This window comes from Actinacidiphila sp. bgisy160 (genome assembly GCF_057707815.1).
Genome location: NZ_JBYIQW010000002.1, coordinates 224,732 through 279,063, shown reverse-complemented (window position 1 = coordinate 279,063; position 54,332 = coordinate 224,732). Strand labels below are relative to the sequence as shown.

At 73.6% G+C, this 54,332-nt stretch carries 56 protein-coding genes and 1 riboswitch (1 of these 57 cut by a window edge); of the genes, 32 read left to right on the top strand and 24 right to left on the bottom strand.

Annotated elements, in window-relative coordinates; translation table 11 throughout:
* Positions 1-227: 227 nt before the first annotated feature.
* Positions 228-1,694 carry an MFS transporter gene (locus AC3EUJ_RS04060; RefSeq protein WP_431959506.1) on the bottom strand — a complete coding sequence of 489 codons (1,467 nt, stop codon included), beginning with the start codon at positions 1,692-1,694 and terminating at the stop codon, positions 228-230.
* Between the two features lie 18 nt (positions 1,695-1,712).
* Positions 1,713-2,105, bottom strand: a complete 393-nt coding sequence (locus AC3EUJ_RS04055; protein WP_431959601.1) for a MarR family winged helix-turn-helix transcriptional regulator — start codon at positions 2,103-2,105, stop codon at positions 1,713-1,715.
* Positions 2,106-2,311: 206 nt separating this feature from the next.
* Between AC3EUJ_RS04055 and AC3EUJ_RS04050 the strand changes: the two genes are divergently transcribed.
* Positions 2,312-2,521 (top strand): ribbon-helix-helix protein, CopG family, encoded by a 210-nt coding sequence (locus tag AC3EUJ_RS04050; protein WP_431959505.1) that lies wholly within the window; start codon positions 2,312-2,314, stop codon positions 2,519-2,521.
* Here AC3EUJ_RS04050 and AC3EUJ_RS04045 read toward each other — a convergent pair.
* Positions 2,491-3,951, bottom strand: a complete 1,461-nt coding sequence (locus AC3EUJ_RS04045; RefSeq protein ID WP_431959504.1) for an NCS2 family permease — start codon at positions 3,949-3,951, stop codon at positions 2,491-2,493. The genes AC3EUJ_RS04050 and AC3EUJ_RS04045 overlap by 31 nt on opposite strands.
* A gap of 145 nt (positions 3,952-4,096) precedes the next feature.
* On the opposite strand from AC3EUJ_RS04045, the gene AC3EUJ_RS04040 reads away from it, so the two are divergent.
* Positions 4,097-4,381 (top strand): DUF2530 domain-containing protein, encoded by a 285-nt coding sequence (locus tag AC3EUJ_RS04040; RefSeq protein ID WP_431959503.1) that lies wholly within the window; start codon positions 4,097-4,099, stop codon positions 4,379-4,381.
* 187 nt (positions 4,382-4,568) lie between these two features.
* Positions 4,569-6,992 (top strand): HAD-IC family P-type ATPase, encoded by a 2,424-nt coding sequence (locus AC3EUJ_RS04035; RefSeq protein WP_431959502.1) that lies wholly within the window; start codon positions 4,569-4,571, stop codon positions 6,990-6,992.
* Positions 6,993-7,026: 34 nt separating this feature from the next.
* Here the strand turns inward: AC3EUJ_RS04035 and AC3EUJ_RS04030 are convergent, their stop codons facing one another.
* The 3 genes from AC3EUJ_RS04030 to AC3EUJ_RS04020 all read right to left on the bottom strand — a co-directional run bounded on the left by AC3EUJ_RS04030 (position 7,027) and on the right by AC3EUJ_RS04020 (position 12,845).
* Positions 7,027-7,863, bottom strand: coding sequence for a calcium-binding protein (locus AC3EUJ_RS04030; RefSeq protein WP_431959501.1), 837 nt, complete (start codon positions 7,861-7,863; stop codon positions 7,027-7,029).
* A 150-nt stretch (positions 7,864-8,013) separates the two neighbouring features.
* Positions 8,014-11,184 (bottom strand): sacsin N-terminal ATP-binding-like domain-containing protein, encoded by a 3,171-nt coding sequence (locus AC3EUJ_RS04025; RefSeq protein ID WP_431959600.1) that lies wholly within the window; start codon positions 11,182-11,184, stop codon positions 8,014-8,016.
* 758 nt (positions 11,185-11,942) lie between these two features.
* Positions 11,943-12,845 carry a DUF3027 domain-containing protein gene (locus tag AC3EUJ_RS04020; RefSeq protein ID WP_431959500.1) on the bottom strand — a complete coding sequence of 301 codons (903 nt, stop codon included), beginning with the start codon at positions 12,843-12,845 and terminating at the stop codon, positions 11,943-11,945.
* Between the two features lie 214 nt (positions 12,846-13,059).
* Here AC3EUJ_RS04020 and AC3EUJ_RS04015 point away from each other — a divergent pair, with 214 nt between their 5' ends.
* The 4 genes from AC3EUJ_RS04015 to AC3EUJ_RS04000 all read left to right on the top strand — a co-directional run bounded on the left by AC3EUJ_RS04015 (position 13,060) and on the right by AC3EUJ_RS04000 (position 16,556).
* Positions 13,060-14,439 carry an MFS transporter gene (locus AC3EUJ_RS04015; RefSeq protein WP_431959499.1) on the top strand — a complete coding sequence of 460 codons (1,380 nt, stop codon included), beginning with the start codon at positions 13,060-13,062 and terminating at the stop codon, positions 14,437-14,439.
* Positions 14,440-14,510: 71 nt separating this feature from the next.
* Complete coding sequence (locus tag AC3EUJ_RS04010; protein ID WP_431959498.1) at positions 14,511-14,981, top strand: hypothetical protein; 471 nt, start codon at positions 14,511-14,513, stop codon at positions 14,979-14,981.
* Between the two features lie 16 nt (positions 14,982-14,997).
* Entirely contained in the window at positions 14,998-15,699 is a 702-nt protein-coding gene (locus AC3EUJ_RS04005) for a futalosine hydrolase (protein ID WP_431959497.1), read from the top strand.
* The gene (locus AC3EUJ_RS04000) at positions 15,696-16,556 is read left to right on the top strand and encodes a 1,4-dihydroxy-6-naphtoate synthase (RefSeq protein ID WP_431959496.1); all 861 of its coding nucleotides are present in this window, start codon (positions 15,696-15,698) and stop codon (positions 16,554-16,556) included. Before AC3EUJ_RS04005 ends, AC3EUJ_RS04000 begins: the two co-directional genes overlap by 4 nt.
* Before the next feature lie 25 nt (positions 16,557-16,581).
* Here AC3EUJ_RS04000 and AC3EUJ_RS03995 read toward each other — a convergent pair whose 3' ends face one another.
* Positions 16,582-16,965: a cold-shock protein gene (locus AC3EUJ_RS03995; RefSeq protein ID WP_319161765.1), complete on the bottom strand. Its 384-nt coding sequence runs from the start codon at positions 16,963-16,965 to the stop codon at positions 16,582-16,584.
* A gap of 185 nt (positions 16,966-17,150) precedes the next feature.
* Between AC3EUJ_RS03995 and AC3EUJ_RS03990 the strand changes: the two genes are divergently transcribed.
* Positions 17,151-17,396, top strand: coding sequence for a hypothetical protein (locus AC3EUJ_RS03990; RefSeq protein ID WP_431959495.1), 246 nt, complete (start codon positions 17,151-17,153; stop codon positions 17,394-17,396).
* On the opposite strand, the gene AC3EUJ_RS03985 is transcribed toward AC3EUJ_RS03990, so the two are convergent.
* A complete protein-coding gene (locus AC3EUJ_RS03985; RefSeq protein WP_431959494.1) occupies positions 17,366-18,010 on the bottom strand; it encodes an HAD family hydrolase in 645 nt (214 codons plus the stop codon). The two genes, AC3EUJ_RS03990 and AC3EUJ_RS03985, sit on opposite strands and share 31 nt — an antisense overlap.
* 10 nt (positions 18,011-18,020) lie before the next feature.
* Complete coding sequence (locus AC3EUJ_RS03980) at positions 18,021-18,869, bottom strand: HAAS signaling domain-containing protein (RefSeq protein WP_431959493.1); 849 nt, start codon at positions 18,867-18,869, stop codon at positions 18,021-18,023.
* Positions 18,870-19,181: 312 nt separating this feature from the next.
* Here AC3EUJ_RS03980 and AC3EUJ_RS03975 point away from each other — a divergent pair, with 312 nt between their 5' ends.
* On the top strand, positions 19,182-21,599 hold the full coding sequence (locus AC3EUJ_RS03975; RefSeq protein WP_431959492.1) for a helicase-associated domain-containing protein: 2,418 nt from the start codon (positions 19,182-19,184) through the stop codon (positions 21,597-21,599).
* 146 nt (positions 21,600-21,745) lie between these two features.
* Complete coding sequence (locus AC3EUJ_RS03970) at positions 21,746-23,377, top strand: DNA repair helicase XPB (RefSeq protein WP_431959491.1); 1,632 nt, start codon at positions 21,746-21,748, stop codon at positions 23,375-23,377.
* A gap of 138 nt (positions 23,378-23,515) precedes the next feature.
* Here AC3EUJ_RS03970 and AC3EUJ_RS03965 read toward each other — a convergent pair whose 3' ends face one another.
* Positions 23,516-23,689 carry a hypothetical protein gene (locus tag AC3EUJ_RS03965; RefSeq protein WP_431959490.1) on the bottom strand — a complete coding sequence of 58 codons (174 nt, stop codon included), beginning with the start codon at positions 23,687-23,689 and terminating at the stop codon, positions 23,516-23,518.
* Positions 23,690-23,949: 260 nt separating this feature from the next.
* Between AC3EUJ_RS03965 and AC3EUJ_RS03960 the strand changes: the two genes are divergently transcribed.
* Together AC3EUJ_RS03960 and AC3EUJ_RS03955 are read left to right on the top strand one after the other, a co-directional pair.
* Positions 23,950-26,010, top strand: a complete 2,061-nt coding sequence (locus AC3EUJ_RS03960) for a HelD family protein (RefSeq protein WP_431959489.1) — start codon at positions 23,950-23,952, stop codon at positions 26,008-26,010.
* A gap of 106 nt (positions 26,011-26,116) precedes the next feature.
* A complete protein-coding gene (locus tag AC3EUJ_RS03955; RefSeq protein WP_431959488.1) occupies positions 26,117-26,239 on the top strand; it encodes a hypothetical protein in 123 nt (40 codons plus the stop codon).
* Positions 26,240-26,389: 150 nt separating this feature from the next.
* Here AC3EUJ_RS03955 and murQ read toward each other — a convergent pair whose 3' ends face one another.
* Complete coding sequence (murQ, locus tag AC3EUJ_RS03950; protein ID WP_431959487.1) at positions 26,390-27,325, bottom strand: N-acetylmuramic acid 6-phosphate etherase; 936 nt, start codon at positions 27,323-27,325, stop codon at positions 26,390-26,392.
* Positions 27,322-28,218, bottom strand: coding sequence for a MurR/RpiR family transcriptional regulator (locus AC3EUJ_RS03945; protein ID WP_431959598.1), 897 nt, complete (start codon positions 28,216-28,218; stop codon positions 27,322-27,324). The genes murQ and AC3EUJ_RS03945 overlap by 4 nt, the downstream gene beginning before the upstream one ends.
* A gap of 84 nt (positions 28,219-28,302) precedes the next feature.
* Here AC3EUJ_RS03945 and AC3EUJ_RS03940 point away from each other — a divergent pair, with 84 nt between their 5' ends.
* Entirely contained in the window at positions 28,303-28,689 is a 387-nt protein-coding gene (locus AC3EUJ_RS03940) for a hypothetical protein (protein ID WP_431959486.1), read from the top strand.
* 1 nt (position 28,690) lies between these two features.
* The gene (locus tag AC3EUJ_RS03935) at positions 28,691-28,978 is read left to right on the top strand and encodes a DUF4031 domain-containing protein (protein WP_431959485.1); all 288 of its coding nucleotides are present in this window, start codon (positions 28,691-28,693) and stop codon (positions 28,976-28,978) included.
* Between the two features lie 38 nt (positions 28,979-29,016).
* Here the strand turns inward: AC3EUJ_RS03935 and AC3EUJ_RS03930 are convergent, their stop codons facing one another.
* Positions 29,017-29,691, bottom strand: a complete 675-nt coding sequence (locus AC3EUJ_RS03930; RefSeq protein WP_431959484.1) for an HD domain-containing protein — start codon at positions 29,689-29,691, stop codon at positions 29,017-29,019.
* 51 nt (positions 29,692-29,742) lie between these two features.
* Between AC3EUJ_RS03930 and AC3EUJ_RS03925 the strand changes: the two genes are divergently transcribed.
* Positions 29,743-30,444, top strand: a complete 702-nt coding sequence (locus AC3EUJ_RS03925) for a copper homeostasis protein CutC (protein ID WP_431959483.1) — start codon at positions 29,743-29,745, stop codon at positions 30,442-30,444.
* A gap of 93 nt (positions 30,445-30,537) precedes the next feature.
* On the opposite strand, the gene groL is transcribed toward AC3EUJ_RS03925, so the two are convergent.
* The 4 genes from groL to thrC form a co-directional block, all read right to left on the bottom strand.
* Positions 30,538-32,160 (bottom strand): chaperonin GroEL, encoded by a 1,623-nt coding sequence (groL, locus tag AC3EUJ_RS03920; RefSeq protein ID WP_431959482.1) that lies wholly within the window; start codon positions 32,158-32,160, stop codon positions 30,538-30,540.
* A gap of 360 nt (positions 32,161-32,520) precedes the next feature.
* Positions 32,521-32,727: a cold-shock protein gene (locus tag AC3EUJ_RS03915; RefSeq protein ID WP_005486335.1), complete on the bottom strand. Its 207-nt coding sequence runs from the start codon at positions 32,725-32,727 to the stop codon at positions 32,521-32,523.
* 422 nt (positions 32,728-33,149) lie between these two features.
* Positions 33,150-33,428: a ubiquitin-like small modifier protein 1 gene (locus AC3EUJ_RS03910; protein ID WP_431959481.1), complete on the bottom strand. Its 279-nt coding sequence runs from the start codon at positions 33,426-33,428 to the stop codon at positions 33,150-33,152.
* Between the two features lie 44 nt (positions 33,429-33,472).
* Positions 33,473-34,762 carry a threonine synthase gene (gene thrC, locus AC3EUJ_RS03905; RefSeq protein ID WP_431959479.1) on the bottom strand — a complete coding sequence of 430 codons (1,290 nt, stop codon included), beginning with the start codon at positions 34,760-34,762 and terminating at the stop codon, positions 33,473-33,475.
* 18 nt (positions 34,763-34,780) lie between these two features.
* A riboswitch (SAM riboswitch) is annotated at positions 34,781-34,908 on the bottom strand.
* Between the two features lie 157 nt (positions 34,909-35,065).
* Here thrC and AC3EUJ_RS03900 point away from each other — a divergent pair.
* From AC3EUJ_RS03900 to AC3EUJ_RS03890, 3 genes are all read left to right on the top strand, one after another.
* Positions 35,066-36,037: a glucosyl-3-phosphoglycerate synthase gene (locus AC3EUJ_RS03900; protein WP_431959478.1), complete on the top strand. Its 972-nt coding sequence runs from the start codon at positions 35,066-35,068 to the stop codon at positions 36,035-36,037.
* A gap of 264 nt (positions 36,038-36,301) precedes the next feature.
* Positions 36,302-37,762: an alpha,alpha-trehalose-phosphate synthase (UDP-forming) gene (locus AC3EUJ_RS03895; RefSeq protein WP_431959477.1), complete on the top strand. Its 1,461-nt coding sequence runs from the start codon at positions 36,302-36,304 to the stop codon at positions 37,760-37,762.
* 318 nt (positions 37,763-38,080) lie between these two features.
* Positions 38,081-38,626, top strand: coding sequence for a cupin domain-containing protein (locus tag AC3EUJ_RS03890; protein WP_431959476.1), 546 nt, complete (start codon positions 38,081-38,083; stop codon positions 38,624-38,626).
* Between the two features lie 303 nt (positions 38,627-38,929).
* Here AC3EUJ_RS03890 and AC3EUJ_RS03885 read toward each other — a convergent pair whose 3' ends face one another.
* Positions 38,930-39,334, bottom strand: a complete 405-nt coding sequence (locus AC3EUJ_RS03885) for a hypothetical protein (protein ID WP_431959475.1) — start codon at positions 39,332-39,334, stop codon at positions 38,930-38,932.
* Complete coding sequence (locus tag AC3EUJ_RS03880; RefSeq protein ID WP_431959474.1) at positions 39,331-39,723, bottom strand: ATP-binding protein; 393 nt, start codon at positions 39,721-39,723, stop codon at positions 39,331-39,333. Before AC3EUJ_RS03880 ends, AC3EUJ_RS03885 begins: the two co-directional genes overlap by 4 nt.
* A gap of 115 nt (positions 39,724-39,838) precedes the next feature.
* Between AC3EUJ_RS03880 and AC3EUJ_RS03875 the strand changes: the two genes are divergently transcribed.
* Positions 39,839-40,654 (top strand): helix-turn-helix domain-containing protein, encoded by an 816-nt coding sequence (locus AC3EUJ_RS03875; RefSeq protein WP_431959473.1) that lies wholly within the window; start codon positions 39,839-39,841, stop codon positions 40,652-40,654.
* Positions 40,651-40,851: a DUF397 domain-containing protein gene (locus tag AC3EUJ_RS03870; RefSeq protein ID WP_431959472.1), complete on the top strand. Its 201-nt coding sequence runs from the start codon at positions 40,651-40,653 to the stop codon at positions 40,849-40,851. The genes AC3EUJ_RS03875 and AC3EUJ_RS03870 overlap by 4 nt, the downstream gene beginning before the upstream one ends.
* A gap of 317 nt (positions 40,852-41,168) precedes the next feature.
* On the opposite strand, the gene AC3EUJ_RS03865 is transcribed toward AC3EUJ_RS03870, so the two are convergent.
* Entirely contained in the window at positions 41,169-41,519 is a 351-nt protein-coding gene (locus AC3EUJ_RS03865; protein WP_431959471.1) for a hypothetical protein, read from the bottom strand.
* A gap of 398 nt (positions 41,520-41,917) precedes the next feature.
* Between AC3EUJ_RS03865 and AC3EUJ_RS03860 the strand changes: the two genes are divergently transcribed.
* The 3 genes from AC3EUJ_RS03860 to AC3EUJ_RS03850 all read left to right on the top strand — a co-directional run bounded on the left by AC3EUJ_RS03860 (position 41,918) and on the right by AC3EUJ_RS03850 (position 43,255).
* Complete coding sequence (locus AC3EUJ_RS03860; RefSeq protein WP_026251179.1) at positions 41,918-42,133, top strand: type II toxin-antitoxin system VapB family antitoxin; 216 nt, start codon at positions 41,918-41,920, stop codon at positions 42,131-42,133.
* The gene (locus AC3EUJ_RS03855) at positions 42,130-42,546 is read left to right on the top strand and encodes a PIN domain nuclease (protein WP_431959470.1); all 417 of its coding nucleotides are present in this window, start codon (positions 42,130-42,132) and stop codon (positions 42,544-42,546) included. The genes AC3EUJ_RS03860 and AC3EUJ_RS03855 overlap by 4 nt, the downstream gene beginning before the upstream one ends.
* Positions 42,547-42,841: 295 nt before the next feature.
* Positions 42,842-43,255, top strand: a complete 414-nt coding sequence (locus AC3EUJ_RS03850; protein WP_488180938.1) for a hypothetical protein — start codon at positions 42,842-42,844, stop codon at positions 43,253-43,255.
* A gap of 79 nt (positions 43,256-43,334) precedes the next feature.
* Here the strand turns inward: AC3EUJ_RS03850 and AC3EUJ_RS03845 are convergent, their stop codons facing one another.
* Positions 43,335-43,547 (bottom strand): hypothetical protein, encoded by a 213-nt coding sequence (locus AC3EUJ_RS03845; protein ID WP_431959468.1) that lies wholly within the window; start codon positions 43,545-43,547, stop codon positions 43,335-43,337.
* 134 nt (positions 43,548-43,681) lie between these two features.
* Here AC3EUJ_RS03845 and AC3EUJ_RS03840 point away from each other — a divergent pair, with 134 nt between their 5' ends.
* Positions 43,682-44,779, top strand: a complete 1,098-nt coding sequence (locus AC3EUJ_RS03840) for a sensor histidine kinase (RefSeq protein WP_431959467.1) — start codon at positions 43,682-43,684, stop codon at positions 44,777-44,779.
* 2 nt (positions 44,780-44,781) lie between these two features.
* Positions 44,782-45,447: a response regulator gene (locus AC3EUJ_RS03835; RefSeq protein WP_431959597.1), complete on the top strand. Its 666-nt coding sequence runs from the start codon at positions 44,782-44,784 to the stop codon at positions 45,445-45,447.
* A gap of 20 nt (positions 45,448-45,467) precedes the next feature.
* Here AC3EUJ_RS03835 and otsB read toward each other — a convergent pair whose 3' ends face one another.
* Together otsB and AC3EUJ_RS03825 are read right to left on the bottom strand one after the other, a co-directional pair.
* A complete protein-coding gene (otsB, locus tag AC3EUJ_RS03830; protein ID WP_431959466.1) occupies positions 45,468-46,364 on the bottom strand; it encodes a trehalose-phosphatase in 897 nt (298 codons plus the stop codon).
* A gap of 197 nt (positions 46,365-46,561) precedes the next feature.
* A complete protein-coding gene (locus AC3EUJ_RS03825; RefSeq protein ID WP_431959465.1) occupies positions 46,562-46,822 on the bottom strand; it encodes a DUF3263 domain-containing protein in 261 nt (86 codons plus the stop codon).
* Between the two features lie 222 nt (positions 46,823-47,044).
* Here AC3EUJ_RS03825 and AC3EUJ_RS03820 point away from each other — a divergent pair, with 222 nt between their 5' ends.
* From AC3EUJ_RS03820 to AC3EUJ_RS03810, 3 genes are all read left to right on the top strand, one after another.
* The gene (locus AC3EUJ_RS03820; RefSeq protein ID WP_431959464.1) at positions 47,045-47,959 is read left to right on the top strand and encodes an ROK family protein; all 915 of its coding nucleotides are present in this window, start codon (positions 47,045-47,047) and stop codon (positions 47,957-47,959) included.
* A complete protein-coding gene (nagA, locus tag AC3EUJ_RS03815) occupies positions 47,902-49,095 on the top strand; it encodes an N-acetylglucosamine-6-phosphate deacetylase (protein ID WP_431959463.1) in 1,194 nt (397 codons plus the stop codon). Before AC3EUJ_RS03820 ends, nagA begins: the two co-directional genes overlap by 58 nt.
* Positions 49,096-49,183: 88 nt before the next feature.
* Positions 49,184-50,125 (top strand): 1-phosphofructokinase family hexose kinase, encoded by a 942-nt coding sequence (locus AC3EUJ_RS03810; RefSeq protein WP_431959462.1) that lies wholly within the window; start codon positions 49,184-49,186, stop codon positions 50,123-50,125.
* Between the two features lie 29 nt (positions 50,126-50,154).
* Here the strand turns inward: AC3EUJ_RS03810 and AC3EUJ_RS03805 are convergent, their stop codons facing one another.
* Complete coding sequence (locus tag AC3EUJ_RS03805; RefSeq protein ID WP_431959461.1) at positions 50,155-51,135, bottom strand: carbohydrate-binding protein; 981 nt, start codon at positions 51,133-51,135, stop codon at positions 50,155-50,157.
* 216 nt (positions 51,136-51,351) lie between these two features.
* Between AC3EUJ_RS03805 and AC3EUJ_RS03800 the strand changes: the two genes are divergently transcribed.
* The 4 genes in view from AC3EUJ_RS03800 to AC3EUJ_RS03785 are tightly spaced (at most 48 nt apart) and all read left to right on the top strand, a layout consistent with a single transcriptional unit that may run on beyond the window.
* Entirely contained in the window at positions 51,352-52,365 is a 1,014-nt protein-coding gene (locus tag AC3EUJ_RS03800) for an SAM-dependent methyltransferase (RefSeq protein ID WP_431959460.1), read from the top strand.
* A gap of 20 nt (positions 52,366-52,385) precedes the next feature.
* Positions 52,386-53,528 carry an NADH-quinone oxidoreductase subunit D gene (locus AC3EUJ_RS03795; protein ID WP_431959459.1) on the top strand — a complete coding sequence of 381 codons (1,143 nt, stop codon included), beginning with the start codon at positions 52,386-52,388 and terminating at the stop codon, positions 53,526-53,528.
* Positions 53,529-53,576: 48 nt separating this feature from the next.
* Positions 53,577-54,287 carry a hypothetical protein gene (locus AC3EUJ_RS03790; protein ID WP_431959458.1) on the top strand — a complete coding sequence of 237 codons (711 nt, stop codon included), beginning with the start codon at positions 53,577-53,579 and terminating at the stop codon, positions 54,285-54,287.
* Positions 54,253-54,332 carry the beginning of a hypothetical protein gene (locus AC3EUJ_RS03785; protein ID WP_431959457.1) on the top strand. Its footprint extends 817 nt past the window's final position, so the window shows 80 of its 897 coding nt (coding positions 1-80); it begins with the start codon at positions 54,253-54,255; its stop codon lies off the right edge, out of view. The genes AC3EUJ_RS03790 and AC3EUJ_RS03785 overlap by 35 nt, the downstream gene beginning before the upstream one ends.

Genomic DNA, 54,332 nt, shown 5'->3' with positions numbered 1-54,332 from the left:
CACGCAGCCGACGCCCTCCCGGGCCACCCCGATCGCACATTCACTCGAAACGATGAAGCGGTCCCAAAACGACGCCGACGCCGGCGTCACGGCAGCAGCACGTGCCTCTCCCGCGAGGCGCCCGCCGTCCGGCTGGACCTGGACGCCGGCGACGCACCCGGCACCGGGTCGCCGTCGCCTGAGCGTCGGGCCGCCGCGCCGGCCGCCCGACGGGGCCGGGGCCGCGCTCAGGCCGCCACCGACTCCACCGGCTCCGGCTCCCGCGGCACCAGCTCGATCAGCTTGTGGTCCTTGCCGCGGTGCAGGTCGATCTTGAGCCGCAGCCCGCCCAGCCGGGCCAGGACGAGTCCGACGCAGACCGCCGCCGCCGCGGCGACCAGGCCGCCGGCCAGGAAGCCGGTCCGGGCACCGAAGACGTCGGTGACCCAGCCGACGAGCGGACCGCCCAGCGGAGTGCCGCCCACGAAGACCATCATGAACAGGCTCATGACGCGGCCGCGCATGGCGGGGTCGGTCGCCAGCTGGACGCTGGCGTTGGCGGTGGTGTTGAAGGTCAGGCCGAAGATGCCGATCGGCAGCATGAGCACCAGGAAGATCCAGTACGTCGGCGCCAGTGCCGCCACGGCCTCCAGCAGGCCGAACCCGAGGGCCGCGCCGACCAGCAGCCGCAGCCGGGTGCTGCCGCGCCGGGCCGCCAGCAGCGCGCCGACGACGGAGCCGACCGCGAGCACCGAGTTGAACAGGCCGTACATGCCGGCGTCGCCGTGGAAGACGTGGTCGGCGAAGGCGGTGAGCCAGATCGGGAAGTTGTAGGCGAAGGTGCCGATGAAGCCGACCAGCACGATGGGCCAGATCAGCTCCGGCCGCCCGGCGACGTAGCGCAGCCCCTCGCGCAGCTGGCCCTTGCCGCGCGGCGCGGTGGGCACCTCGTACAACTCGGACCGGCGCATGAGCAGCAGCCCGGCGAGCGGCGCCAGGAAGGACAGGCCGTTGAACAGGAACGCCCAGCCGCTGCCGACCGCGGTGATCAGCGCGCCCGCGACGGCGGGACCGATCAGGCGGGCGCTCTGGAAGTTGGCGGAGTTCAGGGAGACGGCGTTGCGGACGTCGGCCGGGCCGACCATCTCGACGACGAACGCCTGCCGGGTGGGGTTGTCGACGACGGTGACCACGCCGAGGCCGAAGGCGATGGCGTACACGTGCCAGACCTGGACGGCTCCGCTGAGGGTCAGGGCGGCGAGGGCGAGGCCCAGCAGGCCCATGGCGACCTGGGTGGCCAGCAGGATACGGCGCTTGGGGTAGCGGTCGGCGATGACGCCGCCGTAGAGCCCGAGGAGCAGCATGGGGAGGAACTGCAGCGCGGTCGTGATGCCCACGGCGAAGGAGGACCCGGTCAGGCTCAGCACCAGCCAGTCCTGCGCGATGCGGGACATCCAGGTGCCGGTGTTGGAGACGAGCGCGCCGCCGGCGAAGAGCCGGTAGTTGCGGTTGCGGAGCGAGCTGAACATACCGCCGGGCGCGGGCGTCGCGGCGGGGCGCCCGGGGCCGGGTGTCCCGGACGGTCCGGTGGCTCCCGCGGCGGCGTCGGCGCCCGCCGGGGTCGGCAGATCGGCCGGGTCGGCGGTACCGGCCGGGCCGGTCCGCTCAGGGATGTTCGGTTCGGGTGCGGCGTCTGATGCGGCTGCCGAACTCAATCCGGTCTCGCCTCCTCGTCATCGGGTCCTTGCGTCGGCGTGAGCGAGCTTCTCCAGGACGGGCGCCGCCTCGCGGAGCACGGCGCGTTCCTCCTCCGAGAGGGTGGAAAGGAGCTCGGCCAGGAACGCGTTGCGCCGCGCCCGGCTCTCCTCGAGCATCGCCTCCGCCTGCTCGGTCTGCCGGACGACGACCTGGCGCCGGTCGTCCGGGTGCGGGTCCCGGTGCACCAGGCCCTTGGATTCGAGCATGGCGACGATCCGCGTCATGGAGGGCGGCTGCACGTGCTCCTTGCGGGCCAGTTCCCCGGGGGTGGCGGACCCGCAGCGCGCGAGGGTGCCCAGCACGGACATCTCCGTCGGGCTGAGCGACTCGTCGACCCGGTGGTGGCGCAGTCGGCGGGAGAGCCGCATCACGGCACCGCGCAGCGTGTTCACCGCCACGCGGTCGTCCTCGGACAGTTCGGTCACGTTTGTTAGCCTAGCTCATTACTTATGCTAAGTAAAAATTGCCGCTGCGGTGCCGTGTCCAAACGCATTCGTCAAGGAAGTCACCCGTCCGGGTGAGTTCCGCCCCGAAAACGACGCATGCCCCGAGGAGCCCGCCGGACCCTTGGGCCATGGCTTCGAGAGTGCTCAGCATGCGCATGGACGGGGACCTGCTGGACCGTCTCCAGGCTCACGCCGCCAAACGCGGGATGAGCGTCCAGGACTACATCGTCCGGACGCTCATCCGCGATGACTTCGACGAACGGCTCAAGGCCTCCGTCGACGAGACCGAGCAGTTCTACACGGGCGGTTACGTCAGGCCCAGCGCCGGCATCAGGTAGTAGAAGGCGAAGACCGCCGACACCGCGTAGAGCGCGGGCGGTACCTCACGGCCGCGCCCCGCCACCAGCCGCAGCACACAGAAGGTGATGAACCCGATGCCGATGCCGTTGGTGATCGAGTAGGTGAACGGCATGAGCAGCATCGTCAGGAACGCCGGGACGGCGATCGTGAAGTCGCTCCAGTCGATCTCCCGCACGCTGCCCGCCATGATCAGGAAGCCCACCGCGACCAGCGCGGGGGTGGCCGCCTGGGCCGGGACCATCGTGGCCAGCGGCGCGAAGAACAGGGCGACCACGAAGAGCAGCCCGGTGGCGATCGAGGCGAGGCCGGTGCGCGCGCCCTCGCCGGCGCCGGCGGTGGACTCCGCGTAGCAGGTGTTGGCCGAGCAGGAGGCGAAGCCGCCCGCCGCGGTCGCGACGCCGTCGACCATCAGGACCCGGCTCATCCCGGGCAGGTCGCCCTTGGAGTCCAGCAGGTGCGCCTCGTCGGCGACACCAAGGATGGTGCCCATCGCGTCGAAGAAGCAGCTCAGCAGCACCGTGAAGACGAAGAGGACGCCGGTGAGGACACCGACCTCCTGGAAGCCGCCGAACAGGCTCACCTTGCCGATCAGCCCGAAGTCGGGGCTCGCGACCGGGTTGCCGGGCCACTGCGGGACGGTGAGGCCCCAGGCGGTGTCCTTGACGTTCGCCACCGCGTCCACGGCGAGCGCCAGGAGGGTCATCGCGACGATGCTGATCAGGATGGCGCCGGGCACCTTGCGGACGATCAGCCCGAGGGTCAGCAGCACACCGAGGATGAAGATCAGCACCGGCCAGCCGGTCAGATGGCCGCCCGCGCCCAGCTGCAGCGGAACGGTGGTGTGCGCGGCGTCCGGGATACGGGTCACGAAGCCGGAGTCGACCAGGCCGATCAGCACGATGAACAGGCCGATGCCGATGGCGATCGCCTTGCGCAGACCGAGCGGCACCGCGCTCATCACCCGCTCCCGCAGGCCCGTGGCGACGAGCACCATGATCGCGAGGCCGACGAGGACCACCATGCCCATCGCGTCCGGCCAGCTCATCTTCGGCGCGAGCTGCAGCGCGACGATGCTGTTCACGCCGAGGCCCGCGGCCAGCGCGATCGGCACGTTGCCGATGACGCCCATGAGCAGGGTGGTGAAGGCGGCGGTCACGACGGTCGCGGTGACCAGCTGGCCGCCGTCGAGGTGGTGGCCGTACTTGTCCGCGCCCGAGCTGAGGATGATCGGGTTCAGGACGATGATGTAGGCCATCGCGAAGAAGGTGGCCAGACCACCGCGGATCTCCCGGGGGACGGAGGACCCCCGCTCGGTGATCCGGAAGAACCGGTCGAGCGCGCCGGGGGCGGCCGCCGGGGGCGGGGTCGGGGAGCTGGGCACGACCTTGGCGGTGGTCGACGGGGACATGCGGGTCCTTGCGTGGGGGGGGTCTTTTGGAGGTTCCTACGACTGAAACCAGTCAGCCTCGGGCCGTTTCAGTATGAACATATGAGCGTCTTCAGCGCTATCTCCGCGCGTAGACCCCCGTGGGTCACTGGGTACGCTGTGCGGTATGAGCAGCAGCAGCCACAACAAGGGGACGGCCGGGTTGCGTGAGGCGCCGGCTCCTCTGGAGGCGAACGACGTCGCGACCGTCACCGTCGGGACGGTCATCTGGTTCGCGCTCTTCCTCGTCCAGCTCCCCTTCTACGGCTGGTACTCCGACCACGGCCACACCTGGTGGATCTGGACCTGCCTGGCCGGCGGGGGCCTCGGGCTCATCGGTCTGTGGTACGTGCGCGCCCGCCGGGACGCCATCGCGCGGGCCCGCGCCGCGCAGGCCGCCGGACAGGACTGAGCCGCGGGCCCCAGCGTCCGGCCCGCGTCGCCCCGCGCGTCCGGCCCGCGCGTCCGGCCCGCGCTTCCGGCCCGGGCGCAGAGGCCGGGTGGCCGCTACGCCCCCGGTCGTACGGCGCCCCGGAGATGTCCCCGAGAGCGGCCGCCCACCGCGCCCCCGGCGCCCGGCCCCACGTACCGTCGAAGCCATGACGGAACGCACGCAGCGGGAGGCGACCGGGGCGCGACCGGTGACGCGCGGGGGGCTGACCGCTGCCGAGGTGGCGGAGCGCGTCGCGCGGGGCGAGGTCAACGACGTCCCGGTGCGCTCCTCCCGCTCGCTGGCCGAAATCGTCCGCTCGAACGTCTTCACCCGCTTCAACGCGATCATCGGGGTGCTCTTCCTGATCATCCTGGTGGTCGGCCCGATCCAGGACGGCCTGTTCGGCTTCGTCATCATCGCCAACACCGGCATCGGCATCTTCCAGGAGTGGCGCGCCAAGAAGACCCTGGACGGGCTCGCCGTGATCGGGGAGGCGAAACCCACCGTCCGCCGCGACGGGGTCGCCACCCGGGTCCCCACCTCCGGGATCGTCCTCGGCGACCTCATCGAACTCGGGCCGGGGGACAAGGTGGTGGTCGACGGCGAGGTGGCCGAGGCCGACAGCCTGGAGGTCGACGAGTCGCTGCTCACCGGCGAGGCCGACCCGGTCGTCAAGCACCCCGGCGACCCCGTGATGTCCGGCAGCTTCGTGGTGGCGGGCGGCGGCGCCTTCACCGCGACCAAGGTCGGCCGGGAGGCCTACGCGGCGCAACTCGCCGAGGAGGCGAGCCGCTTCACCCTCGTCCACTCCGAACTGCGCAGCGGCATCAGCCAGATCCTCAAGTACGTCACCTGGATGATGGTCCCCACGGCCATCGGCCTGATCGTCAGCCAGCTCGTCCTGGAGGGCAACGACTGGCGCGAGGCGGTCCGCCGCATGGTCGGCGGCATCGTGCCGATGGTGCCCGAGGGGCTGGTCCTGCTCACCTCGGTGGCCTTCGCGATCGGCGTGATCCGGCTGGGCCGCAAGCAGTGCCTCGTCCAGGAGCTGCCCGCGATCGAGGGGCTGGCGAGGGTGGACGTGGTGTGCCTGGACAAGACCGGCACCCTTACCGAGGGCGGGATGGACGTCGCCGAGCTGCGGATGCTGGACAGTGTCCCGGAGACGTACGTACGGCAGGTGCTGGGCGCCGTCGGCTCCGCGGACCCGCGCCCCAACCCCACCCTGGCCGCGGTCGCCGCGGCCTTTCCCGCCCCGGACGGCGGCTGGCACGTCGTGGACGCGCTGCCCTTCTCCTCGGCCCGCAAGTACAGCGGCGCTGCCTTCACCGAACCGGACGGCGAACGCAGCGCCTGGCTGCTCGGCGCCCCCGATGTGCTGCTCCCCGCCGGCGACCGGGCGCTCGGCGAGATCGACGGCCTCAACGCCCAGGGCCTGCGGGTGCTGCTGCTCGCCCGGACGCGGGGGGACCTGGGCGACCCGGCGGTGGGCGCCTCCGCCACCCCGGCCGCGCTGGTCGTCCTGGAGCAGCGGCTGCGCCCCGACGCCGCCGACACCCTGCGCTACTTCGCCGACCAGGACGTGCGCGCCAAGGTCATCTCCGGCGACAACGCGGTCTCCGTCGGCGCCGTCGCCGGGAAGCTGGGGCTGCCCGGCGCCGAGCGGACGGTCGACGCCCGCAGACTGCCCGCCGAGCGCACGCAGATGGCGGCCGCCCTCGACCGGGGCACGGTCTTCGGCCGGGTCACCCCGCAGCAGAAGCGCGAGATGGTGGGCGCGCTCCAGTCCGGCGGCCACAACGTGGCGATGACCGGGGACGGCGTCAACGACGTCCTCGCCCTCAAGGACGCCGACATCGGCGTCGCCATGGGGTCCGGTTCCGAGGCGACCCGGGCGGTCGCGCAGATCGTGCTGCTCGACAACAGCTTCTCGGCGCTCCCGTCGGTCGTGGCCGAGGGCCGCCGGGTCATCGGCAACATCACCCGCGTCGCGACGCTCTTCCTCACCAAGACCGTCTACTCGGTGCTGCTCGCGCTCCTGGTGATCATCTGGCACGCGCCGTACCCGTTCCTCCCCCGGCATCTGACGCTGCTGTCCACGCTGACCATCGGCGTCCCCGCCTTCTTCCTCGCCCTGGCCCCCAACAAGGAGCGGGCCAAGCCGCACTTCGTGCGCCGGGTCATGCGCTACTCCCTGCCCGCCGGGGTGATCGCGGGCGTCGCCACCTTCGTGACGTACATGCTCGCCCGCCACCACTACCACGGCGCCGGCGCGCTGGAGGCGGAGACCAGCGCCGCGACGCTGACCCTCTTCCTGGTCGCGATGTGGGTGCTGGCGCTGGTCGCGCGTCCGTACACCTGGTGGCGGATCGGCCTGGTCCTCGCCATGGGCGCGGGATTCCTGATCGTCCTGGTCACCCCGTGGCTGCAGGAGTTCTTCGCCCTGCGCCTGGTCGGTACGCAGGGCCCTTGGACGGCCGTCGCCGTCGCGGTGACCGCGGCGGCGCTGCTGGAGCTGGTCTGGCGCCGCGTCGGCCGCATGGACGGCGGCGCCCCGCCGGGAAAGCAGGCGGCGCCGGACCCCCGCTGAGGGGACCCGGCGCCGCGAGGTGCCGCCGGCGTGGTTACTTCACGTCCACGAAGTCGCCCGCGGCGACGGCCTTGCCGGTCGTCGAGGTGCCGACGAAGTTGTAGCGCCAGTAGCCGTCGACGGACGCCTGCACGGTGGTCTTGAGGCCACCGGTGCTGTTGGACTTGACGGTCTTGACCGTCTTGTAGGTGCTGGTGCCCTTCTTGCGGAACTGCAGCTGCACCGACTGGTTGGTGTAGCCGTGGTACAGGTTGTCGTCCCAGTTCGCACGGCTCAGCTTGCCCGTGACGGTGATGGTCTTGCCCTTCCTCACCGGCTCGGGCGCGGCGTTGACCGTCACCTTCCCGGCCCGCTTGAAGCGCGCCGTGGTGTAGGCCTCGGCGGAGGTGTAGCCGCCGTCCGTGCCGAGGGCGTCCGCGTACACCTTCCAGCCGCCCGCCAGCGCGTTCCACAGGTAGCGCTTCACGTCGATGGACACGGTGACCTTGCAGGTCGAGACCGTGGGGTTGGTGGCGGAGACGGTGCAGGTGCCGTGGTCCGCCTCGGGGGCGAACACCTGGTCGTACTCCTCCAGGTTCGGCCCGTGCCAGAAGGCGGCCCAGCCGTCCTGGATGCCGGACGGGCTGCTCGCCGTCACCGTGAGGGTGACGGTCTTCGTGCCGGACGTTCCGAAGACGAGGTCGGAGCCGCCGCTGATCACGACCTTGGAGATCTCGGGGTTGACGATGTCCTCGGACGCCGCCGCCATCTTCTTGGCCTGCGGCGCGCGGTCGAAGGGGCTTGCCTTGCCGTCCGCCTGCGCGGACGGGACCGCGACGGCGGCCAGTGCCAGGGCGCCGCAAACGGCGGCCACAGTGGCGCGAATACGCATGATTGAGGATTCCCCACAGGAAAGGGACGCGCGTCGAACTCCCCCCGACGCCACGTCTCGAATGGTGAGAGGAGATTACGCGTGAGCAGCCGCCCAGGGAAATCCCTTTCACATGGCGTCCCAGTGTGACGACGGACACGCGCCCCCCACTCAGTCGAACCAGCGGTCGCGGGCCAACTCCTCCGTGCGCGTCGGGTCTTCCAGCAACGCGGCCACCTCGAAGCGGCGGTGCCAGGCGCCCGCCGCCCACGACAGGCCGGCGGCGACGCCCTCCAGCGTGGCGGCGTGCAGGGTGCCGTCGGTCCACCGCCAGTCGAGCTCGACGGTGCCGCCGTCGGGGGCCCTGACCAGGAGTTCCTCGTGCTCGATGTACGACAGCGGGGCGCCGGGCAGCAGCTCGCGGACCGCGTCCGCGACCTCGTGCGGCTCCCCGTCCGAGACGACCGGCGCGTCGAAGGCCTCGCTGAGCCGGCGCACCTGGAACAGCTCGGCCAGCGCCGCGGCGCGGACCGGCGGCACCGGGAGCAGGGGCAGGCCGGCGGTGAGCGGGAGCAGGTCGGGCGCGTCCGCGACGAGGGCTTCCCCGGCGTCGACCACGCGTGGATCGCGGCCGTCGACGACGGCCCGCAGCTCCTCGGGGAGGGTGACCTGCTCGGGGTCGAGGGTGGCCAGCTCGGAGTAGAGCTGGTGCAGCTGCGCCGGGGTCACCGTGGAGTCCGGGTCGGCGAGGCGGGCGACCAGTTCGGCGGCGCCGCCCGGCTCGTCCAGCAGGGCCGCGACGGAGGTGCGCACGCCCAGGGCGCGCAGCACCTGGTCGTCCACGGCCCCGGCCTCGGCGTCCTCGTACAGCCCGGCGAGCAGCGGGTCGCCGCCGGCCGCGCGCAGGCCGACCGGGCGGCGGCCGTCGAGGACCGGATGGTCACGCAGCCACCAGGCGGTGTAGGGCCGCACGGACTGGGTGGTGCCGTCGGGCAGCAGGACGCGCACTGGCTGGGTGACCGCGTCGCGCAGCGGTGGCACGGAGAGCATGGCCAGCGCCTGCGGCCAGGCATCGTCGTCCACGAGGTCGAGGTCGCGCACGGCGACGATCTCGGTGGCGACCGGCGGCACGTCGGTGTCCGGCAGCTGGTCCAGTACGTCCTCGCACCACACGTCGACCGCGTCGAGCAGCCCGGCGTCGTCCGGCTCGGCCCAGTCGCTCTCGCGCGGCTCCAGCTCGTCCGGGTCGAGCACCACGTCGGTGGCCCGGACCAGGGCGAAGGTGGCGAGCACGCCGACCGCGGTCAGCGGCTGCTCGCCCCAGCGGGCGGCCAGGTCCTCGTCGACGGAGCCGAGTTCCCCCTCCCGGATGACCTGCTCGAAGGCGCTGCCCGGCAGCACCAGTTCACCGGCCGGGGTGAGCTCCCCCTCGTCGTCGGTGAGGGCCAGGGCGGCCAGCCACGGCTCGTCGCCGGGGGCGAGGTTCGCGGCGCGGACCAGGCCCAGGACGACCTCGGCCAGCTCCTCCGCGTCCAGCGCGGGCGCGGCATCCGCCCCGACGCCGTCGTACCAGGCCTCGTCGGCGTCCAGGGACGCGGCCACGGCCGCGCGCACCTGCGGGGTGGTGAGGACGGCGCGGGGGGTCGCCGGGGTGGCGCCGAGCTTCTCCAGCAGCGGGTGCGCGGCCTCCGGGTCGGCCACCTTCAGGCCCAGCCGTGACAGCTCCGAGGCGGCGGGCAGCCCGGTGCTGACCGGGGCGGCCTCCTCGGCGTAGACGCTGTCCATCTCGGGCAGCGGAAGCAGCACCTGGCGCGGTCCGACCACCGTGCGGTGGTCGGCCAGCGGCACGGGCAGCCCGCTCAGCCGGTCCGGGTCGGTACCGGCCAGCGAGTCGTACAGGCGGTGCCACCACGCCGCGGGCCGCTCCACCCCGGCGAGCCGGTCGATCGCGTCGCCCAGCGGCAGCCGGGCGACCCCGAGGACGCGCAGTTCGGGGCGGCGCTCCAGCCCCGCGGGCAGCAGCGTCGGGAAGACCTCCGCCAGCACACCGACGGTCTCCGCGCCGGTGCCCTCGACGACCTCGGCCTCCACCGGGCGCAGCACGGGCGGGAGTTCGTCCTCCCCTGCCGTGTCCGTGACGTCGGCGGCGCGCGGCAGGAAGGCGGTGCGCGGCAGCCGCTCCAGCACGTGGCGGCGCAGTTCCGCGTCCAGCTCCCCCTTGCCGAGGGGGCCCGGCACGAGGTCCACGATGCCGGTGGTGACCGGCTGCCAGTCGGCCAGCAGCCGTACGTACAGCTCGGCCGCCCGCGCGACCAGGAAGTCGGTGAGGGCGCCGGGCGCGGCGTGGCGCCGGCTCGGGTCCAGCGGCAGCGAGGCGATGAGCAGCGCGGGCAGGCCCAGCGGCTCGTCCGTCGGTGTCGGGGCGTGCACGAAGGGCGCCGTCCGCGGCCGCTCGGGCGCGCCGTCCCGGCCCACCGGGACGGCCCACGTCACCGACCACACCGGCCGCAGCCGCTCCTCGACGGGGCGGTCGGCCAGCAGCGCCGCCTCCAGCGGGCCGGCGTCGCTCACGGTGCGCCAGCGGGTGCTGCCGCCCGCGCTGTCCGCGACGACGGTCAGCCCGTCCTCCTGACGCCGGGTCATGGTCCGTACGCCCTCCGGCGTCTCCACGACCACCTCGGCCAGGCCCGGCAGGGACAGCAGCAGCGCGTCGTCGATCGCGGCGAGCAGGCGCGCCGCGAGGTCCGCGGCGGCGCCGTCGCGCAGCGGCAGCACGACGCACGTGTCGTAGCCGTCCGGGGCCGTGCCCTCCGCGGGCAGCGGCAGCCGCAGCAGCGGTACGTGGCCGTCCCGGCGGCGCAGTTCGTCGGTGAGTCCCGGCGAGTGCCCGCCGGTCTCCCGCGCGAGGTCGCGGGCCTCCGCCAGCGACCAGCGGACGCCGCCGCTGCGGCTGAGGATCGCGGGCTCGTCGCTGACCGCGAGCACGGCGGAGAATCCGACGCCGAAGCGGCCGACGGCCAGGTCGCCCTGCTCGCGCTTGGCGCTGGCGCGCAGCGTCGACAGGGACTCCACGCCCACGGCGTCCAGGTGGGCCCCGGTGTTCGCGGCGGCGAGCACCCCCTCGCGCAGGGTCAGCCGCAGGCGGCCGGTCACCCCGGCGCGGGTCGCCGCGTCGGCGGCGTTCTGGGCCAGTTCGACGACGAGGCGGTCGCGGTAACCGCCGAGCGCGAGGTCCTCCTCCGCGTTGGCGTCCTCCCGGAACCGGGCGGGCGACGCGGCCCACGCGTCCAGCACGGCCCGCCGCAGCCGTGCGGTACCGAACGGATCTGCGCCCCGGTCCATCGCGGTCCCGCTCACGTCGTCTTCTCCCTCACGCGGTGTCGCATGCCCTGTGCGTGTGACGCTACCGCGTGCGCCCGGGACCCGGACGACGAGCAGTGGCCCCAAGCGCCCCCACGGCCGCGGGCACCCGGGCGACGGCCCGGTCGGAGCAACCCGGACGGGGCACGGGCGGAGCCCATGAGGCCCCACGGTGCGCCGGCCGGACCCGGGCGCGAGCGGGCCCTATGTGGCCCGGTGGCGCCCGGTCGCGGGGCGGCAGCCGTCAGGTGCGACCCGACTCCTCGACCGGGGTGACCGGCAACCGCCCCGAGGCACGCAGCGCAGCCCAGGCGGCCCGCCAGGAGCCCCGGCGTCCGGGCGGCAGCCCGGGGCCAGGACGCGCGGCGCAGCCCGGGACCAGGTGCGCAGCACACCCGCCCAGGGCGTAGGACGCCCACACCGGCACCGGCCCGGACGACGGGCCGACCAGCGCCGCACGCGCGGCTCGCCCGCCACCCCGGGCACGCGATCCGCGGGCGGCATCAGCGCAGCACGGGCCTGGGCGCGAGCGGATCTCACGTGGCCGGAGGCACACGGTCAGCGGCCGCAGCCGGGTGTGACCCAGGTTCCTCGACCGGGGTGACCGGCAACCGCCCCGAGGCACGCAGCGCAGCCCAGGCGGCCCGCCAGGAGCCCCGGCGTCCGGGCGGCAGCCCGGGGCCAGGACGCGCGGCGCAGCCCGCCTGGCGCCCGGGGCACCCCGGAACGCCCCGGGGGCGTCAGCTGTGGCCGAGTTCCTCGGCCGGGGTGGTGTCCTCGACGGAGCCGTGGCGGTCGGGGTGGAGGGGGAGCGGCTCGACCGCGGTCTCGTCCAGGACGGGCGGGGCCGGGCGGGGCGTCTTCGGCATCACCGCCGCCTCGGAGTGGGCGCCGCACCCGTAGGCGAGGGAGACGACGCGCCCGTCGGCAGGGGAGAACTCGTTCGCGCAGATACCGAAAGCCTGCCGCAGGGAGCCCGCGATCGGGACGAGGAAACCGCAGGAGACGCACTGGGCGGGGGCGGCCTGGGCCATGGGGGCCTTCGGGCCGTACTCGTCCTCCCAGCGGTCCGCGGCGACGTGCAGCCCGTACCGGGACAGCACGCGCGGCCGGGCCATGCCGATCTCCTCCGCGACGGCGGCGATCGTGCCGACCGTGGGTGCCATCGGCAGGGACGCCGGGGGGCCGCCGGACACGTCCGCGTCCTCGGCCTCGACGAGCTCGGCCATCTCCTCCGAGACCGGCGAGTTCGGCGGCGGGGCGTCCTCCCCGGAGAAGCCGGACTCCAGGCGCAGGTCCTCCGCCTCGGTGGGCAGGAGGTCGCCGGGGCCGAGGTCCCCAGGGCGCAGGCGCTCGCTCCACGGCACCCATTCGGGCGCGAGGACGGCCTCGGGGCCGGGCACGAGGACCGTCTCGTCCAGGGTGATCGCCTTGGCGCGGGAGGCGCGGGTGAGCGTGACCGCCCAGCGCCAGCCGCGATAGGCGGCCTCACGGCAGTCGAAGAGGTGTGTCACGACACGGTCGCCCTCGGCGACCGTCCCCAGGTGCTCGCCGACCGCTTTCGCGCCGAAGGCCTCGACGGCGGCTTCGAGGGCGAGGTCGACCGCCTCGGCGCACAGGCGGTCAGGGGTACGGCTTCGCATCGCAGCACTCACAAGAATCGATTCTCTCCTACGCCGTCTTACGCGTGCGCCGCCGAGGGTCGGGCGGGGCGGTGGCGGAGCGGACCGGAGGACCGCTTCAAACGCTGCCTGCCCGTACGTCCACGGGCGCACCTGATGACTCCATTCTGCGCGATCGCACGCTATCGGTGCGCGCCCCGTTCGGAAAGCCGCCCGGTAGGGCAGACTGGCGAGCGTGGCACGCACAGTGACGTCCGGCCCGGGACCGGTTCGCAGGGCGGGGAACGCCGTCGCGCGCGCCACGCAGCGTACGTCGTCGGCCGTGGTGCGCCGCGTCCGCCGTCACACGCATTCCGGCGGGGCGGGCGAGTCGGGCCTGGCGAAACTGATCGAGCTGCACGCGGTGAACTCGGCCGGCGACATGCTGATCACCGTCGCACTCGCCAGCACGATCTTCTTCTCCGTGCCGACCGGTGAGGCGCGCGGCCGCGTGGCGCTGTACCTGCTGGTCACGATGGCCCCGTTCGCGCTGCTGGCGCCGGTGGTCGGGCCGCTGCTGGACCGCATCCCGCACGGCCGGCGCGCCGCGATGGCGATGTCGATGCTGGCCCGGGCGATCCTGGCCTGGACGATGGCCGGGGTGGTGGCGACCGCCGGACTGGAGCTGTATCCGGCCGCCTTGGGGGTGCTCGTGGCCTCGAAGGCGTACGGCGTGGTGCGCAGCGCGGTGATGCCGCGGCTGCTGCCGGCGCGCACGACGCTGGTGAAGGCGAACTCCCGGGTGAGCCTGACCGGCCTGCTGGCCACCGCCGTGGCGGCGCCGATCGGGGGGCTGCTCCACCTGATCGGGCCGGGCGTGCCGCTGTACGGGGCGTTCGTCGTCTTCGTCTGCGGGACGCTGCTCTCCTTCTCCCTCCCGCACAAGGTGGACTCCGCCAAGGGAGAGGCGCGCGCCGAACTGACCTCGGGCGAGGAGGTCGAGCACCACCGCCTGGGCCGGCAGTGGCGGGAGAAGCGGCCGGGGCTGCGCAGCGTCGGCGGTCCGGTGCTGCACGCCCTGCAGGCCAACGCCTCGCTGCGGGCCCTGTCCGGGTTCCTGACCCTCTTCCTCGCGTTCCTGCTGCGCGAGCATCCGCTGGGCGGCCTGTCGGGGCCGGTGTCGCTGGGCCTGGTCGCCGTGGCGGCGGGCGCGGGCAACGCCTTCGGCACCGCTCTGGGCTCCTGGCTGCGCGCCCGGGGACCGGAGCGGATCATCATCAGCGCGCTGGTCGCCGCCCTGGTGGCGACGTGCGTGGCGGCGGCCTGGTACGGGGTGCTGACCATCGCCCTCGTGGCGGCCGCGGCGGGCATCGCGCAGGCGCTGGGCAAGGTCTCACTGGACGCCCTGATCCAGCGCGACGTGCCGGAGGAGGTGCGCACCTCGGCCTTCGCCCGCTCGGAGACCGCGCTCCAGCTGGCGTGGGTGACCGGCGGCGCCATCGGCATCGTCCTGCCGCTGCACGGCACGCTCGGGATGGCGGTGGCGGCGGCCCTGGTGGCGCTCGGCGTCACCTTCTCGGTCCGCGGCCTGATGACCGGCGCCCGGGGACGGGCGACACGTCCGCGCACGGTGTGAGCACGCGGGGGCGGGGACACGACCGGGCCCCCCGCGTAGCGGGAACGCGACCGCCCGGTAGCCTCACCTTCATGAGCAATCGCCGCCGTGCCGCCGCCCTCGGTGCCGTGTCCCTCGGGCTGATCGCCCTCTCCGCCTGCGAGAAGCCGACCCCCCTGGCGACCGTCACCGTCGGCGACAGGACCGTGACCACCGAGGCCACCAGCAAGTGCTACCTCGACGGGAAGAAGCTGACGGAGCAGGCCTTCCTGGCCTGCCTGCAGGGCAAGCCCGAGAAGACGATCACGGTCCGGCCCGGTGACAAGGTGCGGATCGGTGTCGACCCCGCGATCGCCGAGAAGGGCTGGGTCGTGGCCGCCGGCACCTCCGGCAAGTCGGGGCTGCTGAAGGACACCACCTACCGCTCCTTCGACGCCGAGACCCTGCTCGCCGACGCGCAGACCGGCGCCACGGCCGACGAGGTCACCCTCAACATCATCGAGACCGGCGGCGGCCAGGACTACCTCGGCGTCTGGCAGTTCAAGCTGAAGTCGGCGGGCTGAACCGCCCGCTGACGTCATGACGCCCCGCCTCCTCGTCGTCACCGCCGTCCCCGCGGAACGCGACGCGGTCGTCCGCGGAATCGGCGGCACGGCCGCCGAACGGCCCGTACCCGGTGCCCGTGTCCTGCTGCGCACCGCCCTCGCGGACGTGCTGGCCGCGGGTGTCGGGCCGGCCGCCGCGGCGGCCGGTACGGCGGCCGCGCTCACCGCGGCGCCGTACGCCCTGGTCGTCTCGGCGGGGATCGCCGGCGGCTTCCGCCCCGGCGCGCCGGTCGGTTCGACGGTCGTCGCCGACGTGATCGTCGCCGCCGACCTGGGCGCGGAGGGCCCGGAGGGCTTCCTCCCGGTCGCCGAGCTCGGCTTCGGCACCTCCGAGCACCGTCCGCCCGGACCGCTGTCCCGCCGGGTGGCCGACGTGCTCGGCGCGGCGTACGGGCCGGTCCTGGCGGTGTCGACGGTGACGGGAACGGCCGGGCGCGCCGCCGAACTGGCGCGCCGGCATCCGGGAGCGCTGGCCGAGGCCATGGAGGGCTTCGGCGTCGCGGAGGCGGCCGCGGCGCACGGGCTGCCCGTCCTGGAGATCCGTACGGTGTCCAATCCCGTGGGCCCGCGCGACCGCGCGGCCTGGCGGATCGGGGAGGCGCTCGACGCGCTCGCCGATGCCTTCGCCCGGCTCGGGAAGCAGCCCGCCGTACTCGACGTTGGAGACCGGACATGAGCCAAGAGCGCGCACTGCGGATCGCCTACTCCCCGTGCCCCAATGACACCTTCGTCTTCCACGCCTGGGCGCACGGCCTGGTCCCGGGGGCGCCGCCGATCGACGTGACGTTCGCGGACATCGACATCACCAACGGGATGGCCGAGCGCGGCGAGTTCGACGTCCTGAAGGTCTCGTACGCGGTGCTGCCCTACGTGCTCGACGAGTACGCGCTACTGCCTTGCGGCGGCGCGCTGGGCCGTGGCTGCGGCCCGCTCGTGCTGACCAGGGACGAGGGCACGCGCAAGGGCGCCGACCTGAGCGGGCGCACGGTCGCGGTGCCCAGCGAGCGCTCGACGGCGTACCTGCTGTTCCGGCTGTGGGCGGCCGCCGAAGTGCCGGGCGGCGTCGGGGAGATCGTCGTCCTGCCGTTCCACGAGATCATGCCCGCGGTGCGGGACGGCCGGGTGGACGCGGGGCTCGTGATCCACGAGGCGCGCTTCACCTACCAGGACTACGGGCTGCACAAGCTCGCGGACATGGGCGAGCACTGGGAGCGGACCACCTCCCTGCCCATCCCGCTCGGCGCGATCATCGCCAAGCGGTCCCTGGGAGAGGAGCGGCTGCGCGAGCTGGCGGCCGCGGCCCGCACCTCCGTCCACATGGCCTGGGACGAGCCGGAGGCCTCACGCGGCTACGTCATGGAGCACGCGCAGGAGATGGACCCGAAGGTGGCGGACCAGCACATCGGGCTGTACGTCAACGAGTTCACCTCCGCGCTCGGCGAGGAGGGCTACGCGGCGGTCCGCGGGCTGCTCACCCGGGCCGCGGCCGAGGGGCTGGTGCCGCCCCTCGGTCCGCACGCGCTCGAGCTGTGAGACCGGCCCTGGCCCCGGACGGGGTTCAGACGTCCAGCTGGTCGGCGACGACGCGCAGGACGGATGCGATCTTGTGGCCGTGGGCCTTGTCCGGGTAACGGCCGCGCTGCAGCGAGCGGGCGACGTCCTCCAGGAGCGTGGTCAGGTCCTGCACGATGGGCAGCAGTTCGTCGGGCTTGCGTCGCTGCGCGGCCGCCACGGACGGCGCCGGCTCGAGCAGGGTCACCGAAAGCGCCTGGTCGCCGCGTTGCCCGGCGACCACGCCGAACTCGACTCGTTGCCCCGGCTTCAGCGTGGCCACACCGTCCGGCAGGACGGAGGAGTGCACGAAGACGTCACCGCCGTCGTCGCGGGAGAGGAAGCCGAAGCCCTTCTCGCTGTTGAACCACTTGACCTTGCCGGTAGGCACGTCCGACCTCGTCCTCGCTGTAGACAGAAAAAGCTCTTGGATAGCAAGACAGCGGGTCCCTTGGCAGACCCGCTGCCCATAAGGCTAATGGCCCAGGGGCGTGTGACAAGACTCCGTGGTCCTCCTGCTCCGGCCGCCATCCGGCCGGTGCGCTGCGACTTCCCCCGGCGATCTACCCTGGTGCGGTGACCACCGAAACCCGGAAACCGGGCGATCTCCTCGTGCGCGCCGGCGCCGCCGTCTTCGTCGTCGGCGCACTGGGCACTCTGGCCACCGTGGCCCCGCTCTTCCTGGGATCCGACCCGCTGCCGACCGCCGCCTACCTGGTGTCGATGCTCATGGGCGTCGGCTTCGCGCTGGCCCTGGCCGGGCTGCTGCGCTCCGCGCGGGCGCAGAGCCGTCAGGCGACGGCGCCCGGTTCCGGGAGGTAGGAGGCGAACCAGGCGGGGAACTCCGTCAGGTCGGCCAGCACGACGTCCGCCCCGGCGGCACGCAGTTCGTCCGCCGTGACCGGGCCCGTCGCCACCGCCACGGACAGCGCGCCGGCCGTGCGGGCCCCGACGACGTCCCCCACGTGGTCACCGACGTAGACCGCGGCCCCGTACTCGGTCAGCGCCTCCGCCTTCGCCTCGGCCCACAGCCAGCCGCGCACCTCGTCGACCTCCAGGCCCAGGTGCGTCAGGTGCAGCTTGGCGTTCGGCTCGTGCTTCGCGGTGACCACGACGGCCCGCCCCGCAGCCGCGTGCACGGCGGCGACGGCCTCGCGCGCCCCGGGCATGGCCGGGGTCGGGGCGACGGCGTACTCGGGGTACAGCGCCCGGTAGCGGTCGGCGACCGCGGGGACGTCCTCCGCGGGGAACCAGTGCGCCAGCTCCCAGTCGAGCGGCGGCCCGAGGCGGGTGACGGCGAGCGCGGCGTCGATGAAGACGCCGGTCTCCTCGGCGAGGCGCTCGTACGTCGCCTTGATGCCGGGACGCGAGTCGATCAGGGTCATGTCGAGGTCGAAACCGACCGTTACCGGGAATGTCGGCTGGGAAGCGGGCATGGCAGCCACTCTAACGAGGCCGCCGGCCGGCCCTGGCCCCCCGCCAGAGCAGGAAGGCGGCGGAAGCGACGGCCGCGATCCGCGCGACCGTGGGCAGCGCGTCGCTGATCGCGGAGTCCAGGCCGCCCTCGGGGATCGGCTCGCCCCACCGCCCGGCGAAACGGCCCCAGATCCAGATCAGCGCGGCCGCGGCGGTCAGCCCCGGCAGGCCCAGCGCCGCGAACCGGGACGCGCGGCGGGACAGGCGGCGCGAGCCGTACGCCACGGCCCAGCCGGCGAGGAGGGCGATCCAGGACCCCAGGACGGCGCCGGCGAGCAGCAGGAGCGCGGCGACGGTCTCCAGGAGGCCGGCCCGCCACCGCCACGGCCTGCGGCGTCGGCCCGCGGGTTCCTGCTGCTCGTCCTGCCCGGCCTGCTCGTCTTCGGGATCCGCTTCCGCTTCCGCTTCCGCTTCGGCGCCCGGGTCCGTCTCGGGGGTGAGGGGGATGATCAGGCCGCCGGTCATGCCGGGCAGCCCGGCCAGTTCGTCCCCCGGCAGGAGCTCGCGTGACGGGGACTGCGTGCGCCGGCCGGGAAGCCGCCACCACTCCGGCTCCGCCGGTGCGGGGCCAGGCGGGGTGCGGGGCGCGGGCACGCCGGTGGCGGCCTCCTCCTGCACCACCTGGTCCGGGGCGCCCAGCCGGCCCAGGATCCGGCGCACCACGGCGGGGTTGTCGCTGCCGTGCCGCTCCCGGTCGATGTCCTCGCGCAGGCGTGCTACGAGGTCCCGGCGGCGGTCCGCCGGGAGGGCCGTCTGTGCCAGGTCCCCCACCTTGCTGAGGTAGTCCAGAACCAACCGATCGCTCTCCGCCGCACCCATGCGCCGAAGCTACCCCCCTCCGGGACCGCTCATGAGATTTGTGGGCGGTCCGATCCGTGCACGCCCGGGGTGCGTGGGCAGGCGTGGGGCCACCCCCAGCGGCGGCCGGGCAAGGGACGACGCGCCGCACCCGCGCGGTACCGCGCGAGCCACCCCCAGCCCGGCGGCTGGAAGGCACCCCCACGCGTGCACGCCGGTGGGGGCACCTCCCAGCGGCGGCCGGGGGAGGGACGACTGTCCGCGACCCCGGGGACGGAGGTGCGCGTGCGCCCACGGGCCCCAGGCGGACCCGCCAGGGCTAATGTGGGGGAGATGAGCACTGACGGCCCCGCGGCGGCGCCGCGCACGCTCGCGGATGATCTGCGCGCCCGCGGCGACGACGCGCTGACCGCACTGCTCCGGGCGCGCCCGGACCTGCTGAACCCGGTCCCGAACGACCTATCGCAGTTGGCGACCCGCGCCGGCACCCGTGCCTCCGTCGTCCGCGCCCTCGAACGCCTGGACCGGTTCACGCTGCAGACAGCGGAGGCGCTGGCCGTCGCGCCGGACGGCGCCCCGTGCGACGTGCTCGCCGCGCTGATGGGCCCCGAGGCGGCGCAGGCGCTGCCCGGCGCCGTGGCGACGCTGCGGGCGCAGGCACTGCTGTGGGGCGAGGACGACCGGCTGCGCCTGGTGCGCACCGCGCGCGACATCCTGGCCCCGGCCGCGGGGAGCCCGTCGCCGACCGGCCTCGGGCCGACCGTGGCCGAGGCGACGTCCGGCATGTCGCCGACGCGGTTGCAGCAGATCCTCACGGTGGCCGGCCTGCCTCCGACGCACGACCCGGTGAGCGCGGTGGGGGCGTTGACGGCGCTGTTCGCCGACCGTCGCCGGATGGCGGCGCTGCTCGACGGGGCGCCCCCGGAGGCCGGTGCGGTGCTGCGCAGGCTGACGTGGGGCCCGCCGTACGGGGAGGTCGCCGACGTGTCGGTGCCGCCGCCCCCGGTGGCCTGGCTGCTGGAGCGGGGGCTGCTGCTGCCGGCCGGGGCGCGCAACGTCGTGCTCCCCCGCGAGGTGGCCCTGCACCTGCGCGAGGGCAGGGCGCACCGCGCTCCCGAGCCGGTCGCCCCGGCAGTGGAGCCGAAGGAACACGATCCACAGGCTGTGGACAGGACCGCCGCGGGTCAGGCCTTCACGGCGGTCCGCACGGTCGAGGAGCTGCTGAAGCAGTGGGAGACGGGCGGCCCGCCGGTGCTGCGCGCGGGCGGGCTGAGCGTGCGGGACCTCAAGCGGGTGGCCACGGCGCTGGACGTGCCCGAGCCGCTGGCCGCGTTCTGGCTGGAGCTGGCGTACGCCGCCGGCCTGGTCGCCTCGGACGGGGAGGTGGACGAGGCCTACGCGCCCACCCCCGCGGCCGACGCGTGGCTGGCGCTGCGCGCCGAGGACCGGTGGGCGGCCCTGGTCACGGCGTGGCTGGCCGCCACCCGCGTGCCGGGCGTCGTCGGCACGCGGGACGCGAAGGGCCGCGCGCTGGCCGCCCTCGGGCCCGACCTGGACCGTTCGCTCGCCCCGGAGGTGCGCCGGCGGACGCTGGAGCTGCTGGCCGCGCTGCCCGAGGGCGCCTCGGCCGAACAGGACGCGCTGCTGGCCCGGCTGCGCTGGGAACGCCCGTTGCGGGGCGGCGCCGCGATGGACCCGCTCCGCGCCGACCTCGTCCGCTGGACGGTGACGGAGGCGGAACTGCTGGGCGTCACCGGCCGCGGCGCGCTGTCGGCGCACGGCCGTGCGCTGCTGCGGCGTTCCGCGGACGCGGCGGCCGTGCTGCTCGGGCCGTTGCTGCCGGAGCCCCTGGACCATGTGCTGCTCCAGGCGGATCTGACGGCGGTCGCGCCGGGCCCGCTGCAGCCGCACCTCGCCGAGACCCTGCACGTCCTGGCGGACGTGGAGTCCAAGGGCGGCGCGACCGTCTTCCGCTTCACCCAGGGGTCGGTGCGCCGGGCGCTGGACGCCGGCCGGACCGCCGCGGACCTGCACGCCTTCCTCGCCGCGCACTCGCGCACGCCCGTGCCGCAGCCGCTGAGCTACCTCGTGGACGACGTCGCCCGCCGGCACGGCCGGCTGCGCGTGGGCGCGGCCTCGGCGTACGTGCGCTGCGACGACGACGCGCTGCTGAGCGAGCTGCTCGCCGACCGCCGGGCGGCGGGCCTCGGGCTGCGCCGCCTCGCGCCGACGGTGCTTGCGGCGCAGAGCGATCCGGCGACGCTGCTGGAGCGGCTGCGGGCGATGGGCCACGCGCCGGCGGCCGAGTCCGCCGAGGGCGATGTACTGATCACCCGCGCGGACGCCCGGCGCACCCCGCCGCGCAGCGCGCCGGTGCCCGTGGTGGACGGGCCGCCGACCCCGGACGGGACCCTGCTCGGGGCGGCCGTGAAGGCGATCAGGGCCGGTGACCGGGCCTCGACCGCGGTCCGCAGGGAGCCCGCGGACCGTCCGGGCGCGGGCGGCGACGGCCGGCTGCCGCGCACGGCGGCGGCCGAGACGCTGGCGACGATGCAGGCGGCGGTGCTGACCGGCGAGTCGGTGTGGATCGGCTACGTCAACGCGGAGGGCGCGGCGAGCCAGCGCGTGATCGGCCCGATGCGGGTGGAGGGCGGGTTCGTCACCGCGTACGACCACACCGCCGACGAGGTCCGCACCTTCGCGCTGCACCGGATAACCGGTGTGGCCGAGCTGGCCGACGACCCGGCGTGACCCGGCCCGCGCCCAGGGGCCCGGCCGTGGGGCGGAACGGGTATCGATCCCGGGGACCGGGGCGTTTCCCTCCGGGGATGGGGGACCATGGATAGTTCAGCCCGGCCCCTGTCCCGGTCCCGGCCCGCCCCTTCGCGGAGGTTTGTGTGTCCTGCCTGATCGTCCAGAGCGACAAGACCCTGCTCCTGGAGGTCGATCACGAGCTCGCCGACGCGTGCCGGCGTGCCATCGCCCCCTTCGCGGAACTCGAGCGCGCGCCCGAGCACATCCACACCTACCGGATCACGCCGCTGGGGCTGTGGAACGCCCGCGCCGCCGGGCACGACGCGGAGCAGGTCGTGGACGCGCTCGTGCAGTTCTCCCGCTACCCGGTGCCGCACGCGCTGCTGGTGGACGTCGCCGAGACGATGGCCCGTTACGGCCGGCTGACGCTGAGCAAGCACCCGGCGCACGGGCTGGTGCTGACCACCACGGACCGGCCGGTGCTGGAGGAGATCCTCCGCTCGAAGAAGGTCACGCCGCTGGTGGGCGCCCGGCTCGACCCCGACACGGTGGTCGTCCACCCCTCCGAGCGCGGCCAGATCAAGCAGGTGCTGCTGAAGCTGGGCTGGCCCGCGGAGGACCTGGCCGGCTACGTGGACGGCGAGGCGCACCCGATCGAGCTGGACCAGAACGGCTGGAAGCTCCGCCCCTACCAGGAGCAGGCGGTGGAGGGCTTCTGGCACGGCGGCTCCGGCGTGGTCGTGCTGCCCTGCGGCGCCGGCAAGACGCTGGTGGGCGCGGGCGCGATGGCGCAGGCGAAGGCGACGACCCTGATCCTGGTGACGAACACGGTCTCCGCCCGCCAGTGGAAGCACGAACTGGTGAAGCGGACCTCACTGACCGAGGACGAGATCGGCGAGTACAGCGGCACCCGCAAGGAGATCCGCCCGGTCACCATCGCCACCTACCAGGTGCTGACGACCAAGCGGAAGGGCGTCTACCCGCACCTGGAGCTCTTCGACTCCCGCGACTGGGGCCTGATCGTCTACGACGAGGTGCACCTGCTGCCGGCGCCGGTCTTCAAGTTCACCGCGGATCTCCAGGCCCGCCGCCGGCTCGGCCTGACGGCGACGCTGGTGCGCGAGGACGGCCGCGAGTCGGACGTCTTCTCGCTGATCGGTCCCAAGCGCTTCGACGCGCCGTGGAAGGAGATCGAGGCGCAGGGCTACATCGCGCCCGCCGACTGCGTGGAGGTGCGGGTCAACCTGACCGATTCCGAGCGGCTGGCGTACGCGACCGCGGAGCCGGAGGAGAAGTACCGCTACTGCGCCACGACCGAGACCAAGCGCAAGGTCACCGAGGCGCTGGTGGCCAAGCACCGCGGGCAGCAGACACTGGTGATCGGCCAGTACATCGACCAGCTCGACGAGCTGGGCGAGCACCTGGACGCGCCGGTGATCAAGGGCGAGACGACGAACGCGCAGCGCGAGAAGCTCTTCGACGCCTTCCGGCAGGGCGAGATCTCGGTGCTCGTGGTCTCCAAGGTGGCCAACTTCTCGATCGACCTGCCGGAGGCGACGGTCGCCATCCAGGTCTCGGGCACCTTCGGGTCCCGTCAGGAGGAGGCCCAGCGCCTGGGCCGGGTGCTGCGGCCGAAGGCGGACGGCCACGAGGCCCGCTTCTACTCCGTGGTCGCCCGCGACACCATCGACCAGGACTTCGCCGCACACCGGCAGCGGTTCCTGGCCGAGCAGGGGTACGCCTACCGCATCGTCGACGCGGACGAGCTGCTCTAGCCGGTTCCAGCCGAATTCCGGCAACAGGGGCAGTCGCCTCGACAGCCGCACACTGATTCGCCCGGCTTGGCGACGGGAACGACTTCACGGCCTTGGCTCTCGATCTGGGCGCCGCGCCCCTCCGGCCGGCCCGCCGCGTCAGTCGCGCGCGGCGGTGCCTTCCTGGCCCAGCACCACGACCCGGAAGGCCGTGGCGAGGAAGACCCGGACCGCGCGCAGGGCATCCCCGACGGGGTGGACCGGATGCCGGTGCCCGGCGTCCTCGGCGATGGCGGTGCTGCCGCGGACGCGGGAGACCACTGGTCGTGCCATGCCCCCAATGTACGCATGTGTGACGCTTTGGGCAGAGGTCCGGGCCGCGGGCGGGGAGAAATCGGTTAGCGCCTCCCGCCGCGCAGGCGTAAGATCCTGCGTCTTGCCGCCCGCCCCCCTGGGGGACGGTGCCACCGACCGGACGGAAACCGGTCGGCCCGAGTCGTGATCCGTATCAGGACAGCGCCCCGCCCCGCGCCCCCGTGCGCGCCGGTCCGGGGCCGGCTGAGCCATGCCCTACGTGCCGCCGGAGGCAACCCGTGCCAGGGGAACATTCCCTCACCGCCGACAATCCGCTCGACCGCGAACGCGCCCACCTCGCCGCGTCCCGTTCCGCCCTGCGCGCGATGCGCGCCGACGTCGAGGCCCTCGACATCCGGGACGTGACCGCCAACTGGGTGAACGCGGAAGTGCTGCAAACCGAGATCGACGCCCGCATCAAGGCGCTCGCCGATCTGGCGCACACCCCGCTCTTCTTCGGCCGCCTCGACTACCAGGAGGGAGACGCCTTCGGCGGGGAGGAGGTGGGCCACCGCTTCTACATCGGCCGCCGCCACGTCCACGACGCGGACGGCGACCCCATGGTCATCGACTGGCGCGCACCCGTCTCCCAGCCTTTCTACCGGGCCTCACGCACCGACCCGCAGGACGTCGCGCTGCGGCGCCGCTTCGGCTACACCGGCGGGGAGCTGACCGCGTACGAGGACGAGCACCTCACCGACCCGGACGAGGCGCAGACCTCCAGCAAGCTGCTCCAGCAGGAGATCGAGCGGCCGCGCGTCGGCCCGATGCGGGACATCGTGGCCACCATCCAGCCCGAGCAGGACGAGATCGTCCGCGCCGAGGTCGGCGGCACGGTCTGCGTGCAGGGGGCGCCCGGCACCGGGAAGACCGCCGTCGGCCTGCACCGGGTGGCGTACCTGCTCTACGCGCACCGCGAGCGGCTGGCCCGCTCCGGCACCCTCGTCGTCGGCCCCAACGCGTCCTTCCTGCACTACATCGAGCAGGTACTGCCCGCGCTGGGCGAGCTGAGCGTCAAGCAGGCCACGGTCGACGACCTGGTCGCCCATGTCCCGGTCAGGGGCACCGACTCGGCGGCCGCCGCCGGTATCAAGGGCGACGCGCGCATGGCCGAGGTGCTGCGGCGCGCGGTCCGCTCCGGCATCCGGATGCCCACCGAGCCGGTGGTCGTGGTGCGCGGCTCGCGCCGCTGGCGCGTGCCCGCCCACGAACTGGAGGAGCTGGTCCGCGAGCTGATGGAGCGTGACATCCGCTACGGCGCCGCCCGGGAGGCGCTGCCGCAGCGGATCGCGCACGCCGTGCTGGTCCGGATGGAGGCGGCCGGCGAGGCCCCCGACGACCGGGTGCAGGACGCGGTCGCGCGCAACACGGCGGTCAAGGCGGCCGTGAAGGAGATGTGGCCGCCGGTGGACCCGGCGAAGACGGTGCTGCGGCTGCTGTCCGACCCGCAGTTCCTGGCCGCGTGCGCGGAGGGCGTGCTGGCCGAGGAGGAGCAGAAGGAGATCCTCTGGGAGAGGCCCGCCCGCTCGGCCGCCTCCGCGAAGTGGTCGGCCGCCGACGCCGTGCTCGTCGACGAGGCCCACGACCTGGTGCACCGCACGGCCTCGCTCGGCCACGTCGTGCTGGACGAGGCCCAGGACCTCTCCCCCATGCAGTACCGGGCGGTGGGCCGCCGCTGCTCCACCGGCTCCGCTACCGTGCTCGGCGACATCGCCCAGGGCACCACCCCGTGGGCGACGGGGACCTGGGAGGAGGCGCTGGAGCACCTGGGCAAGCCGGGTTCGCGGATCGAGGAGCTGACCCAGGGCTTCCGCGTCCCGCTGGAGGTCATCGCCTACGCGTCCCGGCTGCTGCCGGAGATCGCCCCCGGGCTGAAGGAGGCGACCTCCGTCCGGGAGAACCCCGGCGCCTTCTCGGTGACCGAGGTCCCGGCGGACGGGTTGACCGCGGCCGTGCTGGACGCCTGCCGGCGGGCACTGGACCGCGAGGGGTCCATTGGCCTGATCGCGGCCGACGCGCGCCTGCCCGCGCTGACGGAGGCGTTGACGGCGGCCGGGCTGCCGTACCTGTCCCCGGGTCAGGAGACCACGCCCGACGTGCGGCTCACCCTCGTCCCCGCCTCCCTGGCCAAGGGCCTGGAGTACGACTACGTGGTCCTGGACGAGCCCGCCGCGATCGTCGACGGCGAGCCCGACGAGCGCACCGGCCTGCGCCGCCTGTACGTCGCGCTCACCCGCGCCGTCTCGGGCCTGGCCGTCCTGCACGCGGCGCCCCTGCCGGAGGCGCTGCGGCTACCCTGAGGAGACTCCTGCACCCGGAGGTGGCACGCGTGCGCACAGTGATCGGGGTGGACGCGCTTCTCCGAGAGGCCGCGGACGTACGGGGCACCACGACGAAACGGCGACGGTGGGCGGAGCGCCGGCGGAGTTCGTGGCCGCCGCCGAACGGCGGCGGTTCCTGGAGATGCTCGACGAGGGTGCTTTCGACGACCTCGCGGATGCCGAGGTGACGGCGGACGCATGGCGGTGACCCGGTACGGATCTGCTGATCGCCGCCACCGCCGAGCAGGACCGGGTCACCGTCCTGCACCGCCGCGGCCGTGACGAATCAGCCGGTCCAATGGGTCGTACCGCCCAGCTCGGCCGACTGACGGCGCGGAAGACGAGAAACCGCGCGGCCTCAGGCGTGGCCGCCCGGCGCGGCCGCGAGCAGCGCCGCACGCAGATGGCCGTCCGACTCCGCCAGGAGCCGGGCGGCCGTCGGGCCGTCCACGCCGCCGAGGACGACGAGGACGGCGTTCTTGACCTCGCCGCCGGCGGCGGTGAGGGCGGCCTCGATCTCGTCGTCGGGCGCGCCGGTGGCCAGGGCCACGATCCGCCGGGACCGGGCGCGCAGCTTGTCGTTGGAGGCGCGGACGTCGACCATCAGGTTCCCGTAGGTCTTGCCCAGCCTGATCATGGTGATCGTCGACAGCATGTTGAGGACGAGCTTCTGGGCCGTGCCCGCCTTCAGCCGGGTGGATCCGGTGAGGAACTCCGGGCCCGTGACGACCTCGATGCCGTGGTCGGCCGCGGCGGCCAGCGCGGATCCCGGGTTGCAGGACAGTCCGACGGTCAGGGCGCCCAGGGCGCGGGCGTGTTCCACGGCCCCCACGGCGTACGGGGTGCGGCCGGAGGCGGAGACGCCGACCACGCTGTCGTCCGGGCCGATCCCGAGGGCGTCCAGGTCGGCGGCGGCCAGTTCCTTGCTGTCCTCGGCACCCTCGACGGCGTCCACGATCGCCGTGGGCCCCCCCGCGATGATCCCGCTGACCTGGCCCGGCGCGGTGTTGAAGGTGGGCGGGCACTCACTGGCGTCGAGCACGCCGAGCCGTCCCGCTGTGCCCGCGCCCGCGTAGACCAGGCGCCCGCCGCGGGCCATGCGCGCGGCGATGCCGTCGACGGCGGCGGCGATGGCGGGCAATCGCTCCGCCACCGCGGCCGGGACGGTGGCGTCCTCGCCGTTCATCAGCCGGGCGATGTCGAGCGTCGGGAGCCGGTCGACCTCGGCGAGCTCGGCGCGGAAGGCCTCGGTGGCGAGGTGGTCCAGCTCGCGACGGAGCTCGGCGTGCGTCATTGCGGGTGGTTCCTTCGCGGGCGGTGGCGGTGGGCGAGGGCTTCGTACGAGGCGGACAGCGCCGGGGCGGCGGTGTCGTAGGTGCGCTGGGCGACCCCGACGAACAGGCAGTCCACCACGAGCAGCTGGCTGGTGCGGCTGGCCATGGCGGCCGGGCGCAGTTCGCTCTCCCGGCCGCTGGAGGTGAGCAGCACGTGGTCGGCGTACTGGGTGACGGTGCCGTCCGCCCGGCCGGTCACGGCGATCGTGGTGGCGCCCCGGTCGAAGGCGGCGCGCAACGGCTCGACCACGTCGTGGGTGTGACCGGAGTGCGTGATGGCCACGGCGACGTCGCCCTGGCGCAGCTGGACCGCGTTGGTGAGGGTGAGGTGCGGGTCGCCCAGGGCGTGCGCCACCAGGCCGATCCGCAGCAGCTTCTGCACCAGGTCCTGGGCGACCAGACTGGACGCCCCTATCCCGTAGACGTCGATGCGGCGGGCGGCGGCCAGCGCGCCCACGGCCGCCTCCAGCTGGGCCACGTCCAGCTGGGCGGCGGTGCCGGCCAGGCACCGCTGCTCGTCCAGCGCGAGTTTGGTGACCACGTCGGCCAGCGGGTCGTCCACCGCGATGTCCGGGGTGACGGCGGGCGGGACCCCCGCCTCCTCGCGGGCTGCCAGCGCGGCCAGCGCGAGCCGCAGGTCCCGGTAGCCGGGGTAGCCCAGCAGCCGGGCGGTGCGCACCACGGTGGCCTCGCTCGTTCCCGTACGGGCCGCGAGCGCCGTCACGGTCAGCCGGGAGCAGCCCGCCGGGTCCGCGGCCACGGCCTCCGCGACGCGCTGCATCGACCTGGTCATGGACGGGGCCAGGGTCCTGACCTTGGCGGCCAGCCCTCCGGCGTTGAAGGTTTCCTTCATCTTCTCGGCCACGGACGAAAGCTATTTTCAGCACCTGACGGCGTCAAGAACGCCCCCCACGGCGCTTGGTCCACAATGGGGGCCATGGATCCTGACGCACCCGGTTCCTCCGCCGGCCTGGAGGCGGCCCTGCACAGCGCCCGCGCGCTCGTCCTCGCCGACCTGACCGCGACCGGCGTCGCCGACGCGCAGATCGTCTCGCTCGTCGAGGACGCCGTCTCCCAGCGCCGCTGGTGGGTGGAGCAGTGGCCCGACGGCGCCGCGTTCGTCGTGGGGCTGGTCGCCCAGGACGTCAAGGACGCCCTGCTGGAACGCATGGGCCGCTGGCCGCTGTGCCCGCGCTGCGCCGACCCCCACGCCCTCGACGTCGAACCCGAACTCGGCCCCGACCCGCACTGGGTGTGCGAGTCGCTCGGCGAGGCCGTCGCTCCCGTGGGCGGCCTGTCCACGGCCCTCGGCGAGCCGCGCTGACGTGGCCGTCTACATCGACCCGCCGACCTGGCCGGGTCACGGCCGCATGTGGTCCCACATGGTGAGCGACACCTCGTACGAGGAGCTCCACGCCTTCGCCGACGCCATCGGCGCCCCCCGCCGCGCCTTCGACGGCGACCACTACGACGTCCCCAGCGAGCGCTACGCCAAGGCCGTCGCCGCGGGCGCCGTCGAGGTGGGAAGCAAGGAACTGCTGCGCCGCCTCACCGAGGCCGGCCTGCGCCGCCCGAAGCGCAGGTCCCCCCAGGGTGAGGCCGGCAGGTCCTAGGCCGACCTAGACCGCCTCGTCGCCTGAGCTCCCCCCGGCTACCGACGCGTCCCCGGGGCGAGGAGTTCCAGCTCGGTGGAGAGGTTGCGCCGGGCAGTGGACTCCCAGCGCTCGTACGCCTGCGGGGTGCGGAACAGCCGGGGCAGCCGCAGCAGCTGACGCAGCACGTCGGCGCGGCCGGCGCGGAAGGCGTCGTCGGGGACGAAGCCGTACTCCTCGCGGACGGCGGCCGCGTACTCGGCATAGGTGCTGGGGTCGCCGGCGAGGACGGCCAGGTCGGCGTCGCAGAGCACCTCGCCGTCGCGGTCCCCCTCGGCGGGGTGGTGGGTGACGGTGAGCCGGACCAGCCGGGCGACCTCGGCGGTGATCGCGTCCGGGACCCCGGCCTCGGGGAGCGCGCGTTCGGCGAGCCGGGCGCTGCGCTCCTCGTTCTCGGAGCGGTCGGGCAGGTAGACGGCGTCGTGGAACCAGGCGGCGAGCAGCACCGCGTCCGGGTTCTCGGCGTGCCCGGCGAGGGCCTCGACGTGGTCGAGAACGGCGGTCAGGTGGGAGGTGGTGTGGTAGCGGCGGTGCGGCTCGGCCCAGCGGGCGATCAGGTCCTTGCCGTACGGCACCGGGTCGACGGACTCCGTCTGGCAGCGGCGCAGCAGGTCGCACCAGCGGGCGAGGAGGGCGGAGCCGGGTTCGGGTGCGGTGTCAGCCATGGAGGTCATTGTGCGGTACGGGGGTCGCGGGCACGCGTGGGCATGTGACACCCTGGAGATATGTCTAGACCAATTTTCGAAGTGATCGCGCTCGACGCCCACGACGCCCTCGCGGCCCGGACGGGCGGCGCGGATCGCCTCGAACTGGTCACCGACATGGCGGCGGACGGCCTGACGCCGTCCCGGGAGACCTTCGCCGCCGTCCGCGCCGCGGTGGACATCCCGGTCCGGGTGATGCTGCGGGCCCGCGCGGACTTCGCCGTCGGCGGCACCCACGAGGCGGACGCGCTCTGCGTGGCCGCGGCGGCGCTGCGCGGCGAGGGCGCTGACGAGTTCGTGCTCGGTTTCCTCGACGGCTCGGGCGCGCCGGACCTGCCCGCCGTGCGCCTGCTCGTCGACGCGATCGGTTCCGGTGCCCGCTGGACCTTCCATCGCGCCATCGACCACTGCGCCGACCGGGAGGCCGTGCGCTCGGCGGTGCGCGGGCTGCCCGGGCTGGACACCTTCCTCACCGCGGGTTCCGCGCGGGGGGTGGACGACGGGCTCGGCCGTCTGCTGGCGGAGGCGGGCCGTCCCGGTGAGCCCCAGCTCATGGTGGGCGGCGGGCTCCGCGCCGAGCACCTGCCGCGGCTCCTCGCGGCCGGCATCGACGCCTTCCACGTCGGCGGCGCGGTGCGCCCCGGCGGCTGGGCCGGGCCGGTCGACGCGGAAGCGGTGCGCACCTGGCGCGAGCTGCTCGACGCGCCGGTCGCCGTGCCGTGACCGGGCGGCTCCCGGATACGCCCGAGGGCGGTACCCCGCACGGGGTACCGCCCTCGGTCTTCTGCCGTGGTGCGGAGTCCTGATCCCGGAGGATCAGAAGTCCATGTCACCGCCGGGCATGCCGCCGCCGGCCGGGGCAGCGGCCTTCTCCGGCTTGTCGGCGATGACGGCCTCGGTGGTGAGGAAGAGCGCGGCGATGGAGGCCGCGTTCTGCAGCGCGGAGCGCGTGACCTTGGCGGGGTCGATGATGCCCTCGCCGATCAGGTCGACGTACTCGCCCGTGGCGGCGTTCAGGCCGTGACCCGGGGTCAGGTTGCGCACCTTCTCCACCACGACACCGCCCTCGAGGCCGGCGTTGACGGCGATCTGCTTCAGCGGGGCCTCAAGGGCCAGCTTCACGATCGCGGCACCGGTGGCCTCGTCGCCGTCGAGCTCGAGCTTCTCGAAGACGTTGGACGCCTGGAGCAGGGCCACGCCACCACCGGCGACGATGCCCTCCTCGACGGCGGCCTTGGCGTTGCGCACCGCGTCCTCGATGCGGTGCTTGCGCTCCTTGAGCTCGACCTCGGTGGCGGCACCGGCCTTGATGACGGCCACGCCGCCGGCCAGCTTCGCCAGACGCTCCTGGAGCTTCTCGCGGTCGTAGTCCGAGTCGCTGTTCTCGATCTCGGCACGGATCTGGTTCACGCGGCCCTGGATCTGGTCCTGGTCGCCGGCGCCGTCCACGATCGTGGTCTCGTCCTTGGTGACGACGACCTTGCGGGCGCGGCCGAGCAGGTCGAGACCGGCGTTCTCCAGCTTGAGGCCGACCTCCTCGGAGATGACGGTGCCACCGGTGAGGATGGCGATGTCACCGAGCATGGCCTTGCGGCGGTCGCCGAAGCCCGGGGCCTTGACCGCGACGGACTTGAAGGTGCCGCGGATCTTGTTGACGACCAGGGTCGACAGCGCCTCGCCGTCCACGTCCTCGGCGATGATCAGCAGCGGCTTGCCGGACTGCATGACCTTCTCCAGCAGCGGGAGCAGGTCCTTCACCGCGGAGATCTTGGAGTTGACGATCAGGATGTACGGGTCGTCGAAGGCCGACTCCATACGCTCCAGGTCGGTGGCGAAGTACGCCGAGATGTAGCCCTTGTCGAAGCGCATACCCTCGGTGAGCTCCAGCTCCAGACCGAAGGTCTGGGACTCCTCGACGGTGATGACGCCTTCCTTGCCGACCTTGTCCATCGCCTCGGCGATGAGCTCGCCGATCTGCGGGTCGGCGGCGGAGATGGAGGCGGTGGAGGCGATCTGCTCCTTGGTCTCCACGTCCTTCGCCTGCTCCAGCAGAGCGGCGGAGACCGACTCGACGGCCTTCTCGATGCCGCGCTTCAGCGCCATCGGGTTGGCGCCGGCGGCGACGTTGCGCAGGCCCTCGCGCACCAGCGCCTGGGCGAGGACGGTCGCGGTCGTCGTGCCGTCACCGGCGACGTCGTCCGTCTTCTTCGCGACCTCCTTGACCAGCTCCGCGCCGATCTTCTCGTACGGGTCCTCGAGCTCGATCTCCTTGGCGATGGAAACACCATCGTTGGTGATCGTGGGGGCGCCCCACTTCTTCTCGAGGACGACGTTGCGGCCCTTGGGGCCAAGGGTGACCTTGACGGCGTCGGCGAGCTGGTTCATCCCGCGCTCGAGACCGCGCCGTGCCTCCTCGTCGAACGCGATGATCTTGGCCATGTGAAGTGGTCCTCCCGGACTTGGGGTCCCCCCGCGGCACAGGGCTGCGGGGAAGGATTACTCCAGGACCGCGCCGGCGCCCGCGACGGACGGCCTGCCCTCCCGCCGGTTCCTTTCCGGCGGACGAACGGGCCTCACCCACTCGGTCCTTTGTCACTCTCAACGTCAGAGTGCTAACGCCAATGATTAGCACTCGCCCTAGGAGAGTGCAAGCCGCTTGGCCGGGGCCGTGGACAACTCGCGGGTCCGGGTCCGCGCGCCGCCGGGCAGCACGAAGGCCCGCCCCGTGCGGGGGCGGGCCTCGACGCGTACGTTTGAGCGGCCGTACGCGAAAGTGCTCCGTGGCCGATGCGCGGCGCGTCAGCCGGCTGCGAGACGGACCATGTCCGCCTGCGGCCCCTTCTGGCCCTGCGAGATCTCGAACTCGACCCGCTGACCTTCCTCGAGGGTGCGGTAGCCGTCCATCTGGATCGCGCTGTAGTGCACGAAGACGTCCGCACCACCGTCGACCGCGATGAAGCCGTAGCCCTTCTCCGCGTTGAACCACTTGACGGTGCCCTGAGCCATTCCTAACTCCCCTATTGCTGGCCCTTCGCAGACCCGCACCTCGCGGACCCGGGTCAGACCTCACCCCCTACAGCCAAGGGGGCGTGCGCCGGAACGCGTCGACCGCGGCTGAATGTATCTGCCTGGACGCTGTCTGCAACAGGTCAATCGGACGAGAATTCCGGGCACAGAGAATCGGGAGAAGAGCCTGATCGGCGAATAATCCGGGGCAACTCGGACCGGACGCATCGGGCAAACACGGCAAACACCACGTGGATTTGGCGATAAATCGTCGGCAAGACCGCCCCGGAGAAGGGGGTTGCGCAGAGCGTTGCAGGGAGTTGCGAGCCTCCAGGGCAACTGTACAGCCCTTCAACTACCGCTCAAGCACACAGGGGTGCCGGGGAGTTCCCCGGCACCCCTGTCGCCCGCGGGCCGCGCGCTCAGCAGCCGCCCGCGACCGCCGGGATGATCGAGACGGACGCGCCCTCACCCACCGTGGTCTGCAGGCCCTCGGAGAAGCGGACGTCGTCGTCGTTGACGTAGACGTTCACGAAACGGCGCAGCTTGCCCGTGTCGTCCAGGACCCGCGCGGAGATGCCGGGGTGGTTGTGCTCCAGCGAGTCGATGACCTCGGCCAGGGTGCCGCCCTCGGCAGGGACCTCGGCCCGGCCGGCGGTGTAGGTGCGGAGGATGGTCGGGATGCGGACGGTAGCGCTCATGATGCGGGTTTCACCTTCAGTCGGGGTCAGCCGGTGCGGTCGGGTCAGTCGGCCAGGCCGGCGGCGCGGAACGCGTCGAGGCTCGGGCGGATGGTGGCCGTGGGGCGGGAGGTCGGGGCGACGGCGTCCAGCGTCTTGAGGCCGTCGCCGGTGTTCAGGACGACGGTCTCACCGGCCGGGTCGAGCTGCCCGGTCTCGATGAGTTTGCGCAGCACGCCGACGGTCACGCCGCCGGCCGTCTCGGCGAAGATGCCCTCGGTCCTGGCGAGCAGCTTGATGGCGTCCACCACCTGCTCGTCGGTGACGTCCTCGACCGCCCCGCCCGTGCGGCGCGCGATGTCCAGCACGTACGGGCCGTCGGCCGGGTTGCCGATGGCGAGCGACTTGGCGATCGTGTTCGGCTTCTGCGGACGCACCACGTCGTGGCCGGCCTTGAAGGCGGCGGAGACCGGGGAGCAGCCCTCGGCCTGTGCGCCGTAGACGCGGTACGGCTTCTCCTCCACCAGACCGAGCGCGATCAGCTCCCGCAGCCCCTTGTCGATCTTCGTCAGCTGCGAGCCCGAGGCGATCGGGATGACGATGTTGTCCGGCAGGCGCCAGCCCAGCTGCTCGCAGATCTCGTACGCGAGTGTCTTGGAGCCCTCGCCGTAGTAGGGGCGCAGGTTGACGTTGACGAAGCCCCACCCCTCGCCGATCGGGTCGCCGATCAGCTCGCTGCAGAAGCGGTTGACGTCGTCGTAGGTGCCCTCGATGCCGACCAGGTCGCCGCCGTAGACCGCGGCCATGACGACCTTGCCCTCCTCCAGGTCGTGCGGGATGAACACGCAGGAGCGGAAACCGGCGCGGGCGGCCGCGGCGCCCACGGCGCCGGCCAGGTTGCCGGTGGAGGAGCAGGACAGGGTGGTGAGGCCGAAGGTGCGGGCGGCCTCCAGGGCGATGGCGACGACCCGGTCCTTGAAGGAGTGGGTCGGGTTGCCGGAGTCGTCCTTGATGTGCAGGCCGCCGGTGACGCCCAGTTCGCGGGCGAGGTTGTCGGCCTTGACCAGCTTGGTGAAGCCCGGGTTGAGGTTGGGCTTGGAGGCCACGTCCGCGGGGACGGGCAGCAGCGGCGCGTACCGCCAGATGTTGTTCGGCCCGGACTCGATCCGCTTGCGGAGGGTCTCGGGGTCGCCGTCCGGGAGGTCGTACGCCACTTCGAGCGGCCCGAAACAGACCTCGCAGGCGAAGAGGGGATCCAGCGGGAAGCGCTCACCGCACTCGCGGCAGGAGAGCGCGGACGCGGGGCCGAAGGCGGAATCGGTGGACGCGGCGGGTGCAACGGACTGCGCAGCCATGTCAGGCGAGGCCCTTTCTCCTCATCTTCCTCACGGCGCATCTCGCCGTGAGACGGAATTGGCACCTTCCCCACCTGGACCTCGCGGTCGGCGGGAGGGTTGCCGGGGCTTCAACGGGCCGTTCCCTCTGCCCCTCTGGATGAGCGGTATGGCGCCGGGCACACTGCCCGGGCATTTGTCGGACGGGGCGCGATCACCGTGGACATACGATGGTCATGCCTCGTGGTCAAGACTGTAACCGACGACCTCGAACCTGGTCATGGGCCGTCCGTCCTGCGAGACGGGCAGAAACGGAGCAACGCAGTGCTCGACGAGGTGGCCGGCTGGCTGCAGCGGCGGTCCTGGACCGCCGACCACAGGCCGCTGCCGCAACTCCTCGCCGCCAAGCGCGCCGCGGGCGCGCGCGGCACGGTCAGCGTCGTGCTGCCCGCCCTCGACGAGGAGGCAACGGTCGGGGCGATCGTCGCGACGATCCGGCGCGAGCTGATGAGCGAGGCGGTGCCGCTGGTCGACGAAATCGTCGTGCTGGACTCCGGGTCGACCGACCGCACGGCCGAGGTCGCCGCGGCCGCGGGCGCGGTCGTCGTCCACCGGGACGAAGTGCTGCCGCGGCTGCCCGCGCTGCCCGGCAAGGGCGAGGTGCTGTGGCGCTCGCTGCTCGTGACACGCGGGGAGATCGTCTGCTTCGTCGACTCCGACCTGCGCGAGTTCGACGCGCGCTTCGTGTCGGGGATCGTCGGGCCGCTGCTCACGGACCTGGACGTGCAGCTGGTCAAGGCGATGTACGACCGTCCCCTGGAGACCGGCGGCACGGTGGTCCCGGCCGGCGGGGGCCGGGTGACGGAATTGGTCGCACGGCCGCTGCTCAATCTGCACTGGCCGCAGCTGGCGGGGTTCGTCCAGCCCCTCGGCGGCGAGTACGCCGCGCGACGCTCGTTGCTGGAGCGGCTGCCGTTCCCGGTGGGGTACGGGGTGGAGATCGGGCTGCTGGTGGACGCGCTCAACACGGTCGGGCTCGACGCGCTGGCCCAGGTCGACGTGGGGGTACGGCACCACCGGCACCAGGACGGGCAGGCGCTGGGCCGCATGGCGGCGGCGATCTACCGGACCGCGCAGATCCGCCTGGCGCGGGGCCCTCTCGTGCGACCCGTCCTCACGCAGTTCGACCGCGCGCCGGGCGGCGGTTTCGAGCCGCGCGTCCACGAGGTCGCGACGGAGGAGCGCCCCCCGATGCGGACGGTCCCCGAATACGCCCACCGCCGCGCCGTGGCGTGACGGCGCCGGGGTTCCTGGGCAGGCGGTCCGCCGCGGTGCGGGCACCCCCAGCGGCGGCCGGGGGAGGGTGGGCACAAACCCAGGACGGCGTCGCACCTGTGCGGTTCCGCGCATCGCCTCGGCGTCCGCGCGCCGGTGAGCGGTGTCGCGCCGGCCCTCCCCGGCCTTCGGCGAGCGGCCGGACCGCGGCGGGTCGCGGCCGGAAACCCCCGGCTGGGCTAGTTCGTACGTTTGCGGTCAGGCATGCGTGGCTAGGCTGGCCGCATGGTCGCATCGCATGCCGCGCGCGTACTGGTCGCGTCCAACCGCGGCCCCGTGTCGTACAGCCTCCGCGAGGACGGCACGCTCGTCGCCCGCCGCGGCGGCGGCGGACTCGTGTCGGGACTGAGCGCGATCGGGCCGGACGCGGACGCCGTGTGGGTCTGCGCGGCACTGGGCGAGGGGGACCGGGCCGCCGTGCTGCGCAGTTCCGGGGGGACGGGCCGCCTCGCCACCGCCGACACCGGCGGCCAGCACGTACGGATGCTGGACATCCCGGCGGACACCTTCGCCTCGGCCTACAACGGCGTCGCCAACTCGGTGCTGTGGTTCGTCCAGCACATGCTGTTCCAGACCCCGCTGGAGCCCGTCTTCGACGAGGACTTCCGCGAGCAGTGGGCGGCGTACACGGCCTACAGCGCCGCCTTCGCCGACGCGCTCGCCGACGAGGCCGCGCAGGGCGCCGCCGTCCTCGTGCAGGACTACCACCTGTCCCTGGTGCCGCAGTTGCTCCGCTCGCGCCGCCCCGACCTGCGGATCGGCCATTTCTCGCACACCCCGTGGGCGCCGCCCGACTACTTCCGCATCCTGCCGGACGACGTCGCCGCCGAGGTGCTGAGCGGCATCCTCGGCGCCGACCGGGCCGGCTTCCTGACCCGCCGCTGGGCGGACGCCTTCGCCGCGTGCTGCGCCGACGTGCTGGGCGCGTCCGTCATCCGTGACGCGGGCAGCCTCACGATCACGTACAAGGGCCGCACCACGCGGATCGGGGTGCACGGCCTCGGGGCGGACGCCGAGTTCCTTCGGGAGCGGGCGCACCGGCCGGACGTGGACGAGCGCCTGGCGGCGCTGCAGGAGGCGGTGGGCGGCCCGGACCGCAAGATCATCTTGCGGGTGGACCGCACGGAGCTGTCGAAGAACATCGTGCGCGGCCTGCTCGCGTACGCGCAGTTGCTGCGCGACCACCCCGAATGGCAGGGGCGCGTGGTGCACATCGCCTTCGCCTACCCCTCCCGCCACGACCTGGCCGTCTACCGGGAGTACACGGACGAGGTCTCCGACCTGGCCGAGGAGATCAACGAGGAGTTCGCGACGCCCGGCTGGCAGCCGGTGGTCCTGCACGTCAAGGACGACTTCGCGCGCTCCCTGGCCGCCTACCGCCTGGCGGACGTCGCGCTGGTCAACCCGATCCGCGACGGCATGAACCTGGTGGCCAAGGAGATCCCGGTCGTCTCGGACGACGGCGTGGCGCTGGTGCTCTCCCGCGAGGCGGGGGCGTACGAGGAGCTCGCCGACGACGCGTTCGTGGTCAACCCTTACGACATCCGGGCCACGGCCGACGCCCTCCACCAGGCGCTGTCCCTGTCGCACGGCGAGCGCGCCGAGGCCACCAAGCGTCTCGCGGCGGCCTCGACGGCGCTCCCCCCGCAGCAGTGGTTCCTGGACCAGCTGCGGGCGCTGGGGTAGCCCGGACCGGAGCGGCCGGACCGCGCCGCAACCCGGCCCGTTGACGGAAGGCGAGGTCGGCGGCGACCCCATCCACCCTCGCCGTGCGGGCGGTTGTCAGGGTGGGGCGTCGAGGCCGCGCCTCCAGCGGTATGACCGGCCCAGGCGCAACACGTACTGCCTACCAATGCAGCCCAAGGGTTGCCCATGGAGAGCCCGGGGCGCTGTGCTCGGCGAGGCCCAGGAGAGAAGACACATGCTTGACTCGTCAAGTAGTTGCCACTTAACTGTCCCTGCATCTGTCGCCCCAACAGGTGGCGGCCCAATCGAGGAGCAGCCTTGAGCATCGTCGCGCCGAGCCAGCACGATCCCGCTGGACAGGACGATTCCCGTTACATGAAGAGGAACGGCATCTTTGTGCCGCCCGGGCAGGGCGACACGAGGTGGATTGTTGGAGACACCTACACCCTGAAGGTCGGCGGCCCGGAAACGGGCGGACGGCTCACCTTCGTGGAGGCGACCGTCCCTGCCGGGGCCGGAGCCTACCCGCACGTGCACAGCAAGCATCAGGAGGCGTTCTACCTGATTTCCGGCGAGCTGGACTTCGTCAACGGTGACGACACCATCACCGCCGGCCCCGGCTCCTTCTACTACGTGCCCAACGACACGCGGCACGGCTTCTTCAACAAGAGTCTCCATGCCGCCAAGATGATCTTCATGTTTCTCCCCGGAGGATACGAAGAGCTCCTCTTCGACGGAGCGCCCAAGGCCGAACACGGCAAGCCTGTCCCGCACATGATGGACAACCTGCCGAACATCAACCCGGAACTCATGGAGCGGTTCGGCTCATTCATCCTCCAGGGCGACCTCCCTTCTGAAGACTAGGCTGCAGAACGGCCGCGGGACCCCTGTGGTGGGGTTCCGGCCACCGCGGTACGTCTCGCTGCCGCCATGAAGGCGGATCAGATTCCTGTCGAAAGGAAGCGAAAGTACCGCCGACGGCGGGGCCTCCTGACACGGACCGCCGGCCCCAAGGAACCCCACCGCCCCGGGCACCCGCCCACGCCCCGCGCCGAGCGGGGCGTGGGCGTCCGGCACGACACACGACCCGGGGCTCCGACGCCACGAGCAGCGTGCTGGACGCGGGCGTCGCCGGCAGCCCGGGCCGGGCGCCGGTCCAGGGCGCGGTCAGGAGGGAGGTGAGGGCTCCCGGCGGCCGATGCCCAGCCGGATGCGCCCCGCCGTCGCGCCCAGGGCCAGGTACGCCTCCACCTCCGGCAGCGGCGCGCGGCGGGCGAGCGGGTCCAGCCCCACGACGAGCGCGACCGGTCCGCCGGCCGCGACGAAGGCGGACCACCGCTCCCCCGCCGCGACCTCCAGCAGCACCCCGCCGTCCGCGCCGCGCACCACGGCCCGGCCCGGGCGGGCGACGGTGATCCGCTCGCCGAGCTCCGGCAGCCGCCGCCCCGGCTCGGCGAGCCCGAGGAGCGCGGCGAGTTCCGCCGTCCCGCGCCCCTGTGGATGGGCCACCAGCAGGAACGCCACCGGCCCGAACGCCGTGTCGTCCAGCCAGGTCCACGAGGCGGGCCTCACCGCAGCACCACCCACACCTGCTTGCCCCCCGGGGTCGGCCGCGCGCCCCAGCGGTGCGCCGCCGCCGCGATCAGATGCATCCCGCGTCCGCGCTCGGCCGCCCAGTCCGGTGGCCCGGGCGCCGTGACGGGCAGGACGGGGGAGCGGTCGCTGACCGTGGCCCGCACGCCCTCGGACGCCAGGTCGTCCAGGGTCAGTTCGCACTCCGGCGAGCCCGCGTGCCGGTGGACGTTGGCGAGTATCTCCGTGACGCACAGCGCGGCGGCGGGTGCCAGGTCCTCGCGCCCCCAGGCGCGGAGCTGTTCGCGTACGGCCCGGCGGACCTCGGCGATACGGGCGGGTTCGGCGACGACGCGCATCGCCGTTCCGGGTGGGGATTCCTGCGTCATGGGTCCAACGGTTCCCTGCCGTGGCTAGCCTGGCCAGGGCGGATCTGACCCCGAATCAGCTGTGCAGGGGCGGGTCCGCGGCTGTGTACGGCGTGTGTACCGGGGAGGTGGTGCCGTGTCCGCGAAGTGCGAGGGCTCGGCCAGCATGCGGATGTTCGGCTCCGTGGCACGGTCGCTGCGGGAGGCCCGCGGGGTCTCGACCGACGAACTGGCCGCGCATGTGGGGTATTCGAAGTCTCTCGTCGTGAAGATCGAACGCGGCGAGCGGATGCCGCCGCCCGCGTTCGTGGAGAGGGCGGGGATCCTGCTCGGGGACGGCGGCGGGGTGCTGCGGTCCGCGGCGCGCCATCTGGAACGGGCCCAGTTCCCCTCCTGGTTCGAGGAGTACGCGGAACTGGAGCGGGCGGCGGTGAGCCTCTACAAATACGACACCCACGTCATCAACGGCCTGCTGCAGAGCGAGGAGTACGCCCGCGTGGTGCTCGGCGCCTACTGCCCGACGCTGGAGGCGGAGGAGGTCGAGCGCCGGGTCCGGGCCCGGCTGGCCCGGCAGTCGCTGCTGACCCGCGCCCCGGCACCGCAGCTCGCCTTCGTCGTCGAGGAGTGGGTGCTGCGGCGCCCGGTCGGCGGACGGGCCGTGCACCGGCGCCAGTTGGAGCGGCTGCTGGAGGTCGCGGCGCTGCGCCACGTCACGGTCCAGGTCATGCCGCTCTCCCATGAGGCGCACGCGGGCTTCGACGGGCCCATGTCGCTGCTGGAGACCCCGGATCTGCGGCTGCTCGCCTATCTCGAAGTCCAGGGCCGCAGCGTGCTGGTGGACGGCCGGGAAGAGGTCAGCAAACTCCACCAGCGCTATGCGATGATCCGCTCACAGGCCCTCAGCGTGGGGGACTCCGCCAGAGTGATCGAGCAGATTGCGGGGGAGCTATGACATCCCGACTCGCCTGGTTCAAAAGCAGTCACAGCGGCAGCGAGGGCGGCGACTGCGTCGAGGTCGCCCATGCCCCGGGAGCCGTGCACGTGCGGGACTCCAAGGACCCCGCCGGGCCCGCTCTGGCCTTCACCGACGAGGCGTGGACGGCGTTCGTCGCCTTCGTCGCACACACCACCGGGACACCGGTAGAGTAACCGATCGATCACCCTTCGTGCCCAGCGCATGAAGCGGCCCCCAGTGGTGCGCCAACACCGGCCGGGGGCCTACATCCACGAGGCTTAAAGGGAGCCCCGCACATGATCCGTCATGCTATCCCGCCGACCCGTTTCTTCTCCCAGACGCCGAACGACCTCATCCGCCATCCGCGGCTGAACGGCACCGCCGTACGGCTGCTGCAGTGGGCGCTCTCCCTCCCGGAGGGGTCCCGGGAGACCCTGCAGTCCATCGGCGAGAAGATGCCCGAGGGGCGCGTCGCCCTGCGCCGGGCCCGGCAGCAGCTGGAGGCGGAGGGCTATGTGCACACCCGCCGCACGCAGAGCCCCGAGACCGGCCGCTGGACCACCCGGGTGCTCGTCTCCAACGTGCCGTTGCGCGACCCCGCCGCGATCGAGGCGGCCTTCGCGGCACCGGGCGGCAGCATCCCGACCGCCGGTGCGCCGTCCGTACGGGCCGTCGGCGCCTCCCCCAAGGGGGAGAACAGGGAGGAGGAGAACACCTCCCACCCCGAGCCCGCCGCCGACGAGCCGCTGGTCGCCCGCGCGGCGGCCGCGCTGCACCGCCTCGGGCGGCGGGAGGCCAGGCTCGCCCTCGGCGTCGCCGAGGCGCCCGGCTGGCCCCGCTCGCCGCCCGCTGGCTGGCACACGGCGCGAGCGAGCTGGAACTGGGGACCGCCCTGTCCTCCGGGCTGCCCCGCGCCGTCCACTCCCCCGCCGGCTTCATCGCCCGCCGCCTGCGCGACAAGCTCCCGGCGCCGCGCCCCGCCCGCGACCCCGCCGCCCCGGCGGCCCCGCTCCCCGAATGCCCCGGCTGCGGCGACCCGCTGCCCCCCGGCCGCACCGGTCCCTGCCCGCCCTGCGCCACCGCCGCGCCTGCTCTCGGCCGGCTTGCCGACGCCCCGTCAGGTGCGCGGCGTGGCGCCGCCCTGGTCCGCGCGGGCATCGTGCGGCAGCGGCCCGGCGCGAGGGCACGGGCGTCCGCCGATATCGACTGAGACCCAATTTGATATCTTAGGAGGAAGCATCCATGCCCGAGGAGGCCCGCATGACCCGTACCGTCATCGACGTCGACGACCAGATGCTGGCGGAGGCAGCCGAGATCTTCGGCACCACGACCAAAGTCGCCACCGTGAACGCCGCCTTGGAAGACGCGATCAAGCGCCGCAAGCGCGCCTCGTTCCTCGACTGGCTGGCGGACGGCGGACTTCCCGGCCTCACCGGCGAGGCCGGGGCGGCGCACGACCCGCATCGAGCCGCATGAGAGATCGCTTCCTCATCGACAAGTCCGCTCTCGCCCGTTACCCGAAACCGTCGGTGAGGGCCGTGATCGAACCCCTCCACAACGCCGGATTGCTCGCCGTCTGCGGGGCCGTCGAACTGGAGGTGCTCCACAGCGCACGGTCCAAGGCGGACGCAGACCGCATCCGAGATGGCATGCGGGGTTTCGACTGGCTGCCCACGCCGGACGAGGCCTGGGACCGCGCACTGGACGTGCAGACACACCTCATTGCCGCCGGGAACTGGAAGGCACTTTCCCCGGCGGATCTGATCATCGCGGCGACCGCGGAACGGCACGGCGCGACTGTCCTGCACTACGACGGCGACTTCGACATGATCGCCGCCGTGACCGGCCAGCCCGTGCGCTGGGTGGTCCCGTCCGGCACGGCCGCCTGACGCCCCGCCCGACGCCCATCTGACGCCCCGACTGCCGTCGCTCCGTCAGATGGCCGTACCCGGACGTTCACCCTCTCCGGTCACCCAAAGTGCGGAACGCGTCGCACAAGGTAACGATGGCCCCAATCGCTTCGATCCGGAGCGAGCTCCTTCCGTCATCTTCGAAGGCAGAGAGATGAACATACGAGCGAAGAAGGCCATGTCCGGTCGACCCCGTCGTAAGGTGCTTTGGGGCGTCGCCGGAGCCATGACGGTCGCTGCCGCGGTCGTCACGACCACCGCATTCGTTGGCCCGATGAACACCACCGCCACCGCGCGCACCGCCGCGGTCGCCGACGACGCCGCCGCCGGAAACACCGTCAAGGGCGGCGGCAACCGCGACAACCTCGGGCGGTTGAGGACCCGCGAGTACTTCTCGGCGCTCGCACAGGTGCCACCCGGCACCGCATCGTTGTCGGTCACCGCGAACTGCCCCTCGCGCACCGAGGTCACGGGCGGCGGCTTCACCATCACCGACAGGTCCGATGTCTCGTCCACCCCCCCGAACGTGGTCACCGGTATCAGGGTGCTCACGAGTCAGCGGTCCGGCGACGGCTGGACAGTCACCGTCACCAATCCCGACCCCGCCACGCCGCCGGCGACGGGAGCCGGCACCGTCCGTGCCTTCGTGGAGTGCGGCGCCATCGTCCGGGACAACAACAACTGGTAGATCCGCCCCCCGCGTGTGCCACCGCCCCGGCCTCCAGCGCTCACGACGGGAGGCCGGGGCGGGCCTGTGTCCCACACCGTCAGGAGCGCTTGCCCGCCGACTCCGCCGCGCGGAGGACCGCGACGCCCAGGACGACCAGGAGGACGCACACGTAGATCTCGTAGCCGTCCAGGAAGCCGATCCGGTGCGTCAGCGCCCACAGCCGGAACCAGCCGCCGGTGAGCTGGTAGGCGATGCCGCCGATGCCCTGGGAGAGCAGCACGAAGCCGAGGAACCCGAGGAAACCCTTCATGCCACGAGGTTAGGGAGCGCCCACCCGCCCCGGCTGTCGGCGAAAGTCGCCGATCCCGCGCGGGTTGTCGTCCGAAGGTATCGACTTGGGGCGCGGGGCTGGTGCCCGCGCCACGGGACCGTACATTCGGAGGAATGCGACGCGTACGGAAGGACATCGTCGCCGACATCGCGGTCTTCCTCGGTGCGGCGGCCTTCTCCGTGCTGTCCGTGGACGGGGTGGGCGCGACGGTCGGGCCCGTCGAGCAGGCGGTCGGCGCGGCCGCGTGCGCGGCGCTGTTCCTGCGGCGGCGGTGGCCGGTGCGGCTGGCGGTGGTGCTGCTGGTGACGGGGTGGTTCGCGCACCTGGTCGGCGGGCCGACCGCGGTGGCGGTCTTCACCGTGGCGGCGTACCGGCCGCTGCGCACGACGGCCTGGGTGGCGGCCCTGGCGTTCGCGCCGCTGCCGCTGTTCGTGGCGCGGGGCCCCGACCCGGACCTGCCGGAGACCGGCTCGGCGATGACCTTCTTCGTGATCATGGTCGGCTCGATCGGCTGGGGACTCTACGTCCGCTCCCGGCGCCAGTTGCTGGCCTCGTACGCCGAGCGCGGGCGGCGGCAGGCCCGCGAGGAGATGGCGCGGGAGATGCACGACGTGCTGGCGCACCGGCTGTCGCTGCTGAGCGTCCACGCGGGCGCCCTGGAGTTCCACCCGGGGGCGTCGCCCGCGGAGATCGAGCGGGCCGCCGCGGTGATCCGGGAGAGCGCGCACCAGGCGCTGGACGACCTGCGCGGCATCATCGGCGTCCTGCGCGAGCCGGACGGGGCCGGTACCGCGGACGGGGCGGCCGGACGGCCGCAGCCCACGCTGGCGGACGTGCCGCGGCTGGTGGAGGAGTCACGGGACGCCGGGATGCGGATCGTGCTGGAGGCGGACGGCACCGCCGTGTCGGCGGCGCCCGCCGCCTCCGGGCGCACGGCGTACCGGATCGTGCAGGAGGGGCTGACCAACGCCCGCAAGCACGCCCCCGGCGCGGAGGTGACCGTGCGGCTCGCCGGCGGTCCCGCGCGGGGGCTGACGGTCGAGGTCAGCAACCCGGTGCCGGCCGCGGCGGCCGTGGTGCCCGCCATCCCCGGCGCCGGGCAGGGGCTGATCGGGCTGACGGAGCGGGCCTCGCTCGCCGGGGGCGACCTGGAACACGGCCGGTCCGGCGGGGACTTCCGGCTGCGCGCCTGGCTACCGTGGGCGGCGTGAGGATGGTGCGGCTGCTGCTGGTGGACGACGACCCGCTGGTGCGGGCGGGGCTGCGGATGATGCTGGGCGGGGCGCCGGACGTCGAGGTCGTCGCCGAGGCCGCCGACGGCGGCCAGGTGGCGGCGCTGGTCCGGGAGCACTCCCCCGACGTGGTGCTGATGGACATCCGCATGCCCACCGTGGACGGCCTCGCCGCCACCGAGGCGCTGCGGGCCGTGCCGGGCGCGCCGGAGGTGATCGTGCTGACCACCTTCAACACCGACGAGCACGTGCTGCGGGCGCTGCGCGCGGGTGCCGCCGGGTTCGTCCTGAAGGACACGGCGCCGCGCGAGATCGTCGAGGCGGTACGGAAGGTGGCGGCCGGCGAACCGGTGCTGTCCCCCGCGGTGACCCGGCAGCTGATCGCGCAGGTCGCCGGCTCCGACGCCGAGACGCGGGGCGTGCGGGCCGCCGCCCGGCGCAGGCTCGCTTCGCTGGGCGGGCGGGAGCACGAGGTGGCCCTCGCCATCGGGGAGGGCCGGTCCAACGCGGAGATCGCGGCCGGGCTCCACATGAGCGTGCCGACGGTGAAGACCCACGTCTCCCGCATCCTCGGCAAGCTCGGCCTGAACAACCGGGTGCAGATCGCCCTCCTCGTCCACGACGCGGGCACCCCCGGCCGGGACTGACACCTCGACGGTTCCGCGGTTCAGTCCCCGACCGGCGGCCGGGTCTCGGCACCGCCTCGAGCGTCCCGCTCCTCCAGGGCGTCCGCGAGGGCGTCGACCAGCGCGACGACGCCCTCCGGGCCGTCCACGACGAGGTCGGCCCGGGCGGCCAGTTCGGCCACCTCCGCGCTGCCGCTGCACACCAGCACACCGGGGAGGCCGTCGGCGCGCCGCTTCTCCACCGCCCCGAACGCGGCCAGGTCGCCCAGGTCGTCACCGGCGTACAGCACGGGACCGGCGCCGACCTCCCGCAGGTAGTCGTTGAGGGCCACGCCCTTGTCCATCCCGGGCGGCCGCAGCTCCAGCACCATCCGGCCGGGCTCCACGATCAGCCCGTGCCGGTCGGCCAGATCGCGCAACGGTCCGCTCAGCACCTCGAACGCGGCCTGCGGATCCTCCGTGCGGCGCGTGTGGACGGCCACCGCGCGGCCCTTGTCCTCCACCCACGTGCCCCGCCACGCCCCGATCGCGTCCAGCACGCCCGGCAGTTCCGCGCGCACCGCGTTGACCCCGGGGTGCGCGCCGGGCGCCTTGACCTCGCCGGAACGGGCGTCCCAGCGCTCGGCGCCGTAGTGGCCCAGCACGACCATGCGCTCCAGGGCCGGCACGCCGGCGAAGCCCCCGTACCGCACGGCCACGCCGGCGGGACGGCCCGTCACGACCACGACGGACCCGATCCGCGGCGCCAGCCGGGCCAGCGCGGCAGCCGCCCGGGGGTGCGCCCGCGCGGCGTCCGGGTCCGGCACGATCGGCGCGAGCGTCCCGTCGAAGTCCAGGGCCAGCACGGCCCTGCGGGGCTCGGCGAGCAGTGCGGCGAGGCCGTCCTTACCCTCGGGGGTCGTGGGTACCGGCAGTTCGTCCCTGCGGCTGCGGCTCATGCCCCGACCATACCGACCCCTGCGGGGGGCATGCCCGGCGTACGGAAGCATCCCGCCCTTGGCGGTGTCCTCGGGGCCGGTCGGTGTGCGAGAAGCTGACGCCGCGTGTCCTGCGGCACTTCCTCGGCCTCGACGAGCGGCAGGACAGCCGGGCCCGAGCACCCGTACCTCCGGGCAGCCGGTCACCGCCGGAGGCGTCAGCGGGTGGTGCGGTGGGTGTCCCGGGTGCGGCGGAGGCGGTTGACCGTCACGGGGTCGTGCGCGAGGGCACGGGGGTCGTCGAGGAGGGCGTTCAGGAGCTGGTAGTAGCGCGTGGGGGAGATGCCGAGGCGTTCACGGATGGCCCGTTCCTTCGCGCCGGGGCCGGCCCAGGCGCGGCGGGCGATGTCGAGGACGGCGCGGTCCTGCTCCGTCAGCCCGTCCGCGGGGGCGTCCGCCCCGGCCTCGTCCCGTTCCATCCGACAACCATATCCGCGTCCCGGTCACCCCTGCCTCCCGTCACCGGATGCACCGAGCGCTTCGACGGTGACGCTGAGTACCCACCCCGCCGTCTCCATGAGGTCTACACCACTCAAGCCTTTCTCCCACCGCGCCACCTGGCGCCCACGCACACGCGGTGCGCGATCTCTTTCGGCGAGTGGACTAGACCTTTTGCGGGGTACCGCGCGACACTGTCCCCCGTGAGACACGTCATCGCCCTCGATGTGGGCGGCACCGGCATGAAGGCCGCCCTGGTCGCGGCGGACGGCACGCTGCTGCACCAGGCGCGCCGCCCGACCGGCCGGGAGCGCGGCCCGGGCGCCGTGGCCGATTCCGTGCTCGACTTCGCCGCGGAGCTGCGGACGTACGGCGAAAGCGCTTACGGCGAGCCCGCCGCCGCGGCCGGTGTCGCCGTGCCCGGGCTCGTCGACGAGCGGGCCGGCGTCGCGGTCTACTCCGCCAACCTCGGCTGGCGTGACGCGCCCCTGCGTGACCTGCTCACCCGCCGGCTCGACGGCACCCCCGTCGCCCTCGGCCACGACGTGCGCGCCGGTGGCCTCGCCGAGGGCCGGCTGGGCGCGGGGCGGGGCGCCGAGCGCTTCCTGTTCGTGGCGCTGGGCACCGGCATCGCCGGGGCGATCGGCATCGAGGGCCGTGTCGAGGCCACCGAGCTCGGGCACATCGTCGTCCGCCCCGGCGGCCCGGCCTGCGGCTGCGGCCAGCGGGGCTGCCTGGAGACGGCGGCCTCCGCCGCCGCCGTGGCCCGCGTCTGGGAGGCCGCGGGCGGCGGCCCGGACGCCGGCGCCGCCGGCTGCGCCGCCGCCGTCGAAGCGGGCGACCCCCGCGCGGCGGCCGTGTGGGACGAGGTCGTCGCCGCCCTCGCCGACGGCCTGGTCACCGGGATCACCCTGATGACCCCGGGAACGCTGATCGTGGGCGGCGGGCTGGCCGAGGCCGGCGACACCCTCTTCGTGCCGCTGCGGGCCGCCGTCGAGCGGCGGCTGACCTTCCAGCAACTCCCCCTCATCGTGCCGGCGGCCCTCGGGGACACCGCCGGATGCCTGGGCGCAGGGCTGCTCGCCTGGGATCTTCTCTCCGTGGAGGTGACCGCTTGACTGCGGCAACTAGCGTGCTGACCGGTGCCCATGTGGTGCTGCCGGACGGCGTGGTCGAGGACGGCCGGGTGACCGTAGAGGGCCGCTCGATCGTCGCGAACGACCCGCTCCAGGCGTCCACCCGCGACCTGAGCGGGCACTGGATCGTCCCCGGCTTCGTCGACATCCACGTGCACGGCGGCGGCGGCGCGTCCTTCTCCTCCGGTGACGCCGAGGCCGTCCTCACCGGCGTCGGGACCCACCGGCGGCACGGCACCACGACCCTGCTCGCCTCGACGGTGACCGGGGACCTGGACGACCTGTCCCGGCAGGCCGGGATGCTGTCCGAACTGGTCGAGCAGGGCGACCTGGCCGGCATCCACTTCGAGGGGCCGTTCATCTCCCCGCACCGGTGCGGGGCGCACAAGCCCTCGCTGCTGCGGGAGCCGCACCCCTCAGACGTGCGCAAGCTGCTCGACGCCGCCCGGGGTACCGGGCGCATGGTGACCCTCGCCCCCGAACTGCCCGGCGGGCTCGACTCGGTGCGGATGCTGGCGGAGCACGGCGTCATCGCGGCCGTCGGCCACACCGACGCCGCGTACGAGGCCACCTTGAAGGCCGTCGAGGCGGGCGCGACCGTGGCCACGCACCTGTTCAACGCCATGCCGCCGCTGCTGCACCGCGAACCCGGCCCGATCGCCGCGCTGCTGGAGGACGAGCGGGTCACCGTCGAGCTCATCAACGACGGCGTCCACCTCCACCCGGCCGTCCTGGAGCTGGCGTTCCGCAGCGCCGGCGCCGACCGGGTCGCCTTCATCACCGATGCCATGGACGCGGCCGGCTTCGGCGACGGCCGCTACCTGCTGGGCCCGATGGAGGTCGACGTCGTCGACGGCGTCGCCCGGCTCGTCGAGGGCGGGTCCATCGCGGGGTCCACGCTCACCCTGGACACCGCCTTCAAGCGGGCGGTCACCCTGGACGGGCTGCCCGTCGGCGACGCCGTGCGCGCGCTGAGCGCCAACCCGGCGCGGCTGCTGGACGCGTACGACCGGATCGGCTCCCTGGAGCCGGGCAAGGACGCCGACCTGGTGGTCCTGGACGCGTCGTTCGACCTGGTGGGTGTGATGCGGAAGGGCAGCTGGGTCGTCGAGCCCTGACCTGCCCCCGGCGGCGGGGTCTGTGCCTCCGGGCGTTCCTTTGGCATGATCCCTTCCCATCGCACACGCTGTTCGAAGGGATCATGCGGTGATCGTCACCGTCACGCTGAACGCCGCCATCGACGTGACCTACCGCGTCCCCCGGCTGCGGCCGCACACCACCCACCGGGTGTCGGAGGCCGCCGAACGCCCCGGCGGCAAAGGGCTGAACGTCGCCCGCGTCCTCGCCGCGCTCGGCCACGAGGCCGTCGCGACCGGCTTCGCGGGCGGCGCCTCCGGGGACCGGCTGCGCTCGTATCTGGCGGGGATCGACGGCGTCTCGGACGCCCTCGTGCCCACCTGCGGCAGCACCCGGCGGACGGTGGGCGTCGTGGACGAGTCGGGCGGCGACACCACGATGTTCAACGAGCCCGGTCCGACGATCACTTCGGAGGAGTGGGGGGCCTTCCTCGGCTCGTACCGCAAGTACCTGGAGGGCGGCGCGACGCGCGCCGTGGCCCTGTGCGGCAGCCTGCCGCCCGGGCTGCCCGTCGGCTGCTACGCCGAGCTCGTCCGGGACGCGCGCGCCGCGGGCGTCCCGGTCCTGCTGGACACCAGCGGCGAGCCCCTGCGGCGCGGCCTGGCCGCCCGCCCCGACCTGGTCAAGCCCAACGCCACCGAACTGACCGGGCTCACCGGCGCGACGGAACCCATGCGGGCCGCCCGTGACGCCCGCCGCCGCGGGGCTCGCGCCGTCGCCGCCTCGCTCGGCCCCGACGGGATGCTCGCCCTCGCCGAGGACGGCACCGTGTGGACCGCCCGTCCCCCGGCCCCCGTCCCCGGCAACCCCGCCGGCGCCGGCGACTCGGCCGTCGCCGCCCTGCTCTCCGGGATCGTCGAGGGCCTGGACTGGCCGCAGCGGCTCGCCCGCGCCGTCGCCCTCTCGGCGGCCACCGTGGCGGCACCGGTCGCGGGCGAGTTCGACCGCGGGGTGTACGAGGACCTGCTGGGGCGGGTCGATGTGAACCGGGAGGGCGACTCACGGCCGTAGCCCGCCCGGCAGGGCGGGCTACGGCCGGTTCAGCGGCCCCAGCCCTCGGGCGACTTGCCCTTGTCCAGGAGCGCCAGCTGATCGAGGTTGAAGTGGCAGGCGTCGCCCTGCCCGCAGGTCAGGGCGATCGTGTTGGTGCCCTGCTTCAGGTCGAGGGTGACATAGGAGCGGTACCACGCGTTCCAGTCGCCCTTCTTGCCGTAGTTCTTCAGGTCCGGCTTGTAGCTCTGGGGTGTCCCGTTGACCACGGTCGTGGCGCTGGCCGGGTCCTTCTCCGCGTTGGCGTAGCGGATCCAGAAGTCGTACGAGCCGTCCTTCGGCACGTCGACCTTCCAGGTCACCGAAGCTCCCACCGCGCTCATGTTCTCGACATAGTTGCCGCCCGCCGCCAAGGTGCCCTTGTACTGGGACCCGACCCGTGCGCCGCCCGCCTTGGGAAGCGAGGCCGCGTCGATGACACCGGGCTCGGTCGCGCTCGCCGAAGCCGAGGGCTCGCCGGAGCTGTCGCCCTTGCCGCCGTCGCTGCTCGCCGTCGGGGTGGAGGTACCGCCCGCCTGCGGGTTCGTGTCATCGTCGCCGCCCGCGATGGCGACGCCGATGCCGATCGCGACGGCGGCGACCACGGCGACGGCGCCGATCAGAAGACTCTTGTTGTTGGGGCCGCCGGCGCGCGGGGGCACTCCGCGGCGGCTGCCGCCGCCGGCCGGTCCGGACGGGCCGCCGGGGCCCTGGGGGAGCTGCTGGGTCGCCTGGGCCTGCTGGGGCTGCGGCTGACCGTAGGACGGCGGCTGCTGACCGTACCCGGGCTGCTGCTGCGGGTAGCCGTAGCCGGGCTGCTGCGGCTGCTGCGGGCGCCGCTCACCGACCCGCTGCACCTGGTTGTACGAGGTGCGGGGCACACCGGGCTGGGCAGCAGCCGCCTGACCCGGCTCCTCGCCGTCCTGGCGGTACAGGTACGCGAAGGGGTCGTCACTCCCGGGCTCGGGGGCACCGTTGTTGCCGGCCGTCATCCGCTCTTCACCTTCCACTGCCTGTCGCTTGCACAGCACCTATCAGTACCGGGCCATCCGGCAAAAGGCGTGCGTCGTCCTGATGGCCGATATTCATGATCGATTCATCCGCGGCCGTCACGGGCGGACACACCTCTGACCACGGCACCCTACCTGGAACCGGTGACGAGCCGCTCAACCGTCCGAAGCCCCGGGTTGTGCACATACGGTGGAGGCGTGATCGACAGCACAGCCGCGTGGACGGGGTGGCGGGAGGCCACGGAGCGGGCCCTGTACGGCCCGGGAGGGTTCTTCCGGCGGGAGCGCGCGGCCGCCCATTTCCGCACCTCGGTCCATGCCTCGCCGCTGTTCGCGGGGGCCGTCGCCCGCCTCCTCGAGCGCGTCGACGCGGACCTCGGGCACCCCGTCGAGCTGGCCCTGGTGGACGTCGGCGCGGGCGCGGGGGAACTGCTCGCCGGGGTGCTCGATGTGGTTCCCGCCACGTTGACCGCCCGCCTGCGGCCGTACGCGGTGGAGAAGGCCCCGCGACCGGACGGCCTGGACGCCCGGGTGAGCTGGTCCGAAGAGCTGCCGCGGGGCCTGCGGGGCCTGCTCTTCGCCAACGAGTGGCTGGACAACGTGCCGGTCGCGGTGGCGCAGACCGACGCGCAGGGCGTGCCCCGCCACGTCCTCGTCCGTGCCCGCGACGGCGCCGAACGCCTCGGCGACGCGGTGGCCGGGGAGGACGCCGAGTGGCTGCGCCGTTGGTGGCCCATCGAGGGCGCGCAGGCCGGGACCCGGGCGGAGATCGGCCGCTGGCGGGATTCCGCCTGGGCGGCCGCGGTGGCCTGCCTGGAGGCCGGGCTCGCCGTCGCGGTCGACTACGGCCACGTCGCCGGGGCCCGCCCGCCGTACGGGACGCTCACCGCGTTCCGGGAGGGCCGTGAGCTCTCGCCGCCGGTGCCCGACGGCTCCTGCGACATCACGGCGCACGTGGCGATGGACGCCTGCGCGGGCCCGGGGGCGGTCCTGCGCACCCAGCGCGAGGCCCTGGGCGGCCTGGGGGTCACGGGGGCCCGGCCGCCGCTCTCGCGGGCCTCCTCCGACCCCGCCGGGTACGTGCGCGCCCTGGCCCGCGCCGGTGAGGCCGCCGAGCTCACCGACCCGTCCGGGCTGGGCGGCTTCCTCTGGCTGGAGCAGCCCGTGCCGGCGGCCGGAAAGGCCCCGGGGGGCACGGCCCGGGACGCGTGAAGGGATGGGAAACTGGGGCCATGACGGAGACCACGATCGGCATCGGCGGCGCGGCCGAGGGCACCGACATGGTGCTGAACATCGGCCCGCAGCACCCCTCGACGCACGGAGTGCTGCGCCTGCGCCTGAGCCTGGAGGGCGAGCGGATCAGCTCGGCGGAGCCGGTCATCGGGTACATGCACCGCGGCGCCGAGAAGCTCTTCGAGGCCAGGGACTACCGCCAGATCATCATGCTGGCCAACCGGCACGACTGGCTCTCCGCCTTCTCCAACGAACTCGGTGTCGTGCTCGCCGTTGAGCGCATGCTCGGCATGGAGGTACCCGAGCGCGCGGTGTGGACCCGCACGCTGCTCGCCGAGCTGAACCGGGTGCTCAACCACCTGATGTTCCTCGGCTCTTACCCCCTCGAACTGGGCGGGATCACCCCGATCTTCCACGCGTTCCGCGAGCGCGAGGACCTGCAGGCGGTCATGGAGGAGGTCTCCGGCGGCCGCATGCACTACATGTTCAACCGCGTCGGCGGCCTCAAGGAGGACCTCCCGAACGGCTGGCACGGCCGGGTCCGCGCCGCCGTCGCCGCCGTGCGTTCGCGCATGGGGACCTTCGACGACCTCGTCCTGGGCAACGAGATCTTCCGCGGCCGCACCCGCGGCGTCGGCGTCCTCCCCGCCCGGGAGGTGCACGCCTACGGCGTGAGCGGGCCGATCGCCCGCGCCTCGGGCGTCGACTTCGACCTGCGTCGCGACGAGCCCTACCTGGCCTACGGGGAGCTGCGGGACACCCTGCGGGTCCCCACCCGCACCGAGGGCGACTGCCTGGCCCGCTTCGAGGTACTGCTGCAGCAGACCCACAACGCCCTGGACCTCGCCGACGCCTGCCTGGACCGGCTGGCCGAGCTGCCCCCGGGACCTGTCAACCAGCGGCTGCCGAAGGTGCTCAAGGCCCCGGAGGGCCACACGTACGCCTGGACCGAGAACCCGCTCGGGCTCAACGGCTACTACCTGGTGTCCAAGGGCGAGAAGACGCCGTACCGGCTGAAGCTGCGCTCGGCGTCCTACAACAACATCCAGGCGCTGGCCGTACTGCTGCCGGGCACGCTGGTGGCCGACATGGTCGCGATCCTGGGCTCGATGTTCTTCGTGGTCGGCGACATCGACAAGTGAGCCACCCCCGGCAGCATCCACGCCCTGCGGCAGTCCATAGCCGAGCAGATGACCTCCGACGATTTCGGCTTCGGCAGCCGCCGGGCGCAGGCCGAGACCCGGGCCGTCAGCGACCACGTCACGCAGGCCGTCACGCCCGCGCTGAACCGCATCGCCGGCGCCGCCACGAACGGCACCCTCACCACGGCCGAGGCCGACCGGATCGCCGCCGAGGCCGCGGCCGCCCTGCAGAACGGTGAGCAGGCCGTGGCCGGGCGGATCGCCGCAGCGGTCACCGACGCCACCGGGGAGGAGCCCCGCCCGGGCCTGTGGGCGCGGATCTGGGCGTTCATCAAGCGCATCGCCCGCAAGGTCGCCGAGTGGGTGCGGTCCGTGGCCCGCAAGGCCGCCGAGAAGTGGCGCGACCGGGACCGCGAGCGGCTGTCCCGCATCGGCAAGGGCCTCGCACGACGCATCAAGTCCTGGCCGGAGGCCGTGGGGCTGCGCTCCCTGGTCGCCGACGCCGTATCAGGGCGCGGAGGACGGCGCGGACAGCGCCGAAGCCGTCGCCCGCCAGGCCGGGGAGATGCCCGAGCCGGGCCGCTTCGGGCAGATTGCCCGCCGCGTCATCGGCTGGCGCCGTACGAGCACGGCGGACCTCGAGGCCGGCCGTCTGCCGGGAGTCTCCGACGGCACGCGGTGGACGGCCGACCGTGCCGCCGACGGCGTACCGGGCGAGAGCGCGATGCGGCACCTGGACACGCTGCTGGGCGCGGGTGACGCCGTGGACGCCGACGTGCTGACCCGCATGCGGCAGGCCGCGCC

Coding starts and splice junctions, on each gene's coding strand:
- AC3EUJ_RS04055 (WP_431959601.1), bottom strand. CDS start 2,105: ATGCGGCTCTCCCGCCGACTGCGCCACCACCGGGTCGACGAGTCGCTC.
- AC3EUJ_RS04050 (WP_431959505.1), top strand. CDS start 2,312: ATGGCTTCGAGAGTGCTCAGCATGCGCATGGACGGGGACCTGCTGGAC.
- AC3EUJ_RS04045 (WP_431959504.1), bottom strand. CDS start 3,951: ATGTCCCCGTCGACCACCGCCAAGGTCGTGCCCAGCTCCCCGACCCCG.
- AC3EUJ_RS04040 (WP_431959503.1), top strand. CDS start 4,097: ATGAGCAGCAGCAGCCACAACAAGGGGACGGCCGGGTTGCGTGAGGCG.
- AC3EUJ_RS04035 (WP_431959502.1), top strand. CDS start 4,569: ATGACGGAACGCACGCAGCGGGAGGCGACCGGGGCGCGACCGGTGACG.
- AC3EUJ_RS04030 (WP_431959501.1), bottom strand. CDS start 7,863: ATGCGTATTCGCGCCACTGTGGCCGCCGTTTGCGGCGCCCTGGCACTG.
- AC3EUJ_RS04025 (WP_431959600.1), bottom strand. CDS start 11,184: ATGGACCGGGGCGCAGATCCGTTCGGTACCGCACGGCTGCGGCGGGCC.
- AC3EUJ_RS04020 (WP_431959500.1), bottom strand. CDS start 12,845: ATGCGAAGCCGTACCCCTGACCGCCTGTGCGCCGAGGCGGTCGACCTC.
- AC3EUJ_RS04010 (WP_431959498.1), top strand. CDS start 14,511: ATGAGCAATCGCCGCCGTGCCGCCGCCCTCGGTGCCGTGTCCCTCGGG.
- AC3EUJ_RS04005 (WP_431959497.1), top strand. CDS start 14,998: ATGACGCCCCGCCTCCTCGTCGTCACCGCCGTCCCCGCGGAACGCGAC.
- AC3EUJ_RS04000 (WP_431959496.1), top strand. CDS start 15,696: ATGAGCCAAGAGCGCGCACTGCGGATCGCCTACTCCCCGTGCCCCAAT.
- AC3EUJ_RS03985 (WP_431959494.1), bottom strand. CDS start 18,010: ATGCCCGCTTCCCAGCCGACATTCCCGGTAACGGTCGGTTTCGACCTC.
- AC3EUJ_RS03980 (WP_431959493.1), bottom strand. CDS start 18,869: ATGGGTGCGGCGGAGAGCGATCGGTTGGTTCTGGACTACCTCAGCAAG.
- AC3EUJ_RS03975 (WP_431959492.1), top strand. CDS start 19,182: ATGAGCACTGACGGCCCCGCGGCGGCGCCGCGCACGCTCGCGGATGAT.
- AC3EUJ_RS03965 (WP_431959490.1), bottom strand. CDS start 23,689: ATGGCACGACCAGTGGTCTCCCGCGTCCGCGGCAGCACCGCCATCGCC.
- murQ (WP_431959487.1), bottom strand. CDS start 27,325: ATGACGCACGCCGAGCTCCGTCGCGAGCTGGACCACCTCGCCACCGAG.
- AC3EUJ_RS03945 (WP_431959598.1), bottom strand. CDS start 28,218: ATGAAGGAAACCTTCAACGCCGGAGGGCTGGCCGCCAAGGTCAGGACC.
- AC3EUJ_RS03940 (WP_431959486.1), top strand. CDS start 28,303: ATGGATCCTGACGCACCCGGTTCCTCCGCCGGCCTGGAGGCGGCCCTG.
- AC3EUJ_RS03930 (WP_431959484.1), bottom strand. CDS start 29,691: ATGACCTCCATGGCTGACACCGCACCCGAACCCGGCTCCGCCCTCCTC.
- AC3EUJ_RS03925 (WP_431959483.1), top strand. CDS start 29,743: ATGTCTAGACCAATTTTCGAAGTGATCGCGCTCGACGCCCACGACGCC.
- groL (WP_431959482.1), bottom strand. CDS start 32,160: ATGGCCAAGATCATCGCGTTCGACGAGGAGGCACGGCGCGGTCTCGAG.
- AC3EUJ_RS03915 (WP_005486335.1), bottom strand. CDS start 32,727: ATGGCTCAGGGCACCGTCAAGTGGTTCAACGCGGAGAAGGGCTACGGC.
- AC3EUJ_RS03910 (WP_431959481.1), bottom strand. CDS start 33,428: ATGAGCGCTACCGTCCGCATCCCGACCATCCTCCGCACCTACACCGCC.
- thrC (WP_431959479.1), bottom strand. CDS start 34,762: ATGGCTGCGCAGTCCGTTGCACCCGCCGCGTCCACCGATTCCGCCTTC.
- AC3EUJ_RS03895 (WP_431959477.1), top strand. CDS start 36,302: ATGGTCGCATCGCATGCCGCGCGCGTACTGGTCGCGTCCAACCGCGGC.
- AC3EUJ_RS03880 (WP_431959474.1), bottom strand. CDS start 39,723: ATGACGCAGGAATCCCCACCCGGAACGGCGATGCGCGTCGTCGCCGAA.
- AC3EUJ_RS03870 (WP_431959472.1), top strand. CDS start 40,651: ATGACATCCCGACTCGCCTGGTTCAAAAGCAGTCACAGCGGCAGCGAG.
- AC3EUJ_RS03860 (WP_026251179.1), top strand. CDS start 41,918: ATGACCCGTACCGTCATCGACGTCGACGACCAGATGCTGGCGGAGGCA.
- AC3EUJ_RS03855 (WP_431959470.1), top strand. CDS start 42,130: ATGAGAGATCGCTTCCTCATCGACAAGTCCGCTCTCGCCCGTTACCCG.
- AC3EUJ_RS03850 (WP_488180938.1), top strand. CDS start 42,842: ATGAACACCACCGCCACCGCGCGCACCGCCGCGGTCGCCGACGACGCC.
- AC3EUJ_RS03845 (WP_431959468.1), bottom strand. CDS start 43,547: ATGAAGGGTTTCCTCGGGTTCCTCGGCTTCGTGCTGCTCTCCCAGGGC.
- AC3EUJ_RS03840 (WP_431959467.1), top strand. CDS start 43,682: ATGCGACGCGTACGGAAGGACATCGTCGCCGACATCGCGGTCTTCCTC.
- AC3EUJ_RS03835 (WP_431959597.1), top strand. CDS start 44,782: ATGGTGCGGCTGCTGCTGGTGGACGACGACCCGCTGGTGCGGGCGGGG.
- otsB (WP_431959466.1), bottom strand. CDS start 46,364: ATGAGCCGCAGCCGCAGGGACGAACTGCCGGTACCCACGACCCCCGAG.
- AC3EUJ_RS03825 (WP_431959465.1), bottom strand. CDS start 46,822: ATGGAACGGGACGAGGCCGGGGCGGACGCCCCCGCGGACGGGCTGACG.
- nagA (WP_431959463.1), top strand. CDS start 47,902: ATGCCTGGGCGCAGGGCTGCTCGCCTGGGATCTTCTCTCCGTGGAGGT.
- AC3EUJ_RS03805 (WP_431959461.1), bottom strand. CDS start 51,135: ATGACGGCCGGCAACAACGGTGCCCCCGAGCCCGGGAGTGACGACCCC.
- AC3EUJ_RS03795 (WP_431959459.1), top strand. CDS start 52,386: ATGACGGAGACCACGATCGGCATCGGCGGCGCGGCCGAGGGCACCGAC.
- AC3EUJ_RS03790 (WP_431959458.1), top strand. CDS start 53,577: ATGACCTCCGACGATTTCGGCTTCGGCAGCCGCCGGGCGCAGGCCGAG.